General features: G+C 38.1%; 54 protein-coding genes and 2 pseudogenes (2 of these 56 cut by a window edge). 17 read left to right on the top strand and 39 right to left on the bottom strand.

Annotated features, from left to right (window positions below; translation table 11 throughout):
* The 3 genes from J2S08_RS13265 to J2S08_RS13255 form a co-directional block, all read right to left on the bottom strand.
* On the bottom strand, window positions 1–77 hold the 5' portion of the coding sequence (locus J2S08_RS13265) for a sensor histidine kinase (protein ID WP_307230258.1). It extends 865 nt beyond the left edge of the window; the window shows 77 of its 942 coding nt (coding positions 1–77); it begins with the start codon at window positions 75–77; its stop codon lies beyond the left edge, outside the window.
* Window positions 74–781 carry a response regulator transcription factor gene (locus J2S08_RS13260; RefSeq protein ID WP_307230256.1) on the bottom strand — a complete coding sequence of 236 codons (708 nt, stop codon included), beginning with the start codon at window positions 779–781 and terminating at the stop codon, window positions 74–76. Before J2S08_RS13260 ends, J2S08_RS13265 begins: the two co-directional genes overlap by 4 nt.
* Before the next feature lie 164 nt (window positions 782–945).
* Window positions 946–1128, bottom strand: a complete 183-nt coding sequence (locus J2S08_RS13255) for an SE1832 family protein (protein WP_307230255.1) — start codon at window positions 1126–1128, stop codon at window positions 946–948.
* A 259-nt stretch (window positions 1129–1387) separates the two neighbouring features.
* Here J2S08_RS13255 and J2S08_RS13250 point away from each other — a divergent pair, with 259 nt between their 5' ends.
* Window positions 1388–2038, top strand: coding sequence for a LytTR family DNA-binding domain-containing protein (locus tag J2S08_RS13250; RefSeq protein WP_307230252.1), 651 nt, complete (start codon window positions 1388–1390; stop codon window positions 2036–2038).
* Window positions 2039–2285: 247 nt separating this feature from the next.
* Entirely contained in the window at window positions 2286–3809 is a 1524-nt protein-coding gene (locus J2S08_RS13245; protein WP_307230250.1) for an acetyl-CoA hydrolase/transferase family protein, read from the top strand.
* Between the two features lie 156 nt (window positions 3810–3965).
* Here the strand turns inward: J2S08_RS13245 and J2S08_RS13240 are convergent, their stop codons facing one another.
* The 9 genes from J2S08_RS13240 to J2S08_RS13200 all read right to left on the bottom strand — a co-directional run bounded on the left by J2S08_RS13240 (window position 3966) and on the right by J2S08_RS13200 (window position 13809).
* Window positions 3966–4916 carry an ABC transporter ATP-binding protein gene (locus J2S08_RS13240; protein WP_370875689.1) on the bottom strand — a complete coding sequence of 317 codons (951 nt, stop codon included), beginning with the start codon at window positions 4914–4916 and terminating at the stop codon, window positions 3966–3968.
* 32 nt (window positions 4917–4948) lie between these two features.
* Window positions 4949–5980 (bottom strand): ABC transporter ATP-binding protein, encoded by a 1032-nt coding sequence (locus J2S08_RS13235; protein ID WP_307230247.1) that lies wholly within the window; start codon window positions 5978–5980, stop codon window positions 4949–4951.
* Window positions 5981–6001: 21 nt separating this feature from the next.
* Entirely contained in the window at window positions 6002–6931 is a 930-nt protein-coding gene (locus J2S08_RS13230) for an ABC transporter permease (RefSeq protein WP_370875686.1), read from the bottom strand.
* Window positions 6931–7860 carry an ABC transporter permease gene (locus J2S08_RS13225; protein WP_307230243.1) on the bottom strand — a complete coding sequence of 310 codons (930 nt, stop codon included), beginning with the start codon at window positions 7858–7860 and terminating at the stop codon, window positions 6931–6933. The genes J2S08_RS13230 and J2S08_RS13225 overlap by 1 nt, the downstream gene beginning before the upstream one ends.
* 192 nt (window positions 7861–8052) lie before the next feature.
* Window positions 8053–9735 carry a peptide ABC transporter substrate-binding protein gene (locus J2S08_RS13220; RefSeq protein ID WP_307230241.1) on the bottom strand — a complete coding sequence of 561 codons (1683 nt, stop codon included), beginning with the start codon at window positions 9733–9735 and terminating at the stop codon, window positions 8053–8055.
* Window positions 9736–9950: 215 nt separating this feature from the next.
* Window positions 9951–10958 (bottom strand): ABC transporter ATP-binding protein, encoded by a 1008-nt coding sequence (locus tag J2S08_RS13215; RefSeq protein WP_307230239.1) that lies wholly within the window; start codon window positions 10956–10958, stop codon window positions 9951–9953.
* Window positions 10930–11961 carry an ABC transporter ATP-binding protein gene (locus J2S08_RS13210; protein ID WP_307230237.1) on the bottom strand — a complete coding sequence of 344 codons (1032 nt, stop codon included), beginning with the start codon at window positions 11959–11961 and terminating at the stop codon, window positions 10930–10932. The genes J2S08_RS13215 and J2S08_RS13210 overlap by 29 nt, the downstream gene beginning before the upstream one ends.
* 36 nt (window positions 11962–11997) lie before the next feature.
* Complete coding sequence (gene nikB / locus J2S08_RS13205; RefSeq protein ID WP_307230234.1) at window positions 11998–12921, bottom strand: nickel ABC transporter permease; 924 nt, start codon at window positions 12919–12921, stop codon at window positions 11998–12000.
* Between the two features lie 6 nt (window positions 12922–12927).
* The gene (locus tag J2S08_RS13200) at window positions 12928–13809 is read right to left on the bottom strand and encodes an ABC transporter permease (protein WP_307230284.1); all 882 of its coding nucleotides are present in this window, start codon (window positions 13807–13809) and stop codon (window positions 12928–12930) included.
* Between the two features lie 492 nt (window positions 13810–14301).
* Here J2S08_RS13200 and J2S08_RS13195 point away from each other — a divergent pair, with 492 nt between their 5' ends.
* Entirely contained in the window at window positions 14302–15921 is a 1620-nt protein-coding gene (locus tag J2S08_RS13195; RefSeq protein WP_307230233.1) for a glutathione ABC transporter substrate-binding protein, read from the top strand.
* A gap of 23 nt (window positions 15922–15944) precedes the next feature.
* On the opposite strand, the gene J2S08_RS13190 is transcribed toward J2S08_RS13195, so the two are convergent.
* Complete coding sequence (locus J2S08_RS13190) at window positions 15945–17333, bottom strand: L-cystine transporter (protein WP_307230231.1); 1389 nt, start codon at window positions 17331–17333, stop codon at window positions 15945–15947.
* 111 nt (window positions 17334–17444) lie between these two features.
* Here J2S08_RS13190 and J2S08_RS13185 point away from each other — a divergent pair, with 111 nt between their 5' ends.
* Window positions 17445–17735: a protein rep gene (locus J2S08_RS13185; RefSeq protein WP_307230229.1), complete on the top strand. Its 291-nt coding sequence runs from the start codon at window positions 17445–17447 to the stop codon at window positions 17733–17735.
* Window positions 17736–18054: 319 nt separating this feature from the next.
* Entirely contained in the window at window positions 18055–18186 is a 132-nt protein-coding gene (locus J2S08_RS13180; RefSeq protein WP_307230227.1) for a hypothetical protein, read from the top strand.
* A 591-nt stretch (window positions 18187–18777) separates the two neighbouring features.
* On the opposite strand, the gene J2S08_RS13175 is transcribed toward J2S08_RS13180, so the two are convergent.
* A complete protein-coding gene (locus tag J2S08_RS13175) occupies window positions 18778–18960 on the bottom strand; it encodes a PspC domain-containing protein (protein ID WP_307230225.1) in 183 nt (60 codons plus the stop codon).
* Between the two features lie 130 nt (window positions 18961–19090).
* Here J2S08_RS13175 and J2S08_RS13170 point away from each other — a divergent pair, with 130 nt between their 5' ends.
* The gene (locus J2S08_RS13170) at window positions 19091–19777 is read left to right on the top strand and encodes a hypothetical protein (RefSeq protein WP_307230223.1); all 687 of its coding nucleotides are present in this window, start codon (window positions 19091–19093) and stop codon (window positions 19775–19777) included.
* A 92-nt stretch (window positions 19778–19869) separates the two neighbouring features.
* Here the strand turns inward: J2S08_RS13170 and J2S08_RS13165 are convergent, their stop codons facing one another.
* Window positions 19870–20244, bottom strand: coding sequence for a hypothetical protein (locus tag J2S08_RS13165; protein WP_307230221.1), 375 nt, complete (start codon window positions 20242–20244; stop codon window positions 19870–19872).
* 634 nt (window positions 20245–20878) lie between these two features.
* Between J2S08_RS13165 and J2S08_RS13160 the strand changes: the two are divergent.
* A pseudogene (locus tag J2S08_RS13160) lies at window positions 20879–21451 on the top strand (IS4 family transposase); the annotation flags it as partial.
* A 355-nt stretch (window positions 21452–21806) separates the two neighbouring features.
* On the opposite strand, the gene aspA reads toward J2S08_RS13160, so the two are convergent.
* The 7 genes and pseudogenes from aspA to J2S08_RS13125 all read right to left on the bottom strand — a co-directional run.
* Complete coding sequence (gene aspA, locus J2S08_RS13155; RefSeq protein ID WP_307230219.1) at window positions 21807–23255, bottom strand: aspartate ammonia-lyase; 1449 nt, start codon at window positions 23253–23255, stop codon at window positions 21807–21809.
* A 198-nt stretch (window positions 23256–23453) separates the two neighbouring features.
* Window positions 23454–23930, bottom strand: a complete 477-nt coding sequence (gene ybaK, locus J2S08_RS13150; protein WP_307230217.1) for a Cys-tRNA(Pro) deacylase — start codon at window positions 23928–23930, stop codon at window positions 23454–23456.
* Window positions 23931–24115: 185 nt separating this feature from the next.
* A complete protein-coding gene (locus tag J2S08_RS13145) occupies window positions 24116–24745 on the bottom strand; it encodes a GGDEF domain-containing protein (protein WP_307230215.1) in 630 nt (209 codons plus the stop codon).
* A gap of 160 nt (window positions 24746–24905) precedes the next feature.
* On the bottom strand, window positions 24906–26618 hold the full coding sequence (locus tag J2S08_RS13140; protein WP_307230213.1) for a histidine kinase: 1713 nt from the start codon (window positions 26616–26618) through the stop codon (window positions 24906–24908).
* A 341-nt stretch (window positions 26619–26959) separates the two neighbouring features.
* A complete protein-coding gene (locus J2S08_RS13135; protein WP_307230211.1) occupies window positions 26960–28084 on the bottom strand; it encodes a response regulator in 1125 nt (374 codons plus the stop codon).
* A 778-nt stretch (window positions 28085–28862) separates the two neighbouring features.
* Window positions 28863–30443 carry a bifunctional metallophosphatase/5'-nucleotidase gene (locus J2S08_RS13130; RefSeq protein ID WP_307230209.1) on the bottom strand — a complete coding sequence of 527 codons (1581 nt, stop codon included), beginning with the start codon at window positions 30441–30443 and terminating at the stop codon, window positions 28863–28865.
* Between the two features lie 341 nt (window positions 30444–30784).
* Window positions 30785–30963 (bottom strand): annotated as a pseudogene (locus tag J2S08_RS13125) (IS200/IS605 family element RNA-guided endonuclease TnpB); the annotation flags it as partial.
* Between the two features lie 277 nt (window positions 30964–31240).
* Here J2S08_RS13125 and J2S08_RS13120 point away from each other — a divergent pair.
* Window positions 31241–31651 carry a hypothetical protein gene (locus tag J2S08_RS13120; RefSeq protein ID WP_307230207.1) on the top strand — a complete coding sequence of 137 codons (411 nt, stop codon included), beginning with the start codon at window positions 31241–31243 and terminating at the stop codon, window positions 31649–31651.
* A gap of 178 nt (window positions 31652–31829) precedes the next feature.
* Here the strand turns inward: J2S08_RS13120 and J2S08_RS13115 are convergent, their stop codons facing one another.
* The gene (locus J2S08_RS13115) at window positions 31830–32003 is read right to left on the bottom strand and encodes a LapA family protein (protein ID WP_307230205.1); all 174 of its coding nucleotides are present in this window, start codon (window positions 32001–32003) and stop codon (window positions 31830–31832) included.
* A 314-nt stretch (window positions 32004–32317) separates the two neighbouring features.
* Between J2S08_RS13115 and J2S08_RS13110 the strand changes: the two genes are divergently transcribed.
* The gene (locus J2S08_RS13110; RefSeq protein ID WP_307230202.1) at window positions 32318–34465 is read left to right on the top strand and encodes a YhgE/Pip domain-containing protein; all 2148 of its coding nucleotides are present in this window, start codon (window positions 32318–32320) and stop codon (window positions 34463–34465) included.
* Between the two features lie 44 nt (window positions 34466–34509).
* Here J2S08_RS13110 and J2S08_RS13105 read toward each other — a convergent pair whose 3' ends face one another.
* Window positions 34510–35082 carry an NADPH-dependent FMN reductase gene (locus tag J2S08_RS13105; RefSeq protein ID WP_307230200.1) on the bottom strand — a complete coding sequence of 191 codons (573 nt, stop codon included), beginning with the start codon at window positions 35080–35082 and terminating at the stop codon, window positions 34510–34512.
* Between the two features lie 702 nt (window positions 35083–35784).
* On the opposite strand from J2S08_RS13105, the gene J2S08_RS13100 reads away from it, so the two are divergent.
* Entirely contained in the window at window positions 35785–36654 is an 870-nt protein-coding gene (locus tag J2S08_RS13100) for a hypothetical protein (protein WP_307230198.1), read from the top strand.
* Window positions 36655–36869: 215 nt separating this feature from the next.
* Here the strand turns inward: J2S08_RS13100 and J2S08_RS13095 are convergent, their stop codons facing one another.
* From J2S08_RS13095 to J2S08_RS13080, 4 genes are all read right to left on the bottom strand, one after another.
* On the bottom strand, window positions 36870–37475 hold the full coding sequence (locus J2S08_RS13095) for a nitroreductase family protein (protein WP_307230196.1): 606 nt from the start codon (window positions 37473–37475) through the stop codon (window positions 36870–36872).
* A gap of 305 nt (window positions 37476–37780) precedes the next feature.
* Complete coding sequence (locus J2S08_RS13090; RefSeq protein WP_307230282.1) at window positions 37781–37990, bottom strand: YwbE family protein; 210 nt, start codon at window positions 37988–37990, stop codon at window positions 37781–37783.
* Window positions 37991–38101: 111 nt separating this feature from the next.
* A complete protein-coding gene (locus tag J2S08_RS13085) occupies window positions 38102–38824 on the bottom strand; it encodes a sigma-70 family RNA polymerase sigma factor (RefSeq protein WP_307230194.1) in 723 nt (240 codons plus the stop codon).
* Window positions 38825–39052: 228 nt separating this feature from the next.
* Complete coding sequence (locus tag J2S08_RS13080; RefSeq protein WP_307230192.1) at window positions 39053–39850, bottom strand: HAD-IIA family hydrolase; 798 nt, start codon at window positions 39848–39850, stop codon at window positions 39053–39055.
* Between the two features lie 1161 nt (window positions 39851–41011).
* Here J2S08_RS13080 and J2S08_RS13075 point away from each other — a divergent pair.
* A complete protein-coding gene (locus J2S08_RS13075; RefSeq protein WP_307230190.1) occupies window positions 41012–41710 on the top strand; it encodes a response regulator transcription factor in 699 nt (232 codons plus the stop codon).
* A gap of 211 nt (window positions 41711–41921) precedes the next feature.
* Here the strand turns inward: J2S08_RS13075 and J2S08_RS13070 are convergent, their stop codons facing one another.
* The gene (locus J2S08_RS13070; RefSeq protein ID WP_370875688.1) at window positions 41922–42848 is read right to left on the bottom strand and encodes a DUF1002 domain-containing protein; all 927 of its coding nucleotides are present in this window, start codon (window positions 42846–42848) and stop codon (window positions 41922–41924) included.
* Window positions 42849–43591: 743 nt separating this feature from the next.
* On the opposite strand from J2S08_RS13070, the gene J2S08_RS13065 reads away from it, so the two are divergent.
* The 4 genes from J2S08_RS13065 (at window position 43592) to J2S08_RS13050 (ending at window position 47579) form a co-directional block, all read left to right on the top strand.
* Window positions 43592–44617: an ABC transporter substrate-binding protein gene (locus J2S08_RS13065; protein ID WP_307230186.1), complete on the top strand. Its 1026-nt coding sequence runs from the start codon at window positions 43592–43594 to the stop codon at window positions 44615–44617.
* Between the two features lie 330 nt (window positions 44618–44947).
* The gene (locus J2S08_RS13060; RefSeq protein WP_307230184.1) at window positions 44948–45841 is read left to right on the top strand and encodes an ABC transporter permease; all 894 of its coding nucleotides are present in this window, start codon (window positions 44948–44950) and stop codon (window positions 45839–45841) included.
* A gap of 452 nt (window positions 45842–46293) precedes the next feature.
* A complete protein-coding gene (locus J2S08_RS13055; protein WP_307230182.1) occupies window positions 46294–47397 on the top strand; it encodes a Rap family tetratricopeptide repeat protein in 1104 nt (367 codons plus the stop codon).
* Window positions 47394–47579 (top strand): hypothetical protein, encoded by a 186-nt coding sequence (locus tag J2S08_RS13050; RefSeq protein WP_307230180.1) that lies wholly within the window; start codon window positions 47394–47396, stop codon window positions 47577–47579. The genes J2S08_RS13055 and J2S08_RS13050 overlap by 4 nt, the downstream gene beginning before the upstream one ends.
* A 299-nt stretch (window positions 47580–47878) precedes the next feature.
* Here the strand turns inward: J2S08_RS13050 and J2S08_RS13045 are convergent, their stop codons facing one another.
* The 8 genes from J2S08_RS13045 to J2S08_RS13010 form a co-directional block, all read right to left on the bottom strand.
* A complete protein-coding gene (locus J2S08_RS13045) occupies window positions 47879–49267 on the bottom strand; it encodes a leucyl aminopeptidase family protein (RefSeq protein ID WP_307230178.1) in 1389 nt (462 codons plus the stop codon).
* Window positions 49268–49539: 272 nt separating this feature from the next.
* Window positions 49540–50202 carry a methionine ABC transporter permease gene (locus tag J2S08_RS13040; protein WP_307230177.1) on the bottom strand — a complete coding sequence of 221 codons (663 nt, stop codon included), beginning with the start codon at window positions 50200–50202 and terminating at the stop codon, window positions 49540–49542.
* Entirely contained in the window at window positions 50195–50962 is a 768-nt protein-coding gene (locus J2S08_RS13035) for a methionine ABC transporter ATP-binding protein (protein ID WP_307230175.1), read from the bottom strand. Before J2S08_RS13035 ends, J2S08_RS13040 begins: the two co-directional genes overlap by 8 nt.
* Entirely contained in the window at window positions 50959–52125 is a 1167-nt protein-coding gene (locus J2S08_RS13030; protein WP_370875685.1) for an acyl-CoA dehydrogenase family protein, read from the bottom strand. Before J2S08_RS13030 ends, J2S08_RS13035 begins: the two co-directional genes overlap by 4 nt.
* A 10-nt stretch (window positions 52126–52135) precedes the next feature.
* The gene (locus J2S08_RS13025; RefSeq protein WP_307230173.1) at window positions 52136–52972 is read right to left on the bottom strand and encodes a MetQ/NlpA family ABC transporter substrate-binding protein; all 837 of its coding nucleotides are present in this window, start codon (window positions 52970–52972) and stop codon (window positions 52136–52138) included.
* Window positions 52973–53241: 269 nt separating this feature from the next.
* Window positions 53242–53877: a sterol desaturase family protein gene (locus J2S08_RS13020; protein WP_307230172.1), complete on the bottom strand. Its 636-nt coding sequence runs from the start codon at window positions 53875–53877 to the stop codon at window positions 53242–53244.
* On the bottom strand, window positions 53874–54587 hold the full coding sequence (locus tag J2S08_RS13015; protein ID WP_307230169.1) for a GntR family transcriptional regulator: 714 nt from the start codon (window positions 54585–54587) through the stop codon (window positions 53874–53876). Before J2S08_RS13015 ends, J2S08_RS13020 begins: the two co-directional genes overlap by 4 nt.
* Window positions 54588–54835: 248 nt before the next feature.
* Entirely contained in the window at window positions 54836–55021 is a 186-nt protein-coding gene (locus J2S08_RS13010) for a hypothetical protein (RefSeq protein WP_307230167.1), read from the bottom strand.
* Window positions 55022–55260: 239 nt separating this feature from the next.
* Here J2S08_RS13010 and J2S08_RS13005 point away from each other — a divergent pair, with 239 nt between their 5' ends.
* On the top strand, window positions 55261–55674 hold the full coding sequence (locus J2S08_RS13005; protein ID WP_307230165.1) for a hypothetical protein: 414 nt from the start codon (window positions 55261–55263) through the stop codon (window positions 55672–55674).
* A 221-nt stretch (window positions 55675–55895) separates the two neighbouring features.
* Here J2S08_RS13005 and J2S08_RS13000 read toward each other — a convergent pair whose 3' ends face one another.
* Entirely contained in the window at window positions 55896–56084 is a 189-nt protein-coding gene (locus tag J2S08_RS13000) for a hypothetical protein (RefSeq protein WP_307230163.1), read from the bottom strand.
* Between the two features lie 412 nt (window positions 56085–56496).
* Between J2S08_RS13000 and J2S08_RS12995 the strand changes: the two genes are divergently transcribed.
* Complete coding sequence (locus J2S08_RS12995; protein WP_307230161.1) at window positions 56497–57105, top strand: DedA family protein; 609 nt, start codon at window positions 56497–56499, stop codon at window positions 57103–57105.
* Between the two features lie 69 nt (window positions 57106–57174).
* Here J2S08_RS12995 and J2S08_RS12990 read toward each other — a convergent pair whose 3' ends face one another.
* Window positions 57175–57671, bottom strand: the 3' portion of a protein-coding gene (locus J2S08_RS12990; RefSeq protein ID WP_307230159.1) for a FixH family protein. It continues 247 nt past the right edge of the window; the window shows 497 of its 744 coding nt (coding positions 248–744); its start codon lies off the right edge, out of view — the gene reads right to left on this strand; its stop codon occupies window positions 57175–57177.

Below are 57671 nucleotides of genomic sequence, written 5' to 3'. Positions count from 1 at the left end.
CTAGCTTTATACTTTTGAAATTGGAAACATAGTGCGCAGATCAATACAAGAATAATCGCGAGTAAAAAAATTGTCATTTGTTATGACCTTCCCATTTATAGCCGATTCCCCATAGCGTTTTAATATACTTAGGGGCAGAAGGCTGATCTTCGATTTTTTCTCTTAGTCTTCTTATATGTACATTAATAACGTTCTCATCGCCAAAGTAATCGTCTTTCCATATAAGGCTGTAGATTTGTTCCTTGGTAAACACACGATTTGGATGGGAAGCAAACAATTTTAATAATGCGAATTCTTTCGATGTCAGTTTTATCTCTTCGTTATTTTTCATTACTGAAAAGTTATCTATATCAATTTTTAATAGACCGCAAGTAATCACATTTGATTTTGCTGCTTTTTCATCTTGAATGGAATATGTTGTCGAGCGTCTAATAGCAGCTTTGATTCTTGCTAATAACTCGATCATTGAAAACGGCTTTGCAATATAATCATCCGCTCCAAAACCTAACCCTAATGCTTTATCGACATCACTATCCTTTGCGGACATAATTAAAATGGGAACGGCGCTTTGCTCTCGTATGCGCTTTATTGTCTCAATGCCATCTAGTTTCGGCATCATGATATCAATTAAAATTAAATGAAAAGACGTATTCAAGAAGCGTGCAAGCCCCTCTTCGCCATTAACAGCTGTAGATACATGAAAGCCTTCCTTCTCAAGGAAATGTTGTACCATCTCACTGATGGCAGGATCATCGTCCACGAGTAAAATGCGATGCTGCAATTTATTCACCTCTTTATCTATAAAATTGATTCTTTTTCTTCATGACTCATATTTCTGAATGCTTTCATTATGTGTGAAATTCCTTTCCACGTCTATCCTTTTTTAGAAAATGCATAAAAAAACACCAGGAATGTACGCCTGATGTTTCGTATGGTAACTTCTCTTCATTTTTCCAGTGCTTCTAATTGTTGATAGAGCGAACGCAATTCCTGCTCCATCTCTTCCAGTATTTTTTCGCCTTGATGAGGATTTGCTCCAACATTCACAACCTTCTCAAGATCAGCTTGAATACGAACGTAGTCTATTTTTAATTCTCTAATTTTTAATTCAATCTCCCGTTTATCCATCTCCGGCACCCCTGTTTGACAAGATACTTTTACCGTACCACACTTGAATATGATTCTCAATTGAAACTTCGACTGCTATTCTCTTATTCTATTTGTACCTAATCATCTTAATAACTGTTCTATATCGGATGAAAAAGAGGTCATTTTCCCATTTTTCATAAAATACATGCTATAATTTTTATAGTGTATTTAGTATTAAAGAGAGGCTGCCTGCCTCTTTACAACATCATCAACAAGCATATATTTTGAGGTGATATCATTGGATCAATCAACTGTTTCTTCCATTATGAATGTCGTTAGTGAACTTTTTCCCCAAGAAACATCCATTGCGATCGCTGATGAAAAGAACTGGATTTATTATCAGCCAAGCAAGCAAGTAGACTTGAAAATCCAGCCCGGCAAAAAAGTAGATGAAGATACAGTAACGTTTAAAGCCTTAGCAGAACAACAACGCATTTCAGAATATAAGGATAGTCATGTATTTGGAACTCCTTACTATGGAATGTCGATCCCGATCTTAGAAGACAATGAACCAAGAGGAGCTGTCACTGCTATTTTACCTAGAGAGCCGCTGACATTTCCGACGCCGTTTTTAACGGTCAAAACGACAGATCGCTGGCTGCCAATTCCCTATGATAAAATCACGTTTTTAGAAGCGCAAAATCGGAAAACTCATGTCCAATCAAAGCTTGGGAATGGTACCCATAAATTTAATTTAAGTGAGATCGAATATTTTCTTCCTAACGATATTTTCGTTCGCTGTCATCGATCTTACATTGTGAACATTCATCATATCGCAGAAATTCACCCAGATTCTCACTCTACCTTTCTATTAATCATGAATGACAAATCAAAAGTGCCAGTCAGCCAAAGCTATGCAAGTTATTTTCGCAAACTATTATGTTTTTAATTAAAAGCGCAGTAAGCGCTTTTTTTTCGTGTGTTTCGTCTCTTAGCTGCAGTATTCTTTAAAGGAATTCATTCTAACAATGCTACATTATTTGTTTGCATTTTTTCGTAATCATCTAACGAGTTGCATTATTTTTCACTCAATTTAATGCTGCCTAATTCCAAATTAAAGCCTTTTCATTCCAATATACATGCATGAGAAGTAAGACACTGATAGAATATTTGAAAAAATGGGATAGGTGGTTAAAATGAAACTGAAAAAGGATTGGGATACACTTATTCGAAATGTACAGTTGCAAGATAAAATTGTTTCGGCTGAAGAAGCAGCTTCTTGGATTCAAGATGGTATGACTTTAGGTTTAAGTGGTTTTACACGTGCTGGCGATGCGAAAGCGGTTCCTATTGCCCTTGCTGAACGGGCAAAAACGGAGACGCTCAAGGTGAATGTTTATACAGGAGCTTCTTTAGGGTCTGACGTGGATAAAAAATTGGCGGAGGCAGGCATCATTGAAACGCGAATGCCATTTCAAGTTGATGCGGTTATGCGAGGAAAAATTAATGAAGGTGACATTCATTTTGTCGATCAGCATTTATCGCATTGTGCGGAGTGGGTCCGCTCGAAAGTATGGAAGCCGATTGACTATGCGATTATAGAAGCAACTGCTATTACAGAAGACGGCATGATCATTCCAACAGCTTCCGTTGGCAATTCACCTGTCTTCGTTGAACATGCAAAGCATGTCATTATTGAATTAAATGTTGCTGCTCCATCAGGATTTGAAGGTCTTCATGATATTTATTTCATGGAACAGCAAGGGATGAGAGCCCCGCTGTCTCTTCAAACCGTTGATGAACGAATTGGGAAAATTGGCATCCCTGTTCATCCTGACAAAGTAAAAGGAATCGTTATTACTGATCAGCTCGATTCACCATCGACTATCGTTCAACCTGATGAAGAAACACAAATAATTGCCAACCATCTGCTTGATTTCTTTCGCAAAGAAATCAAATTAGGCCGCTTAACGGAAAAACTGGCACCAATCCAATCTGGCATCGGCTCTGTTGCAAATGCAGTATTGAATGGTATGCTGCATTCAGAATTTACTGATCTTGAAGTATACTCAGAAGTTTTACAGGACGCTATCTTTGAATTAATTGATGCTGGAAAGGTAACTTTTGCTTCAGGATGTTCTATTACCCTATCTGAAGAGAAAATGAAACATGTCTATGCGAATTTCGATCAATACCGAGACTATTTAGTTTTCCGGCCTCAAGAGATTTCCAATCATCCTGAAATTATTCGCAGACTTGGCCTTATTTCTATTAATACGGCATTAGAACTTGATATTTACGGGAATGTGAACTCTACCCATGTGCTTGGGACAAAAATGATGAATGGGATCGGAGGATCTGGCGATTTTGCCCGCAATGCTCGAATTGGCATTTTCGTGACGAAATCAATTGCAAAGGGCGGTGATATTTCTAGTATCGTTCCTTTCGTTTCTCACGTTGATCATACTGAACATGATGTCGATGTTGTTGTTACTGAACAAGGGTATGCGGACCTTCGTGGCTTATCCCCTCGCCAACGGGCAGCAGTCATCATTGAAAATTGTGCCCACCCAATGTATCGCGAACAGTTGCGCGCTTATTTTGAAGAGGCGAGATTGAGAGGCGGACATACGCCGCATGTGCTAGAAAAAGCATTGTCTTGGCATACAAACTTCGTAGAGAAAGGAACGATGAAAGAAAAGTCGCTCATTCATGCTTAATCGCATGCAATGACAATCTAGCAGAAAAGCGGGAAGAACGGTTCCCTAAAAGGAAACGGCTTAATATGGCAATTTATTACGTTTGCCATCGTGTATTTATTAAAAATAAAAAAGTCTAAGGGGCGGCGAAAAGAAAGTTTTCTGCCGCCCCTATTTTTAATATAAATGACAGGCCGTATAGTGCCCTTTTTCTACTTCTATCCATTCTGGCTTCAGCTTTGCACATATATCCATTGCATGCGTACATCGTGTTCGAAACACACATCCACTCGGTGGATTGATCGGGCTTGGCACATCTCCCTGCAGCACAATTCGTTCCCGCTGTAAATTTGGATCAGGTATTGGAACTGCGGACAACAGTGCTTTCGTATATGGATGAAGCGGATTGTCATATAACTGGCCGCTCTCAGAAAGCTCCATCATATTGCCTAGATACATAACTAAAATGCGATCAGAAATATATTTTACCATGGATAGATCATGGGCAATAAATAAATAGGTGAGCCCCATTTCTTGCTGTAGCTCTTTTAACAGATTAACGACTTGGGCTTGTATGGAAACATCGAGTGCGGAAATTGGTTCATCACAGACAATAAATTTCGGATTCAATGCCAAGGCGCGGGCAATGCCAATCCGCTGGCGTTGGCCGCCGCTAAATTCATGCGGAAAACGGCTAATATGCTCTGGATTTAATCCAACAAGCTTTAGTAACTCTTCTATACGTTCCCGTCTTTTTTTTCCTCTTGCGATTTGATGAATGGCGAGAGGCTCTCCAATCAGTTCCTGTACTGTCATGCGCGGATTTAAAGATGCATATGGATCTTGAAAAATCATTTGAATATCACGGCGCATCCTTGTCATTTCTTTGTCGTTATAGGAAAAAATATTTTTTCCATTATAAAACACTTCTCCATCTGTGGGTTCATATAATCGAATAATCGTTCTTCCCGCTGTTGATTTTCCACAGCCGCTTTCACCAACAAGACCGACTGTTTCACCTGGATAAATGTCAAGGTTTAATGTATCGACAGCTTTTAAATCATGTCCCCCTACTGAAAAGTACTTTTTTAAATTTTTCACCTGAATAAGGGGAGTTGAGGAGGTCATTGTTTTATTTTTCGTTTCTAGGTTATCGATTTTCATTTACTCTCCCCCATTCCTTGACTGATTACTGCTGGTTTCTGATTGTTTGTTTTAGCCATCGGATGATGAAGCCAGCATGCTGCGATTTGGCCGTCTTCAACCTTTTCTAGCTCTGGACTATGTTCTCTGCATATTCTCATCGCATCTTCACACCTTGGAAAAAAGGAACATCCTATCGGGGGATCTAACAAGTCAGGAGGGGTTCCAATAATAGGCGAAAGTGGTTTATTCTTTTCCATATCTAACCTTGGAACCGATTTAAGTAATCCTCTCGTGTAAGGATGCTGTGGCTTTTCAAAAATTTCCCTTGTTGTACCTGTCTCCACGACCTTTCCTGCATACATGACGATAACTCTATCACACATTTCCGCGACAACACCAAGATCATGGGTAATTAATATAATAGAAGTTTCTGTTTTCTGCTGAAGTTCCTTCATTAGCTCTAATATTTGTGCCTGTATCGTTACATCTAATGCTGTTGTCGGCTCATCTGCAATTAAGAGCCTTGGCTGACAAGCCAGTGCCATTGCAATCATTGCCCGCTGCCGCATCCCACCTGAAAACTCATGTGGATATTGATTGGCTCTTTTTGACGGCTGAGGAATGCCAACTAATTCAAGCATTTCTACCGCTCTTTTATTCGCTTCTTTTTTTGAGATCCGATTATGCTTCATCACCGCTTCAACAATTTGATAACCGATTTTACTAGTAGGATTTAATGATGTCATTGGATCTTGAAAGATCATGCTGATTTCATTCCCACGGATTTTTTGCATTTCTTTCTCTTTCATTTTAATTAGCTCTTTGCCATTAAAAATAATGGAGCCTTTTTTGTACGATGCAGGAGGCGTTGACAGGAGCTTCATAATTGCTTTTGCTGTCACACTTTTCCCACAACCAGATTCTCCTACAATCGCAACTGCTTCACCTTGCTCTACCTCAAAATTTACTCCTCGAACAGCTTGCACTTCTCCAGCGTATGTGTGGAATGAAATGTTTAAGTCTTTTACTTTCAATAAACTTGCCATGCTGATCCTACTCCTTCTCTATTATTTTCGCAATCTAGGATCAAGCGCATCTCGTAAGCCATCTCCAAGAACGTTAAATCCAAACATTGCTAACGAAATAAGAATTGCAGGCACAAATAATTGATAGAAATTACCGATCAAAATACTGCCAAGCGCATCACTAGCCATCGTTCCCCAGCTCGCCTCTGGAGCAGGAATGCCCAAGCCTAAAAAACCGAGCGTTGCTTCTGCAAAAATCGCACTTGGAACAGTGAGGGTTACATTCACAAGAATTGGTCCTAATGAATTAGGTATTAAATGCTTTCTTAATGTCCATGTCGTATTAGCTCCCATCACTTTAGCAGCTTGGACAAATTCGTATTCCTTCAGCTGCAATACTTGCCCACGCACGAGCCGCGCCATCGGTATCCATCCTGTAATCGTCATTGCAATAATAATGGTCCATAAACCTCTGCCTAATACGACCATCATTAAAATAACCATTAACAAATACGGAATAGCATAAATAATCTCTGCAATTCTCATCATCGCATTATCAACCTTGCCGCCTTTCATTCCCGAAATTCCTCCGTATAAAACCCCGATTGCAAAGTCAATCAATGCTGCTGCCAATCCGATAAACAAAGAGATTCTTGCTCCGTACCAAGCGCGGGTAAATAAATCTCTGCCAGCTGAATCCGTGCCAAACCAATGCTCTGCATTCGGTCGCAGATTTTTCTTCGTATAATCTTGCTCATAATATGTAAAGTCATTTAAATACGGCCCGATAATCGCCATCATGACTAATAGAATAATAATAGCGAGACCAACCATTGCAAGCTTATTCATTTTCAAGCGCCGCCAAGCGTCTGACCAATAGGAAACAGTTGGCCGCGTAATTTTTTCTGCTTCTTTAAAATTCTCCTCTGCTGGCAAAAACATAGTTTCTGTAAACTTTATTTCCTTTTTCATCATTTACTCTCCCCCGCCACCTTAATTCTCGGATCAATCCATGTATAGGCAACATCTACGATAAAAACCAATAAGATGAGAATAGCACTATAAAAAACCGTAGAACCAAGTATGACTGGATAATCGCGATTGAAAATCCCTTTAACAAACATTTCTCCCATACCAGGAATCCCAAAAATGCTCTCAATAATAAAACTTCCAGTTACAATGTTCACGGTCAATATTCCGAGCATTGTCACAACTGGGAGAATGGCATTTCGGATTGCATGCTTCACAATCACTGTACCCCTGCCTAGCCCTTTCGCTTTTGCGGTTAAAATATAATCGTTGCTAATGACTTCAAGCATACTGGAACGTATTAAGCGAGCAATATGCGCCATTGGCATCATGGCAAGCGCAATAGTCGGCAATATCGTATGCGACCAAGACTTCCACGTTGCGACTGGCAGCAGTTTCCACTCAACAGCAACATAGTTAATTAAAAAGGTGGCAAGAATAAAGCTAGGTACAGATATCCCGATAATCGCCATTATTGTAGCAGTATAATCGGGCCAGCGATTTCGATTTAAGGATGCAATCACGCCAAAAATAAGTCCGAATACGACAGCCACCACCATTGCCTGCAAACCTAGGTGCAATGAAACAGGGAAGCCTTTTTTAATATAGTCATTGACTGTAAGTGTTTTAGATTTTAACGATGGGCCAAAATCTAACTGTACAAGCTGTTTTAAATATAGGCCATATTGAACGACAAGCGGCTTATCTAAATGGTAATAACGTTGCAGGTTTTTATATACTGCCTCTGGCATCGTCCCTTCTTTCGCAAACGGATCACCTGGTATGCTGTGCATGAGAATGAATGTAATCGTAATGACAGCCCATATCGACACTATCGCCCATAAACAGCGCTTGAATGTATATTTCAGCATAAACATCCCTCCCATATTAAGATGAAACTTTCCTCACTGGATGAAAAGCAGCTTCGAGAACGTTCATTCACTTGCTTATCCAGTTGTTCCGAACACTCTGACATTTTGTTTTAAGAGGCAATAGATCATACTTTACCCTTTCATGAAAAATCAGGGTATGCTCAATTGAGCATACCTCGATTTCATCTTCTCCTATTCAATGTCAGCGTATTTAAATTGAGGGTAAGAATTAATTGGCGTGTATACACCTGTTACATTCGATTTCAGGGCATACGGCGTCGTATAGAAATAAATTGGGATAATCGGCATTTCATCCATTAAGATTTTCTCCGCATCATGCATCTTTTGCATACGTTCTTCTTGATCGAGCGATGTTCTTGCAAATTTCACGAACTCATCGTAATCTGGGTTGCTCCAATTCGCATCGTTGAATGGACCATCTGTTAACCACAGGTCGACAAATGTCATTGGATCTACATAATCGCCAACCCAGCCGCCACGAGAAATTTCAAAGTCTCCAGCTTTTTCACGATCAAGCTTCACTTGGAATTCAACGTTTTGAAGCGTTACTTCAACACCTAAATTTTTACGCCACATTTCTTGAACTGCCTCAGCAACTCTTTTGTGTCCTTCGTTCGTATTATATAGGATATCTATTGGCGGGATTTCCTCCAGGCCTTCCTCTTTTAGTCCTTCAGCAAGCAGCTTCTTCGCCTCTTCAAAATCTTCTTTAAATAATGCTCCGGTATTTTCTTGGAAATCACCTTGTGCATCATCTATTCCTGGAGGAACGACGGAATAAGCTGGTTTTTGACCGCCTTGCGCGACGTTTTCAACAATGACTTTCCGATCGATCGCCATTGAAAATGCTTTTCTGATCTTTGCATTATTGAATGGCTTCTTCTTCGTATTAATATTGTAATAGTAAACTGCTAGATCTTTATCCTTATGAAACTCAGGATCATTCTGCTCGCCTAATTGACCTTGTACATCTTGCGGCAATGGGTAAGCCAAGTCTAATTGTCCGGACTGATACATTTGCCATGCTGTATTTTCATCATCGATGATGACAAAATCAACTTCGTCCAAATGAATTTTATCTTGATCATAGTAATGTTCGTTTTTCGCAAGCTTCATGCCTTCTTTATGTTCCCACTCAACTAATTTAAAAGGGCCGTTGGACACATACGTTTTTGCTTCCTCTGCCCATTCTGGATTTTCTTCCTGTACTTTCTTATTAACAGGATAGTACGTATAGAAAGATGTTAAATCCAAAAAGTATGGTGTCGGCTGCTCAAGCGTTACGACTAGTGTCTTTTCATCTTCCACTTTAATGCCAACAGCATCCGCTAATGTTTGTACATCAGCGCCTTCCTCTGCATTATTATATTTTTCTCCGCCTTTTATATAGTAAAGCTGATAAGCATAGTCAGCAGCAGCCTCAGGACTTAGCGCATATTTCCATGCAAATTCAAAATCTTCAGCTGTTACAGGGTCTCCATTAGACCATTTGATGTCATCTTTTAAGTGGAACGTCCATGTCACACCATCATCAGCTAATTCCCATTTTTCTGCCATCCCATCCACAATTTCACCTTCAGGCGTTTTCTTTGTTAAACCTTCAAAAGCATGTTCCAAAATCCATGAATCATGTGTACCTTGTGCTAATCCTGGATGCAAAGAACCAGGCTCTTCATTATTATTAAGTCGCAGAACTTTTTTTGAACCGCTGCTCCCCTTCGTTTCTTCTCCTTTTTTACTGCCGCCAGCCTTCTCTGTAGTACCAGATGAAGAGTCATCTCCACCAAAACACCCCGTAAGCGCCAACAGTAAAACAATGAATAAAGCTGCTAAAGAAAACGTAGATTTTCTCAAGCATATCCCCCCTTTTTTAAATTCAAAAAAGCATTTTGGATGGTCTTCTTTGTAAATCCATCCAATACTTGCATGATGACATCTTTAATATATCAAAATGGGCATGAAACATTCAACTAAATATATAAAATTTTTAGATGTATGACACAATTTGTTGATTTCTGATAATTTTCTGCGTTATAGGTGCAAAAGCTATCTATCTATGTCCTTTCTCGTTAATGCAATGATATGCTTTTATAAATATCCTCCAAATAATGACATGCTGCTGTATGATTCTCCTTCATCATTGTAGCTGTTCTTAATATTGGCGCTTCGTGACGGCAGCGTTCAGTCGCATATAAGCAGCGCGTATGAAAACGACAGCCAGATGGCGGGTTGATTGGCGATGGCACATCTCCTTTTAGGACAATGCGTTCTTTCTTTTTATCTGGGTCTGGAATAGGAATGGCAGAAAGTAATGCTTGTGTGTAAGGATGTCTTGGGTTTTCAAACAATGATGTTTTATCTGCTACCTCGACAATTTTCCCAAGATACATGACAATGATGCGGTCAGAAATATGCCGAACAACGCCTAAATCATGAGATATAAATAAGTAAGTAAGCTGGAATTCTTTCTGAAGCTGTTTTAATAGGTTAAGTACTTGTGCTTGTATAGAGACATCAAGCGCCGATACGGCTTCATCACATATTACGAGCTTTGGCTGAACGGAAAGTGCTCTCGCGATGCCAATTCTCTGACGCTGTCCCCCGCTGAATTCATGGGGATAACGGTCGGCATGAGAAGGAGAAAGCCCAACCTTTTCCATTAATTCAATTGCTCTTACCCGTCTTTCCCGCTTTGGAGCCACCTGCTGGATTGCCATCGCTTCCTCTAAAATCTGGCTGACAGTTTGGCGAGGATTAAGAGAAGCATACGGATCTTGGAAAATCATTTGAATCTCTTTTCGCTTTTTTCTCATCGCCTTTCGACTTAAAGAAACTAAATCAATTCCGTTAAAAATCATTTCACCGGCAGTTGGCTCATCCAATCGCAAAATTGCTCGGCCTGTAGTCGATTTCCCACAGCCGGATTCACCAACGACACTTACCGTCTCCCCTTCATGAATAGCAAATGAAATATCATCAACTGCTTTCACATGATCAACAGTTCTCCCTAAAAAGCCGCCTTTAATCGGAAAATATTGCTTCAAATGATTAACTTCCAACAGGACGCTGCTCGTCATTTCTATCCACCTCCTGAACTCCATCCCACACTTCTGAATACATCCAGCAGCGCACTTGATTTTTTTTATCTTGGCAAATGAATGCTGGATGTCTTTCATAACAAATAGTTCGTGCATGTGAACAACGCGGCGCAAATCGGCAGCCCGTCGGCATTTCCGCTGCGTTAGGTACTGTACCATGAATCGCCTGCAGCTCTTCTTGCTCAACATCATGCCGTGGCAATGACTGTAGCAGCCCCACTGTATACGGATGTTTTGGGGTCCGAAAAAGGGTTCTAACATCTGCATACTCAACAATTTCGCCGCAATACATGACAGCAACATCATCACATGTTTCTGCTACAACACCTAAATCATGCGTTATCATCAGAACAGACATCTGCAATCGCTGCTGGAGATCATTGATCAAATCTAAAATTTGTGCCTGAATGGTGACATCCAAGGCGGTCGTTGGTTCGTCGGCAATTAAGAGCGCTGGGGTGCATGCTAAGGCAATTGCAACCATCACACGCTGTCTCATACCGCCAGAAAGCTCAAATGGATATTGATTCAACCGTTTCTCTGGAGAAGGTATGCCGACCATCCTTAACATTTCTACTGCTTTTTGTCTCGCTTGTTTCTTTCGCAGGCCTTGATGAACTTGAAAGACTTCAGCAATCTGCATGCCCACTGTATAGACGGGGTTCAAAGAGGTCATCGGTTCTTGAAAAATAATCGACAATTGATTCCCTCTTAGTTCTCGCATTTGTGCTTCTGATTTTTCCAGCAGATTTTTTCCATTAAATAAGATTTCGCCGCCGACAATCTTTCCAGGCTGCTGTATCAATCTCATAATCGATAAGGAAGTAATGCTTTTTCCCGAACCTGATTCACCAACAATACCGAGTGTTTTGCCTTTTTGCAATTGAAAACTAATGCCATCGACCGCCTTTATTTCTCCTTCATCAGTAAAAAAGGAAGTGCGTAATTGCTGCACTTCAAGAATAGGTTTGACCCCTTCCATAGATTACACCTCTTTTTCCCTATAATCTGACCTCATTTAACCATTTAGTTCTATCCGCTTATTCAAAGCACGATAGGAAATATCGACAAATAAATTGACAATGACAAATATTAATGCAATAACAAGGACAGCACCTTGAACGACTGGAAAATCGCGCATTCTAATCGCATCAATAATCAACCTTCCCATCCCATTAATCGCAAAGACTGTTTCCGTTAAAACTGTTCCCCCGAGCAAAGCGCCAAATTCAAGACCAACAATAGTTACGATAGGAATGAGGGCATTTTTGAGTGCATGCCTGTAAATAACGACTCGTTCTTTGACACCTTTCGCCCTTGCTGTACGAATATAATCTTGACTAATGACCTCCAGCATGCTCGACCTTGTCATTCTCGCAATAATTGCCGCTCCCGCTGTTCCAAGCGTAATGACAGGCAAAATCGCTTGCTCCCAGCTCCCCCAGCCTGATGGTGGAACAAATCCTTGTTTTATTGAAAAAAACTGGATCAGCATTAATCCAAGCCAGAAATTAGGCATCGATAAGCCAAAAAGAGCAGCAATCATGATGCCAATATCTGATAGCGTATACGTTCTAACCGCTGATACAATGCCAGCTATCAACCCTAGAAAAACACTTAGAATCGTACTATAAATTGCTAATTCAAGCGTCACCCAAAATCTTAAACTAATTTCCTCTGCCACTGGCCGGCTGCTCTTTATCGAGTTCCCTAAGTCGCCTTGAACTATTTTTGCAAGAAATTTCCCGTATTGCATTGGGATTGGCTCATTTAAGCCTAATTGTTCACGCATCTGTTCCACTTGTGCTGGGGAAGCACTTTCCCCAGCAATAATTTGCGCAGGGTCTCCGGGAATTAAATGCATCAATAAAAATACTAAAATCGTCACTCCCAACATAACCGGAATCGTCTGAAGCATCCGTCTGACAATATATTTAAACAATAGGGTTCACCTGCTTTCGCCTTTTTTCATTTTAGGATCAAGGGCATCTCTAAGTCCATCTCCGAATATATTAAAAGCTAAGACGACAATCACAATCGCGATTCCTGGAAAAAATGCAGCGTGTGGATGATCAAACATATAACTTCGCCCTGCACTTAGCATTGCCCCCCATTCAGGAGTAGGCGGCTGTGCACCTAGTCCAAGAAAAGAAAGGCCAGATGCTGTTAAAATCGCTGTTGCAATTCGCAGCGTTGCTTGTACAATGATTGGTGATAAAATATTTGGCAAGATATGTTGAAAAATAATTTTCATATCTGTCGCCCCTAATGCTTTTACAGCGTCAATATATTCTAGCTTTCTGACAGCAAGGGTTGAACCCCGGACGATGCGGGCAAAAGTTGGAATGGAAAAAATTCCAACAGCAATAATGACATTTGTTAAGCTTCCACCTAATACACTGACAATAGCAAGCGCAAGCAAAATCCCTGGAAAAGCTAGCAGTACATCCATCACACGCATCAGAACAGCATCCATCATTCCGCCATAATACCCAGAAATAAGGCCAATTCCGATCCCAAAAAATGATCCGATCAACACAGAAACGAAACCAACATAAAATGTAATCGGCATCCCATGAATAATTCTTGTAAAAATATCCCGTCCGTGATGATCAGTTCCAAACCAATGTACTTTTGATGGACTTTCTAGTTTCGCAGTGTAATCAGGTATGGTAGGGTCATACTGGGTAAAATAGGGTCCCAAGAGGGCAGTTAAAAAAAGGAATAGTATCAAATACCCTCCAGCCATTGCAGCTTTATTTCGTTTCAATCTTTTGTAAAACGAAGACAAATTAGCAAGTTTTGTATTTCCTGATTGAACCTTTACCATTGATGTTTCTGCCATATTACCTTTCATCGGACACACCCTTTCCTTCATTAAAATGACACTTCCAGGCAAATATTCTTTAGACATTGGAATAAATGCCAGTTTTATCCCACATCTAACTGGCAGTAAGACCCCCACCTCGGGGAGTAAGAGGAATCAGAAGCGCTAGGTGGGGATAACTGAAAGTCAAATGTCCGATTGGTTCGGGCCTACAGGATAAGGAAAGCTTCTTGAATCAACATCGCACGAAGAAAAAGCGGTTTCCTTTTTCGAGGACGTCGCGTTTTTAGCTTGAGATCCTTTTTTTATGGGGGATGAGAGAAAACCCCCACTGATGGAAGTTTCACTTTATCAAAGTCTATTTTAGCTTAAAAATATGGTGAATGGTGATATATTTTTCTAATTTTTAAAAAAGTTTTACTTGTTAAATTTCTTTCCATACGTTAACATATAGTTATTATTTTTTCTAAATATTCCAAAAGGGGGAATTATAAGTTGAAAAAGGAGAACAAAACCATTCTGTTTGTTTTCTTGCTGGCTTTCTCACTCCTCTTGACAGCCTGTGCCCAAGAAAAAGTCGATTCAACTGGGAATATAAAAGATCAGGAAGGGAAAAAAGAAAATGGCACACAAAAGGATGCTAGTAATGAATTAATCTTTGCGCTTTTATCTGACGCAGTATCTCTAGATCCGCATAAAGCAAACGATGTTCCATCTGCTAACATCACATTTAATATTTATGAACCGCTCGTTTCCCAAGATGAGAAAATGACCATTCAACCTAGACTAGCTGAAAGCTGGCAGCAAATAGATGAGCTGACTTGGGAATTTAAGCTAAAAGAAGGCGTCGTCTTTCATGATGGCTCTGATTTTAATGCGGAAGTTGTAAAAGCAAACCTTGAGAGGATTACAGACCCAAACATTGCTTCACCACGTTCATTTTTGTTTACAATGGTTTCCGAAGTCAAAGTTATCGATCCCCATACTGTACAAATTATGACGTCATATCCATTCGCTCCATTGCTTACACACCTTTCACACAGCGGCGGCCAAATGATCAGCTTAGAAGCGATAAAAAAAGATTATGAAGGCATGAAAAACGGAGACGATCCAGGTGCTTATGTGACATCAAATCCTACAGGAACGGGTTTTTTTAAATTTGATCAGTGGAAATCCAATGAATTTATTAGACTTGTAAAAAATGATGACTATTGGGGAGATAAAGTAAAAGTAGATTCTGTATTATTTAAAGTCGTACCAGAAGGGTTGACTCGAGTAGCTGAACTCGAAACGGGCGTTTCCCACATTGCAGATGTGATTGCGCCTAGCGATATGGCGCGCATCGATAATCTTGACAAAGCCCATTTAAACCGCCAGCTTAGCATCAGCCTCGCCTATATTGGCTTTAACGTACAAAAGGAACCTTTTGACAACGTTAAAGTACGGCAGGCCATTTCAATGGCAATTGATAAAGAAGGCATTCTTCAAGGAATATATGAAGGAACTGGGGTTCCTGCAAAAAGTCCAATTGCACCAGACGTTTGGGGTTATGACGATTCAGTCGAAGCACTTCCATACGATATTGAAAAAGCAAAAGCGTTGCTGGCAGAAGCAGGTTATGAAAATGGCTTCTCTACAACAATTTGGACAAATGACAACCCTCAGCGCATTGATATTGCCGAATTTGTCCAAGCAAATCTAAAAGAGTTAGGCATTGATGTGAAGATTGAAGTAATGGAATGGGGAGCATATCTTGATCAAACATCTGCCGGAAAACACGATATGTTTATTCTCGGTTGGTCTGCGTCTACCGGTGATGCCGATTATGCCATGTCACCGCTTTTCCATTCTGAAAATGCTGGAGAGCCTGGAAACAGGACATTCCTTGCTGATCCAACATTAGATGAGCTATTAGAAGCAGGGAGAGAAGAGTCAGATGAGGATAAACGCCGGACTATTTACAGAGATGCACAGGAGAGATTAGTAGAGTTGGCGCCGATGCTCTATATCCACCATCAGGAATATTTAACAGGTGTCAGCGACAAAGTCAAAGGCTTCAGCATGCATCCAACAGGCATTTATCAAATTCAACATGCATCTATTGAAAATGAATAGCAGGGCTGACTGCCCTGCTTCATCTACGCCTGATCGACACGAGCTGTGAGTTGATCATATACTTCTTTATCCAGCTCGCCTGTTGCTTTTCCAGTTAAAAGACCAGCTGTCATGCTGCCGCTCACATTTAACGCTGTACGTCCCATATCGATTAAAGGCTCAACTGAAATCAGGAGCCCAACAATCGCAATCGGCAAATTTAAAGCAGATAAAACAAGAAGCGCTGCAAAGGTTGCCCCTCCTCCAACACCAGCCACTCCAAATGAGCTAATAGCAACGACAGCAATTAGGCTGACGATAAACGATGGGTCTAAAGGATTGATGCCAACTGTTGGTGCGACCATTACCGCCAACATCGCTGGATAGATGCCGGCACAGCCATTCTGGCCAATTGTTAAACCAAAGGAACCAGCAAAATTGGCCACCCCTTCCGAAACGCCGAATGCTTTCGTCTGTGTTTTTATATTTATCGGTAATGTACCCGCACTTGAACGAGAAGTAAAGGCAAATGTTAAAGCTGGCATCGCTTTTTTCAAATAAGTGATTGGATTTATTTTCGCAATCGCCAACAATACTAAATGAATCAAAAACATAATAATTAATGCTAAATAAGAAGCGATCACAAATTTACCTAGCTTGGCAATAGCACTATAATCACTTGAAGCCGTCACTTTCGTCATCAATGCCAACACGCCATATGGTGTCAGGCGAAGAATCAGTGTCACAACGCGCATAACAATCGTATGAATACTAGAAATGATTTTTGCAAAAAATGCAGCTTGCTCGGGTTCTTTTCGTTTTATCCCTAGATAAGCTAGCCCAATGATACTAGCAAAAATAACAATCGCAATTGTTGAAGTCGGTCTTGCTCCCGTAAAATCAAGAAATGGGTTCCCAGGAAGCAGCTCAATGATTTGCTGAGGAACGGTCATATTCTCTACCGTATCGACTCTTTCTACTAAAGCCGCATTGCGGGCAGCCTCAGCCTCCCCTTCTTGAAGTTCAATTGCTTCTAAATTCAAACCGAGAGCGGTCACGATCCCAATGAAAGCAGCAATTGCTGTTGTACCAATCAAAATCCCAATGATCAACGCACTTATTTTTCCAAGATTATTCGTTAATTTCAGCTTTGTAAAAGCCATGACGATCGAAATAAATACAAGCGGCATCACGATCATTTGCAACAGCTTAATATAGCCAGTGCCAACGATATTAAACCACTCAAGCGATCCATTTGTAATGTCAGAAGTTGTTCCATATATAAGATGAATGACAAGGCCAAAAACAATTCCGATCCCTAGTGCTGTAAAAACACGGACGGAAAATGAAACATGCTTCTTTTGCATCACAAATAGTCCGAACACCAGTAATAAAAAAACGATGATGTTCCCTATGATTAACAGCGTATTCACCTTCGTTCTCCTCCTCTTTTTAATGTAAGCATCACTATACCTCAATAATACCTATTGGTCAAGTAGGAATTAGATGTCTAATAGTTTAATACGATATGTGCAGAGAATCAAATGCCAATGAAGGATACAGATGTCATTCGTGGTAATAAAGTGACGCCAGAAAATGTTCAAACAGTGAAAGATTTAGATACAGCATTAGCTTACAAACGCTTAATTTCCTACGGTGGTTTGTTGAAGAAAATTCATAAAGAATTGAATCTTGATGATGTGAAGGATGGTGACTTAATTCTTCTTGATGATGATAATAACGAAGTGGCAAATGGTGCTGTTGATGTGATGGCATATTGGCATGTTGGATTAAATAATTATGTGCATAAAAGTGAGGGTTGGGTGTATGTGTGAAGAACGTGGTCGGTATGTGGAAAAAGAACGGAAATCTCCAAGTGAAATGGTTAATAAAGAATTGTTAGAAGCGTATAGTCTATAATCGTATCTATTTGCGTTCACCAGAAGAACAAGATTATTGTGCTTTGTTGCGAAGTGAAATTTTAAAACGAATGAAGAAGAGAGCAAAGGAATAGCGAAAGCTACTCTTTACAAGCTTTCGCTAAGCGATATAAAGTAACTGGCCCCTTACTCGTAATATCGCAGGTTAACTTGGTTAGACTTGTTACTAAATAGAAAACCAAATCAGAGCTGCATTACGAAAGAAGCCATTAATATGAAGGATACCACAAAATACGTAGGTTTAGACGTGTCAAAGGAAAAAATTGCTGTTGCTATCGCAGATGAAGGAAGAAATGAACCAAGGTATCTTGGGATGATTTCTAATACACCAAATTCTATCAGATAGTTAGTTAAAAAACTGGGTAATCCAGATCAATTAAAATTTTGTTATGAAGCAGGTCCAACGGGATATGGTATACATCGTCGTAGAGTATTTTTACCTTCGTGCCGTGTGCTTAACCAATGAAGGTCCGTGAATAAGGTGCTTCGTCGAAGTATAAAAACTTGACACGGAGTCCTCTGCGGGCATGAGTCTTACGCCAAGACGCCAATTAATAAGATAAATTGGCTACACCCAAGAGGTTATCATGCCCGCCACTCCCTATAAAGTTTTTTGTGAGAACACTAAAATAGTGGTTTTTTCTTAAGGTTGCCCTAAAACAGCACATTTTTAAAAAATTAGGGTAGGGCCTTGAAAGTTACGTTCATATCCTTCCATAGTGGGGTTCTCTCCCCTACTCAAAAAAATAGAACAAAGGCTGAGCTGTTGCAACGCCGTTGTGACCGACATCCTGTCGGCCTGAACCAATCGGACATTTGACTTTCAGTTATCTCCAACCTAGACTTCTCGATTACTCTAACCCTTGAGGTGGGAGTCTTGACTCGCAGTTAGATGTGGGATAAAAGACTAACATTAAGTTGTTCTTTTTTGATTTTATCAGTACAAGTTATTATCTTCATGTAAAAAATAACCTAAAAGTAAGTAAAATAAAATGGAAGCAGGGGTAAAGACGAAAATTATTCTAATTAATCTTGAATCTACTCCGAAATAGTTAGCAATGCCTCCACATACACCAAGTAAATATCTATCTTTTTTTGATTTTGTTAATTTCTTTTCCATAAGTATCTCCTTTCTTTTGATATTTTTATTTCACATAAAAATAACATAATATTTTTAATTATTTACTTTTTCTATATTTTTGGTATAATTGGAATTGAAGTGCAAATAAAATATTAGGGAGGCTGTCAAAATGAAGAAAAAAATTGGGTCGTTTATTTTGAGTATTGCGATGTTCGTGTTGGTTGTCCCTCAAGCTTTTGCATTCGGTGATTCCAATAGTGATATGGAAAATTGGGTAAATGAAAATGAAAATGAAATCAGAGAAAATTTTTCAGCACTTGGTATTGATGAAAATGTACAAAATAATTTAATAAAAAAATTACAAGACGGTAAACAGATTGATTCTATGAAACAAGCGAATTTAGATAAAGCATTACAACAACTAGATACTATTTCTGTAGGTGAATCTAAAACTCTTACATTTGATGATGGTTCAAAGATATTATTTGGATCTGAAAAAGTTGAAGATAAAGAGAGTGCTATTGTTCCTTTTATCTCAGCAGGTAGTTACCAAGTTAAGTCTTACTGGTATATGGGGTTATTAAATGCATCATATCTTACAGATTTTGTGATTGTAAGTGGTGCTAATAATGATTATATTGTTAGTTCGCATTCGGAATCGGTTTCTATTATTGGTGGAAGTTACAGTAATGTCAATTTAAGTACACCGAGAAAGTATGAAACAAGCTCAAGATTAGCTTACTCTCGTTTGTATTTCGATTATTCTGTACCTACAGGAAGTGCTAGATTTAATTTATATTTCCATGTAGGTGACAACGATTATAACACTGCATTAAGTTTGAATGATATTAAGTAAAATAATTAAAAGAGTAGCAAATGCTGCTCTTTTTTCTTTTTGGTTCGGCGTTCGGCGGGCACTAGAGGGAGATGGGCAATACGCGACGGTTGTCAATCCAAATTTGCGGTACCGGAGCGAAGGAAAGGCGCCCACCAACTAATAACGTCAGAATCATTATAATATGTTGTAAGTATATCAAAATCTGTAGGAGAAGCCTGAGGAGATACTTTAATAGATTGAGTAAATTCACGAGGTTGTTGAAGGGCTTTGATAAATTGTTCAAATTCTTCACCTGAATCAAATTTAAAAATTTGATCTTCTGGAATCGTACTTAAATCCACTTCTTCAAAACCATACTTTTTCTCTAATTCATTAACTTGTTTTTCAACTTCTAATAAATCCACTTTGTCTGCAGCATTAGTTGTCAAAGGTGAAAAACCAAACAACAGCATTAATGACATTACAAGGAAAGATATTCTTTTCATTTCCACTTCCCCCCTCGTTTGTAAATTTATACTCTAATAAAGAGTACAATATATAACCCATATAAGTCAAGTTATTCTTTTTTTGATTAAAAAAGGATAAAATTAATCATGGATTAAATTTTCTCGAAAAGTGAGATATTATGTTAAAACTTAAACTTGCTTTAGGAAGTATCATTTTATCTTTCATTTCCATATTTATTTTTCCAGTAAGTCAAATTAACAACCATACTTATGCTATAGGTTTTCCTTTAAGATTATTTGGTATAGAAATTATGAAGGTATGTTAGAAACTCGATTTCACCTTTTCAGTCCAGATAACTTTATAAAGTTATCATGAACGAAACTGGCCCCTTACTCGTAATATCGCAGGTTAACTTGGTTAGACTTGTTACTAAATAAAAAACCAAATCAGAGCTGCATTACGAAAGGAGCCATTAATATGAAGGATACCACAAAATACGTAGGTTTAGACGTGTCAAAGGAAAAAATTGCTGTTGCTATCGCAGATGAAGGAAGAAATGAACCAAGGAATCTTGGAATGATTTCTAATACACCAAATTCTATCAGACAGTTAGTTAAAAAACTGGGTAATCCAGATCAATTAAAATTTTGTTATGAAGCAGGTCCAACGGGAGTACTTGTGGATGATAAGGAAGCGATGTATGTGTTTGACCGTGGATATGTAGACTATGAGCGTTTCGACAGAATGACAGAAGATGGATTTTTTTCGTTTCAAGACTAAAGAAAAACGCAGTCTTTCGTGAAATAGAATCCTTTACTCTTCCTAAAGAAAGTCCTGCCTTATCAGATAAGATGGTTTTTCTAGGTACTTCACAAAATCGTGCTGAAAATGTGTTTCGTATTCTTGAAGTGGTAGACACAAAAGGAACGATTCTATTTTTAATCACGAATAAATTCGATCTTCCCGCCGAAAAGATAGTGAAATTTATCGTTCACGCTGGGCCATAGAGTTATTTTTCAAATGGTTAAAGCAGCATGTTAGGATCAAAAAATTTTATGGTATGAGTGAAACGGCTATTCAAAATCAAATCTTCTTGGCTCTGATGTATATTGTTTACACGTGCTTATCCGTTTAGAAATGAAAAGCAATAAATCCATTCTGCAAATTAGTCGTTGGCTGAAAGCATCAATATGGAAGCCAGATTACATTTGGCTGCGTCAAGTCTCGGCAAGAGCAGCCCCTTAATAATGCAAATGTCGTAGTTGCTCAGTATTTAAATGTATATATTTACCAAATGTACGGTGTCACCTTTTCTTTAGGTTTTGTCTTTTTGGCAAAAAATGAAGAAAAGATATTGAGGAATATTATAACAATATTTATGCAACGCTACTGAAAAATTATGAATAGGATAAAAGGGTTCACTAGCTAGTAGTTACTCCAATAATGTAGAAGACAGACTATAATCCACCAAAAATGAGTTCGCTAAGGGGATAATAGTCTGTATTCTATAATTACTTACTAGAACTCCTCTCTTCTCAGCAAGCAGGCTAACGCCATATAATACAATTTCTTAAAAGCACGAGTGTCCTTCGTTAAATGATCAAACTGTCGGCAACGGATCTTTTTTCTTATCTAATAGCTTTTTGCCCGCGATTCCTGGATCTGTCATCTCCAACGGGTGTAAAATCGCTTCCAATTCTTCGGTAGTGAGGATGCCATGCTGTAGGCACAGCTCTCGAACTGAAGTGCCTGTTATTTCAGCTTCACGGGCAATTGCTGTGGCTGCTTCATAGCCAACGTGTGGATTAATAGCAGTTATGATTCCGATGCTATTCTCGACATAGCTTTCTAATGTTTCTTTATTTGCTTTAATGCCAGAGATGCAATGCTTTTGGAAAACTGTAAATACATTTGTCATGATATGAATGGATTGCAGCAAATTAAAAATAAGAACAGGCTCCATCACATTCAATTCAAACTGGCCTGCCTCGGAAGCAAGACTAATCGTATGATCATTCCCAATCACTTGAAAAGCTACTTGGTTTAACACTTCCGCCATGACGGGATTAACTTTCCCAGGCATAATAGAAGAACCCGGCTGACGAGCAGGCAATGTGATCTCCCCCAGCCCTGCTCTTGGCCCTGAGGACATCAATCGTAAATCATTTGCAATTTTGGACATATTGATCATACAAACTTTTAAAGCAGCCGATACTTCTACATAGCTATCTGTATTTTGAGTTGCGTCTACGAGGTGTTCTGCCCCTCTTAACGGCAAACCACTTATTTCACTTAAATGCACCACTACTTTTTCAATATACTTCGGGTCAGCATTCAAACCAGTTCCAACAGCAGTTGCACCTATATTTACTTCATATAAATGTTTACGGGTTGCTTTTACTCTCTCAATATCTCTTTTTAACACACGTGCATAGGCTGCAAATTCTTGTCCAAGTCTAATCGGTACGGCATCTTGTAGGTGTGTCCGTCCCATCTTAATCACTTGATCAAATTCTTTTGATTTCCCCATAAATTCAGAATAAAGGTCCTTCATCGAAGCTAAAAGCTTTTCTAATGTTTGAAGAACAGCGATATGTATTGCTGTTGGAAAAGCATCATTTGTCGATTGCGCCATATTTACATGGGTATTAGGACTAATTTTTTCATAGTTTCCTTTTTGTTCACCGATTAATTCCAATGCTCGGTTGGCAATCACTTCATTCGCATTCATGTTAATAGAAGTGCCTGCTCCCCCTTGGATCGGATCAACGATAAATTGATCATGCCATTTTCCTGCAATTACTTCATCTGCCGCTGAAGCAATGGCGTGTCCAATTTTTCCATTCATCTGCTCTGTCTCCATATTTGCTAGCGCAGCTGCTTTTTTAACAATTGCAATGGCTTTAATTAAATGAGGGTCCATTTGATAGCCTGTTATCGGAAAATTTTCCACAGCTCGCAATGTTTGGATTCCATAATAAGCAGAAGCTGGTACACTTTTACTGCCAAGAAAATCTTTCTCGATGCGTTCCTCTAAGCTAGCACTCATTATTAACAACTCCTATGTAAATAGTCCGGTTATTCGTTTAAGATGCGCTTAAACGAGATAAATCAGCTGGAGACTTCGCCACCTGATCTTTCAAAAGCATATCCTCGCTATCGTACCATGATTTCACGATAGAATCCATACCTTTTCCCGTTAACTGGCAATTATTTCTCATACTAATGATTGATCAATCAGTGCGGTTTATTTTGTCAAATCAGCGAGAACAGCGCTGGCAGCTGTTATTAAATCCGCAGGTGCTAAAGCAACTTGAACGCCTATTTTACCTGCACTAACATATATGGTTTCCAAATCATTTACATGATGATCAATAAATGTTGGATAATGTTTTTTCATCCCAATTGGCGAGCAGCCTCCGCGAACATAGCCAGTATATTTCGTCATATCCTTTACAGGAAGCATTTCTATTTTTTTCTCTTTAGCCGCTGATGCCGCTTTTTTTAAGTCTAGCTCCGCTGCTACCGGAATGACAAAAACATAAAGTTGGTGATTAGCTCCTTGAGCAATGAGTGTTTTATACACGGATTTTGGGGATTGTCCAATTTTTTCGGCAACGGATACTCCATCTATTTTTCCATCAGTTGCTTCGTAGCTGCTCACCTGGTAGGCAATTTTTGCACGATCCAGTATGCGCATCGCATTCGTTTTGATTTTCGCCATTTTCATCATCTTTCTTTTGTTGGTATGTGTCAAAAATACTAGACAAACGGATTTCATGTCAAATAATTTGTAAGAAGATGAAAACGTCATGTTTTTGACTGTTTTTCACAAATAATTGCTTTTCATTTCTTTTATTCCGTTTTCTCGTTTCCTCAACTTCTTAACCTTTTATCATACAAATTATCCTATCCTTTTTGATCATACATTTTTTTATCAGCAGCACTGATGATTTCTAATAAGTTCATTTCATCATTTGGATAGGTCATCATGCCAATGGCTGCATCAACATCTATTTTCAACTCTTGGCTTAGTGCTTCCAACTTGCTAAAAATACTTCTTTGCAGCTGCACCATTTCAACTTCCGCCATATAGAGCAATACAATAAATTCATCTCCACCCCATCGGACAACATAGCCAATTTCTTCAAAAAGTTCATTTAAAATCCGCCCTACTCCTTGCAATACTCGATCTCCAGCATCATGGCCAAAGGAATCATTGATATGTTTAAAATTATTAATATCGATAAAAAATACGCCTATTTGCAATGATTGTTTTCGTGCTTTCTTTTGCATTTTAGGAAATGCACTTAATATAAACCTGCGATTATAATTTTTCGTTAGCATATCAATCTCAGATGCATACTTCACCCGATCATATTGATAACCAAACCACCATGCTCCAGCAAGTATAAAAACCGAACTGATGAGCAGCACTATCCGGATAGAACCTACAATCATCATAAAATAGAGATTTAAAAGAAACAACGTTATGAGAGTAAAAAGAAATAGAATAACCCGGCCTGTATATTTCATCATTCTCGCTCACCTCATTGTTGTGATTATTCCACAAATCGCTTTAATCTATTTATAAAACACAACATGACTGAACAAATGCTGAACTTGAATGGATATAGGGAGATATTGCATCTGATGTAAAAATCGTAAGTAGGAACGTTGATATATTTCAGGATTACTGTCAATCTATGTTATCCTTGGGGATCTTGAATGTGATTTCTGTACCGATGTTTTTCGTCGTTTTAATAGATAAACCTGTACCATAAAACAGTCTTAAACGCTGATCCGTCGTATGTAAACCAATACCACTGCCCATTTGATGCTTTAAAATCGCTTCAACACTTTCATTTGTAAAGCCGACACCATTATCTGCTATAGTAATATGAATGAATTCTTTTTCTTCCTTGACACTGATCCATATATCTCCACCTTCTATTCGTTTCATAATACCGTGATGAACTGCATTTTCTACAAGTGGCTGCAGCGTTAATGGCGGAAGCATGAAGTTCAGATTCGAAGGTATATTCATGTGCACTCGAAGTCGATCAGCAAACCGGGCTTTTTCAATATATAAATAAGACTTGACTAAGGCTAATTCTTGTTCAAAAGGAACTACCTGCTTTTGGTTTTTTTTATCGAAGCTTGTTCGTAAATAATTGCCAAATTCCATTAACAAATCATGTGTTTTATCAGAGTCAACTTCACCAAGTGCGGCAATTGTATTTAATGTATTATATAAAAAGTGCGGTTTAATTTGAGCATGCATCACACTTGATTGTAATCGAATTCTTTCCAGCTCAGCAGCTTTCATTCGCAAAAGTGTTTGCATTCTAGCTGTTAATTCGACTTCTTTGATTGGTTTAGAGATATAGTCATTCATTCCCGCTTCATAGCCTGCCTGTATGTCAGTTGCTTGTACTTGAGCAGTCGTCATTAGAATTGGCAGTTCAATCATTGAAAATTGTTCCCGAAGCCGGCAGCACAATTCATATCCTGACATGGTTGGAAGCATTACATCAATAATCGCTAAATCCCATGGCGACTTCTTTTTTAATGCTCTTAATACTTCTTCTCCCTCTGACATAATTGTCAGCTGATATTCTGGCTGTAGCGATGAAAGAATAGCATCCTTGCTAATTGGATCATCCATTACAACCAATATGCTTTTTGCCGTCGGTAAAACGAGATGATTGCTTAAAATCTTTGGATGAGCTATACTTTCGCTTTTTGGTAAAGTCTTCTTCTTAATTGGAATCGTAAAATAAACACTCCAGTTTCTATTGCCTGGTGATTGTATTGCTATTTCCCCACCAAGCGTCTCTACTAGTTTTTTACATATATACATTGATTCTTCTACTTCAATTAGATTCCCTGCAAGGGAACTGTGGAAAGCTTCCGAGGCTAAAGATGTCTTGGCATCACATATTCGGACAAGCATCATCTCTTCTTCCACACTTGCACCAACAACAAGCTGATTTGTTGTTGATAATTTAACTGCAATAAAGAATATTTCAGAAAGCAATTGCGTGAGTTGCTGTTCATCTGCATATACCTTGGGCAAATGAGATGGTACATGATTGATAAATTTGCATGAACGAACATCTTCTTGATACTTCATTGTCTCTAACAAAACGGATACGATCGTTTGCAAATTAAGATAACGATAATGAAAAAAAGCGGTGTCCTTAGTCTTTCTTACTTCTTCTATTTCATGTAACATCTGCATGAAACGCAACCCAACATATATCATCAGTTCATCATTTTCCAATTGTTTGCCATTGCATTTTCTATTTTGCTCGTTCATCGTTGATTGTGTTCTATTCATGATGTCTTGGATCGATGAGAAAAGCTCACGAAATAAGCTAGACAGCATTTCATCTTTTATTTTCTCCATTTTTATCAATCCTTCACAAATGCTCTCACATCTATCATTGTTATCGTAATGGAGTTATGGCATTATTTCTTCAATTCCTCCATTTTCTATTAAAAGTTGATCTATTCATTAAACTAAAATAGTCTGAACATTTTCTGAACATAAAAAACAAAGATATGGTATTTAAAAGCAATTATTCAAATTTATAAAAGTTATGCAAAAAATCCAAAAATATGCGATTTATCTAGACTTCCAGTTAGATACAACGAATATTCTCTTTCTCTTCTCGTTTTTCTCTTTTCTTTACAATAACTAAAATGCAATTTAAAAAAACGGTCAAAGACCGTTATTGACTTTGTCTATCAGATTGATTTCAACCAGTTGCGATACCAAATAATAACCTCTTTCCTCGGATCAATTCCTAAATCAAAGTGAAAACGTTCCATTAAAGCTTGATACTCTTTTATAACTTTACTCTGATATCCAAGGATTGCATTCACCTTCATTAAACCAAGGTAGCCATCCTCTAAATATGGATTTTTCGCTTGAATTTGTTTATAAATGAGGATCGCTTCCGTATATTGTTCATTCTGTACAAAAAAGCTGGCCACTTGTTTTGCATGTTCAAGCCAAATAAACAATAATCTTTCCCGTTCACCTTCCGCCCATATATAAAGATGCTCAGCTAAATAATCGCCGCGATATAACTTCATCAATGCTTGATGTTGTTCAATTGTTTCTAAAGATACTCGGGGCAGCGTTCTTACTCCTGCTTCCCACTCCTCTATATCCAACTTCATTCCTTCCATTTCAATACGATATCCTTCATCCATATAGGAAATACGTATCGCTAAACCGTGTTTTTTAATTGTACTTCTAATTTGATAAATAGTTGTATGAAGATGTGGAATCGCCTTCTCCAAATCACTATTCGGCCATAATAAATCAATCAGTGCCTCTCGATGAATGGTTCGTCCTCGATTCTGAACGAGATATGCGAATAACTCCTGTGCTTTCATCGTTCTCCAGCTAATTTTTTTCGTTCCAATCGAAGGATTTGTATAAGAAATATGTTGAAACAGGCAGAGCATTTTTGTTTCAATAACCTCCTGCTTAATTTTTGGTTTCTGTTCACCTTTAAGTATACGTGATAAAGTCTTTGCCAATCGTTCTTTTTGCACAGGTTTTAACACGTAATCTAATGCATTCAGCTCAAAAGCTTCAACCGCGTATTCATTGTAAGCAGTGACAAAAACCAAAGAAATATCAGGTTTTTTCTGCATCAATTTATCTGCCAGCATCATCCCATTTACTTCTGGCATATCAATATCTAAAAAAACAATGTCTATTTCTTGATTGGATACATATTGCAACGCTTTACGAGGATCTTGAAAGGTCTTAACGATTTTTATTCCGTTAAATTCCTTCAATAGCCTTTCTAGCCTTTGCAAAGCAAGAGGCTCATCATCTACAATAATTGCTTGCATGTTTCTATACCTCCTTTGGAGCAAAATCCTAATCATCCTCAATGAGAAGTGCTCTATATTGCTCATCCAGAACAATCAACAACGTCATCCGTTTTTATGTGATAGGCACCTCATCCTATGTTAGGATGCATACAATTTTTTCACATAATGGAGAGAGAGGGAATTTCCTTTTACTTGAAGTAAACCGTTTTCAATTCAATAAAAACTATTTTATGTAAAATTGTTAAGACCTACTTCATGCACACTTCCTTTCCTCTCACTCTCATTCTATCATAATTCTTTTGTATTATATTATTAGTATTAATCTTATTTTATAGGTATAAAGTTATTTAAATCTTTTCCTTTCGTTAAAAGAAAGTAATATTTTTTCATAAAGATGTCATTGTAACACTTGCTATTTTGCTATTTTGTTTCCCTGCTGGTTTTTATGGTATTTTTTCAGTTTACTGCATTCGCTTGATGTATTTTCCATCGCTGGACATTGCTGCTGTCAAGGCAGAATTTCATCAAATTTTGTTGCTAAAAACTCAAACCTAGCAACAAAGAATCATCCTTCATATTCAGTCATATAGGACATTTTTATCATGAACAATTCTGGCATTATTACATTTCTTATGAACACCGTATTATGAAACGCTCAAAAAGAAGGGTGTATGAGTGTTTAAAAAAGGCGATAACGAATGGAGCAAACGATCACATACAAAAAAAGAGATGGCCAGAAAAGAACACTTGACACTCGTTTCTGTCATCCCTCATCAATCCACTCATTTATAGAAACTTAATCATATATTACTTTCCAATTATGGTTTACTGTTGCTTTCACTACTTTTTTCTCTAAAAAGTAATTAGCAATAAGCTCGGAAACATCAATTGGAATTTCTTTTATAACAGGTTTATTCTGGTACATGAAGTAGTCGCCGCCGCCCCCAGCCCGATAGTTGTTCATGACAACATCAAATTGTTGATCCATCGCAACTGGTTTTCCCTGATATTCCAGTTTCACAATTCGCTCGCCAATTGGTTTCGATATATGAATAAGGTAATCTATCCCTTCCCACATATCGTAGTTGTAGTGCTGCGGCTTAGGAGTTGTGAAAGACGGATGTACTTCAATAGTACCATTGCCATCATATTGTTTAAAATAGGATGCCGAGCGCTCTAATGCATCTTTCATATCTTGTCCAGTAATCCGAATTACTTTTAACGTATTCGGATAAATATAATTGGATACGACATCTCGCATTGTTACATTTTGTGGAAACCCCGGTGATTTGTTATCAAAAAGAGCGGTCGTAGATATATCGACTTCTGCAGCAAGCATTTGTACATAGTTAATAAACTCGATAAATGGGTTATCCTTCATGCGGATTTCCATTGGATCTTTTACCGTCATATCGCCTTCAATTTTCCCAATTGGTTGGTCTAGCCATTTTTGTGTTGCTCGTTCATAGGATTCCGTTAAAGACAATATATGAGGGTCAGCTTCAACTGTTTCCGTACTTAAAAGCATAGAACAAGCATCAACACATTTCCAGCCAGTATTCTCTTTTTGTAGCTTAAGCGTTGCTTTTCCTAGTGCAATACCATTGCAGCCTGGTTGGAGAACAGCTACCCCGTTGATTTTTTTTCCTGCAATTGGACGATGTTGATGTCCTGTTAATAATAGATCAATTCCCTCTACTTCTTCACAAAGCTGGTAGCCTTGATTCTCTCCGGTAAGCCTTTCAGTCGGCTCTCCAGTATCAAGATCGCGTTCAAAACCGCCATGATAAGAAATGATTACAACATCCGCTTTTTCTTGTTCTCGTAAAAAACGCACCCATTTTTTAGCTGATGAAACAGGATCCTCAAACTTCAGCCCTACAATATGCTCCGGCTTCTCCCAGTTTGGAATGTAAGGAGTTATCAAGCCAAGAATACCGATGCGAACACCTTCTGGAAATTCTTTTATGAGATAAGGCTGCCCATAAAAAGGTATTTGCGTTTTTTCATCTAAAATATTGGCAGATAGCCATGGAAAATGAGAATCGCTTATTGCTCTTTTTAAGAGCTCCTGCCCGTAGTTGAATTCATGATTGCCAAAAACTGCGGCATCATACTGGAGCTCATTTAGTAGTTTTACCATTGGGTTTGGCTGGTCTGATTGATATTTAGCGTAATGATATGCAAGCGGCGTTCCTTGAATCAAATCACCATTATCAATAACGAGAACATGTTTGTTTTGTTCTCTTTCTTTTTTTATTAATGAAGCTATTTTCCCCAGCCCAACATTTGCATGCTCATTCGCTGCATAATGAAGCGGGTATATATTACCGTGAATATCACTCGTCTCTAGTACTGTGATTGATAATGATTCCATCTTTTTTTCTCCTTCATTTTTTTCCTACAAGTCAAGATCCCTCAAAATTTTAAGGTAGCGAAGAAATCTTAACTGAAAGTCAAAAGTCCGATTCGTCCAAGGAAAGCTTCTTGAATCAGCAGCGAACGAAAAAAAGTGGCTTCCTTTTTCGAAGATTGTCTCGATCTTACTTAGCCTTTAGTCTTATCACTATCATAGCTGACCGATTCCATTCATACGAGGTGAAATCTACATTTATTTTCCTCTTTTTTAGAATATTATTACTCAGGCATTTTAGTACTGAAAGACTCTGATTTGAACTACTCACCACTTAACACCCTTATGGGTTGTTTGAAGTGGGAGATTCCTAAGTAGTATTTTCCACTTGGATTCCGTCTAATAGTCGCATTAAGAATACGACCTTCAACTTCACGACTTTTAGCAAAACGAACAAGACCAAGTTTAGGCAACTTCATTCTATTACCTACAATGGCAATTTTCCGTTTGTATACTTGGTTGTGTAAGATTGAACCTTGTTCTTTATTAGTGTTCGTCCGAAAATAGGTACAAACAGCGCTGCCAATAATAGCCCTGGAATCGTTCGAATGAGATTCATTAAAATCTGGAAAGCTTCAGCATCAATACATCACCTTTTCTTTTTGAAAACAATGCTTTTTTAGCTCAGGGAGCCTTTATATTGAGAAGGTGCGCCTCTATATAAAAGTTTCATTTTCACTCTCTTTAAATATGCTATAATAGGGAAAAGTTTTATAGCAATCATCATCTTACTCTTGCCTATGGCCTAAGGAGGTTTTCTATTGTCATCTGAATATATATTTATTATTGCTTCGATCGTTGCAATATTCTCGATCTTGACTATTTTTAAAATTCAATTAGAGAAATTAAAAGCGAATCCTGAAAATATGCAAAAAATTCAACTTACATTTTTTATTGGCATTGCTATCGCGGAACTAATTCCAGTCATCCTCCTCTTTTACGGAATAATGAATATTACACCAGTTGCTGCGCTTAGCGAGCTGTATGTACCGGCTTTTGTCATTTTAGCTGTTATGGCATTTGGTTCTTTTTTTGTTTATCTCCAAACAAAAGCGGATGTGTCGGAAGATGCAAAAAATCTAGTAACTAGCTTTGCTTTTGTAGCAAATGCCGTCGCAATGTCAATTCCGATTATCTCCCTCGTTGGATTATTTATGATGTTGCCGAAATAAAGCCTTGTTTTAAAATAGCTTGATCCTCGATGCGGTTTTTGATCATGCCAATAAGGAGGATCTCAAGCTTATTACTAACTTGCAAGACCCGTCCGATCCCTTATGCGACCACTTCAAGGCGTCCATTTCAACCGCTTTACACCTTGCACTAGAAGCAGGTTCAAGCGGTTTTTTATCACTACTTTTTTCCTCCCTTCTTTTTTCTATCTGTTAACTGCTCAAGCTCATTTTTTAATTTCTTGTTTTCATCCTCCAGCCTCGCAATTCTGCGATTTATTCGGTAAAAAACTGGTGTATAAATGATCACGATAATGACAAGCGTCAGTAAAAAAGAAACAGTCGAATCCTGCACTTTGCACATCTCTCCAATCTATTATTTCTTTTATCTTAACAAGGATAAGGATGAATTGAAATAATCTTTTTTCCATTGGATTTTTTTCTAAAAAAATAGCATTGGATTCTTCATAAATATAAGGCGTTTCTGGAACTGAGCGCCAATTATTCCTCCCTTTCTCAAAAATATATGCGACTCCATTACTTTCATTTGACTAAAATTCGAATGTAATACATAAAACTAAACGGATAAATGAAAGCAAAAATATTTTGATAAAATAGCGTACTTAATCCTCTACCATTAATGGAAGTAGGAAAGAAAGGGAGTAAAGCGTGAAAAATATTTTTTATATTTATAAAAATGACTTGAAAAGCATCATCACCAACTGGGTGACAGCGGTGATCATTGGCGGACTGATTGTCTTGCCCTCTCTCTATGCTTGGTTCAACATAAAGGCATCATGGGACCCTTACAGCAATACACAAGGGATTCTCATTGCTGTCAGCAATCAAGATGAAGGAACGAATATTCGTGGACAGGTAGTAAACATTGGCAATGAAATTGTCTCCTCGTTAAAAAAGAATAAAAATTTAGGCTGGACTTTTGTTAATGAGGAGGAAGCATTGAAAGGTGTAAAGGAAGGCGATTATTACGCTAGTTTAACAATTCCAGCTGATTTTAGTAAAAAAATCGGAACTGTGTTAACGGATGAATTATCTAAACCGACCATTCATTACTATGTAAACGAAAAAACAAACGCAATTGCGCCTAAAATTACGACTAAAGGTGCAACTGGGGTCGTTGAAGAAGTAAGTGCTAATTTTGTTAAAACTGCCAATGAAATGATTTTTAAAATTTTTAATGAGCTTGGCATTGAATTAGAAAGAGAATTGCCATCAATCCGTGCGATAGAAGAATGGATATTTAAAGTGGAAGAGCATTTTCCTGGCTTTGCAACAGCAGTAAATAGCGCATTGGAAGATGCACAAAAAGCAGAGGAAATCGTCGGCATTGCTCAAAAGAACCTTCCAATCGTAGCAGAAATAGCCCAAACTGGACAGCAGCTGACCGAGAGAATCAATCAGTTTTTAGATAAAAGTGAGGCCCATGCAAAAACAATCGGACCTAATATCAAACAGGAATTATCATTAATAGAGGAAATGGCTGCATCTAGTACGCAAGTAATTGATCTATTAGAACAATCAGACTTAGAACCAAACGTAACAGTGAAAAGCATCGATCAAACAATTGCAAAACTAGAAACATCCATTAGTATCATAGATGCACTTCTACAGTTGTTCAATAAAATAAATGAACTTGCTGGCAGTACAGTGCTGGAACCAGAAATGAATAAGCTTTCACAAGCAAAAACAAACACTTCAGCTCAAATTCAATTATTAGCGACCATCAAAACAGCTATTCAAAATGGAGAAAAACCCGCATCCGATCTTATTCATACAGTAAAAACACGGATGGATGAGACAACGGGCATTATCAAAGACATTCGCAATTTGTATGAGGCAGAAGGCCAAAGTATACTTGAGAACTCTTTTGGGCATGCACAGAAAACATCTGCTGAAGTCCAACAACTACTAAATGAAGCAACGAGTACGATACCAACAATTGAAAAAATGTTAGATGATGCTGTTAAAGGACTTGCTATTGGAAAAACAGAAATTGCTGAAATTCAAAAAAGGCTCCCCGAATTGCAAGCAAAGGTAGTCGAGTTTGCTAATAAAATACGTGACTTTAAAGCACGGGAAGATATTGATGAAATTATAAATATTTTAAAAAATGATTACGAAAAGGAAAGTGACTTTTTCGCTAATCCTGTCCTTCTAAAGGAAAACAAATTATATCCGATCCCAAATTATGGTTCTGCGATGTCGCCATTTTTCACCACTTTATCTTTATGGGTTGGCGCCCTATTGTTAATCTCTCTTATCCATGTAAATATTGCAAAGGGAGAAAGATACAAAAGCTATGAAATATATGTGGGAAGGTTCTTCACATTTTTAACGATTGCTTTACTACAATCATTCATCGTGACGATGGGGGACATCTTTCTTTTGAAGGCATATGTTGTAAATAAGGGATTCTTTGTTCTATTTGGTTTGTTGATTAGTACAGTCTTTATGTTAATCGTCTATACTTTTGTATCTGTATTTGGAAATGTAGGGAAAGCACTGGCAATTATATTGCTCGTCCTGCAATTGGCAGGCTCGGGAGGCACCTTTCCAATTCAAGTGACTCCACCATTTTTCCAAGCAATTAACCCCTTTCTTCCATTTACCTACGCGATTAGCCTCTTGCGGGAAACAGTAGGTGGAATGCTGCCAAATGTTGTAATAAAAGATTTATTCATGCTTGGCATCTATGCTATATGTACGTTACTTTTTGGACTCGGCCTAAAAAAGCCAGTCAACCGCTTAACTGCTAATATCGCGAAAAAAGCAAAGGAAGGCGACTTGATTCACTAGACTAAAAAACATCTGGTGGAAATCCTGCTCCACCAGATTACAACTTATTTCATTAATTTCCTGTTTTTAGACATCATTAAATAATCGCGAAATACTTCGATCATTTCGTTAAAGCGATCTTGAATGTCTTCATCTATAATCTCTCCTTGATCAGAAAGATGTTCTGGATTTACATATATATAATTTGGTGTGACATAAGACCGAAAATAATCGAGAATCGGCTTCAATTGGTTCTCAACCACAAGATAATGCTGGTATGTTCCGCCGTTTGCTAAAATCGATACTGGCTTATATTTCATTGCGGTCGGCGGAATCAAATCAAACACATTTTTTAAGACGCCTGGTATCGAGTTTTGAAAGATCGGTGTTGCAATAATATAGGCGTCATATGCAATAAAATCCTCAATCAATTGCCTCGTATCCTTATTATAATCTGCAATAGCCCTGCCATCACAAAATTCTAATGAGAGTTCCTTTAAATCAATTATTTTGATGTCATCAACCTCTTGTAATACTTCTAGCTTTTTCTTCGCTATTTGCAACAATGCAGAAGCGGTATTACCGATGATCGTTCCACTTACTAAGAGAACCTTCATGAACAACAGCGGTACTTTCACAAGAGAAACCGCCCTTCACTTCCTTTCTAAATTGATTTCCCATGCATATTGTTTCAAACATCTTTGTCTATGTAAATGCTCTATCAGGCTGAAATCAACTCCTACTTTCGGATGAGGTAAGCTTCAATGATGTATTTCCCTTCATCATACCCTAAAAAATGAACACGACAAAAAACTTGTTTTATCCATCTAATTTTCCTTCCATCTTCACATATTTTATTTTGCATCTGACAAAATCACTAAAATTGGAACCTTTTTCGATTTCAATCGTCTATATATATATGGGATTAATACATGTAAATGATTAACGATAGGAAAACGATCAATTTTTTAGCTGATCACTTACACATACATATTGGAAGTTGGATGAGATACTGCCCTATTTGATTTGAACAAGCCCCTAGATAGAAGCGAGTCTGACCCATTAAGATTACGAATTGCAATCCAAAAACATAAAGTGAAACTTCCATCAGTGGGGGTTTTCTCTCATCCCCCATACAAAGGATCTCAAGCTAAAAGCGCGGTCGCAACGCTTGAGTGACCTACGTTCTGTAGGCCCGAACCAATCGGACATTTGACTTTCAGTTATCCCCCACCTAGACTTCTTTGATTCCTCTTACTCTTGAGGTGGGTGTCTTACTGCCAGTTAGATGTGGGATAAAGAAAAATTTCTTCAAGTATTGGATGAAAGAGGGAAAATAAATGACTGCTAGCAAAGAATTTATTCATATTTGCAACCAATATAAACATCCTTCTTTTTATGTTGCAAAATTCCCCGAAAAAATAAATAAAAATGTACGAAAAGCATTTCGTCTCCCAAAAGATGAACAACTTATTGCATTCTTAGACTCTTCTATTCTAAGTAATGGCAAAAGTGGTGTTGCCTTCTGTACATCAGGAATTTTTTATAAATGGATTAATGAGAAATACGTCATGTCCTGGGAGCAATTTGATCAATTAGATTTCACACTAAAAGGAAATGCTTCTAGTATTATGTTTGAAAATGGCTTCGAAATGAAGTTATCTGGCAGTAATTTTGAAGCGGAGACGTTTTCAGCCCTTCTAGAAGATATAAAAGGCTGGTTAAATGAGGAGACTAAAAAAAAAATGCTCCCTCTCGACAGATTTACTGAAACCTATCCGAAAATAAATATCAGTGAACATACTTTGCTTGCCATCTGTTCGAACTATCAAAACGAAAAGAAAAAGTGTTTTGCCCATCCGAATATTCCTATAAAAATGGTCAAAACCTTAGTAAAAAAATATGCTGTTCCCGCTGAAGATAAGATCGTATTAGTGATTGATACGACTATTTTTGGTTCTAGCAAACAAGGTATCGCGATTTGTAAATCAGGTATATATTGGAAAAATGATTTTACAGTTGCTTCTTGGGAAACCTACTTATCATGGGAAGCATTTCTGCAAACAGACATTCAACTAAATGGTAAATATTATATCGAGATAGGCGAAGGGAATCTGATCTCTCTTGCAGGTGCACGTATGGAGAGATATGACGTATGGAGACTGCTAACCTCTCTACAGTATGAATTAAATGAATTTAACGAGGCATAGCTACACAACCTATCAGTCTCTTATGTATTTTTACTTTTCATTCTCTCATCTAAAACTTCCATCATTATTTGTGACGATATCCTATAGTTTCTAAGAATGTTGAAGAAACTTGCAAAAAAATCAGGTGGGGAATTTCCCCCATCTGATCGGAAGTTTAAGCTTAATAGTGTCTAAAAAATTTTCGAGACAGCCCCCAAATTTGACCTTTTTAATATTTATACCCAGCGTACGACTTCTTCAATAGGCAAGAAAGCACGGTCATCAACTTCTTCAGCTGGCCAGCCAAACGGCATTTGTGCAATCATTTCCCATTCACTTGGAAACGCCCATTTTGCTTTCACCTGTTCGTCTATCAAGAGATTATAATGGTGCAAAGAAGCGCCAAAACCATTAGCTGTTAGTCCCAGCCATGCAGCATATTGCAGCATCCCACTGCCTTCATGGGACCATACTGTAAATTGATCTTTGTATGTAATATATTTTTCACGCAATTGTTGTATTGTTTTTTCATCTTCAAAAAAAAGAAGCGTACCGATTCCACTTTGAAACCCTCTTATTTTTGATTGTGCAGCCTCAAAACGATCTGGAGCCGCTTTCTCTTTTAATGCTTGTACGACCATTTCCCAGAAATCCACATGTTCTTTTTCTAACAGAACAGCTATTCTCCCGCTCTGCATATTAAATGCAGATGGAACATGAAGTGCCATTTTGACCACATCTTCAATCTTCTTCCTATCTACTGCTGGTTCATTCCCTACCTTGCGAATAGAGCGCCGTTCGCATACTGTTTTGTACAAGCTTGCTGTTTTCAAAGCATCCATTCATATACACTCCTTCTTTTCATAAAGTGAAAATTTCTCTTCTCCAATATAATTTTAAGCCTGTTCACCCTACGATTTCAAGCAACATAACATGATATATCGTGATTCTGCTTAAGTAGGAAAAACGATAAATCTCAGTGATAAGTGAACCTTCCATCAGTAGGATTTTCTTTGAAAACAAACATTGGTTCATCTTCGTCTCGATCGATCTTTTGCTAGAATAGAGGGACGCTCACTTCCCATTTATAAGAGGGATAATTACTACAAGGCACAGCCCTTTAGTGGACTGTGCCTTTTAAATATTGCTATTCCTCTCGACCTGTACTAACAATCCGTTTTACTCTCCCAATTCGCCCGTCTTCCAAGCGCACTTTTACGCCATGGGGATGAAATGAAGTATTTGTTAGAATGTCTTTTACATGGCCACGAACAGTTTTACCTGTCCTCTGATCTTTTTTTAAGACTATCTCAACTTCGGTTCCTGTTTGTATGTCTTTTCGGTATTGTCCTTTCATTATGCTCATGTATTGCTCCTTTGAGGGGTAATTGACTCTCGCGGATGAAACAATGTATTAAGTTTTTTGGCAGGATACTGCGTCTGTACTAGCTTCAATGAAACAATAGGTTTATCCAGCGCAAACGAATATATCTTTGCTTTGCCAACGATCCACCTTTGGTATGTATAGCATATTGATTGTATTTTTTTCGATAGCGCGTTTAAACGTGCAATTGTTTGTACTTGAAAGCATAAAGATGGAATCGTTCGATTGTTGCATATGAACTGGCAATTGAATAACCAATGTAGGATCATTTGTCCAAAGTGCATAAGCAACAATTTGTGCTACTGTCTCTACATCATGATCTGCAGCATCTGCTGTTTCCAAATGTTCTTTTTTCTTTAATCTTTTTCTTGCTCGATGCAGCATTGATTTCACAGCAACTTCGCTCATCTTCATTAACTCGCCAATTTCTTTTATTTGAAAACGAAACACGTCTTTTAAAAGAAAAGCTTTCGTTTGCTGCAATGTAAGTGTTGCTGCTAATACTTCGGATATTGCCCATAGCTGTTCAAAGCTGCTTTCCTCACTGCATTTTTCTTTCAAGTTTTCCGTCATTATCTCAGTGTTTTTCCTCAAACGATCAATCCATAAATGTTTTGCTGTTTTTTTAACATAGGAGGATGAGAGAGATTGTTTCATCAAGTTCTTTTTAAAAAGAAGCTTTAACATTGTCTCCTGTGCTAAATCTTCCCCATCCCATCTCGAACCAGTTAAAGCGATGCAGTACATTTTCAAGGAACGATAATGAAGATCATAAAAATCTTGAGCTTGATGCTGAACGTGTTCCATTCCTTTCCTCCTCGTCTATGTATCATAGCGATACTTATTCTCTATAATAACGAGTTAAACACAAGAAAAAGATACGGGTGCCATAAAAAAAAGATGGTGTTGATAAGTTTGAACTTCGATTTATCATGTTTCTTCATTAATAATATATCCATCCACGGCGAAATTAATTTTTGGCTCTATATGCTCTATATCTTATCACAACAACCTATGGTTTTCATTTTTCACTCCTCAATTAAGATGAGAATGAGTGTTTCCTCTCTTCAGCATACTGAGCAAATGATCATAAGTATACGTTGGTTTACTATGATTCGTATGATAAGCAGTCACGCCGCTCTTTACTAAAAAGGTGTCCATACCTAGTGCCTGACCAGTCGCTATGTCAGTAAATGGCGAGTCCCCAATAAACAAACAATGTGCGGGGAGACTTGTGAGCTTTCTGCGTACAACTTCCTGCATCCACAACGATGGCTTCCCTACATGAATCGGTTTTTTTTCTGTACATGCTTCAAAGATTTTACTGATTGCACCAGTGTCAGGGACTCTGCCAAAAGGTGTTGGGCAAGATAGATCAGCATTTAGTAATACAAGCTTCGCACCGCGATCAAGCATTTGTAAAGCAATAGCAAAATCATGATACTTCAGATCATTATTCATCCCTAATATGACGTGACTGCAAAAAGAATTGGCTTCATCAGGAGCTACAACGTCCCATCCTTTTTTTACAAAATGTCTTCGTATTCTCGAACCTACTAAACCAATCATTGTACCAATATAATGTTCTGCTTGCAGAAAAACTGCTAAACTGTCAATTGGTGTGATTACTTCTTCTTGATAAGCCCAGATGCCCGCTTGCTTCAACTTTTTTACAATTGATCTATGAGTAGCCAATGGAGTATTGGTAACAAAAAGAATCTTTTTTTTACGTTGTCTTAAATATTGCAACACCTCTATTGCCCCTGAAATGGGCGTCTTTTGAAGCAAAAGTGTCCCATCGATATCAAAAATGTACGTCTCATAATTCAGCATTGCTATCTCTCCTCCCAACTGAACCATTTTTAACGATAAAGGATTAGGGAAAAGTACTTTATCACACCTGATTCTATAAGATCTACAAAAGTGAACGCTATGAAACATAGCGACAGCACGTCTACATGGCAGATAAGAGAAAGTCTATACTGATGGAAGTTTCACTTATTTTTAAAATATGATTTTTGGATGCAAACAGTGCCTTAAATATTTCTTATGTGAAAAATTGAACTTTCATTAGGAACGTGAACAGGTAAAATACTCCTATTTTATTGATTTATTTGCGAAATATTCATAAAATAAAGACGAAAAGTCTTCATTTTGTAAATAATTTTCACGTTAACTCGCCATTGTGTCATCTTATATCGATTTCCCGACTTCTTTTTGTCCACTTTCCTATTTTTTGTTTAAGTCTTTAGACCCTAGTTCATTTAAGCTACTTTTTGAAGGCAAACAACGAGAAACCCCCATCGCAATAGTATGCGCTTTTAGTAATACTATCCTACAATAAATATCCTGTGTTGACAGTATAAAAGTCATTCCTCTCTTTTTTCAAACTATGTCTATCGGTTTGCTTTTTACGTTAATTTCCCTGAATTTACACTATATATAAAAATTTTTTTTTATAAAATGGCCCATTTTATCGATTGTGTTAATGCGTATTAATCGCTTTATTTGTATTGTGGAAGAAAGTATTTCCATGGAAAATTGCGGTTTTTCTTCCTTTGTACCCTGATCCTTGTTATCCATGCATCACTAAAAAAAGAATACTTGCATCAGTAGAGAGTTTCTCTCCTCTCCCTATGCAGAGGGCTCAAGGCTAAAAACGCGGCGTCCTCGAAAAAGAAGGACATTTTTTCTTGTTGAAAGCTTTCCTTCTCTTACTAGCACGAATCAATAGGGCATTACCGAATAGAGGTGAGAAAAATTTGCGGCTACTGTTATTACTCACTTCTACAAAGCTGGGATATGGAATAAACATTCGGGAAATTCATTTGACAAGAATCAATCTTTACAAACTGATTTTTTAAAACGGTTAGTTTCCTGAATATTTATTACGTTACAAAAGATATTTCTATGTAGAACCCCAAACATCGTTTTGTAATTCCCTATTCTTTATGATTGGGTTTTTATACTGTTATTCACTTAGGGAGGTTTGTTATGTTGTACAGCAAAAAAAAGAAAGAAATGAATATTGTTGAGTTTTCTAGTAACGAAGATTTGCGGGAAAGCATTTTAACTGCTTTAACAAAGGTTATGGGTGCAAGTAAGGAAAGCGAGGATGAGATTAAAATAATTTATAATCAGGAGGATTTCTTTGAGGCTGATATTGTCATCCTTGGACTTAATGCTTCACAAGAAGAGGATCATCGTCTTATCAAAGAGGCGAAATTATATATGCCCTCGGCAAAAATATTGGTTGTCTCGAGTGGCGGCCAATCGAAGGAATTAATTCATTTATTTCAATTAGGGGTCAACGGCTACATATATCAAGAGGATCTTCACGTACATTTATTTAAAGCAATCATGTCTATTGCAAAATACGACTATTTTCTATCGTCGAAAGATCATCATACCTTTGTCAAAGAAATTTTGCGATTAAAAGAAGAGTTAAGTGCTACATCTGAGTTTACTTTAAATAAGTATGTCGCGAGCAAGTATTTATCTAATCGGGAATGCGAAGTATTCGAACTCATACTGCAAGGGAAAACATCCGTTGAAATTAGCAAAAAGCTTTTTATTTCTTTATCTACTGTTGCTGATCATACGAACTCGATTTTTAAAACGTTTGAAGCTAATAATAAAATACAAGCGATTGTTGAAGCAATTAAAGCTGGGGTAGTCTCTAATATCAGATGAAATGGAAGCGATTCATACGGATATAAAGGATCATGGCAAGATATTTACGCCTTTTTTAGTCCAGAAAAGTAGGTGTTCATAATGCAAAAGATGAATATTCAAGAAATGTTAAGCTTCCCTTCATCTTTTAAAACTGGCAATCTAACATCACTCTCATGATTAGATTGTAGGATGAGGCGGGAGGCTTAACAAGCCCCCCCCTGTACTTCTCTTAGCCAAATAAACCTTTAAAGAAGCCTCCGATTGCTTCAAAAATGCCTTTAAAAAATTCGCTGACACGATTCCAAAAACCTTCATCCCCTACTACTTCTTTCATACGTTTTTGAATGTCCTTCGTTATATCATCTAATTGTTTTTTTACATGATCAAAATCAATATCGAGCGAGCGCATTTTCTCAAAAAGATTAATCAAAAGCTGGCGGTCTTCTTCGTTTAATTGAATCTTTGCTTTCTTTAATTGCTCTTCTACTATTTTTTCAATTTCCTCTTTCGTAGCTGGATTTTGTTCCGCAATTGCTTTTTTAATTTCCGTTAATAATTCACTAACTTTCTCTTGATCTAGACCCTCTTTTTCAGCTAAATTAGTAGCAATTCCCAGTTCCTCATTTGCTACTTCCATTCTGCCTTTATCCAGTGCTTCTCCACTTACTTCATATGCTTTATAAATGCCAGCCAATGCGGAATGTCCGCTCACTTTCACTGGCGATGCCACTTCTACATTTGCATCTTCTACCCCAGCTGTCAATAAAGCATTTGCATACATTTCATTGGTTACTTCAGTAATATTTTCAGGTGTAACCCTCGTAATGACGAGACCTTGCCCTTTTTCCTTGCGGGTTATTTTAGCAGAAGAAAACATGCGTGAGTTCCTGTCTTCACCATCGATATAAGTGACAAGGTCTTCTCCTGTAACAATCACTTCTTCTACTAAATTTTTATCCTTTACTTTTAATAGCTTCCGCACTTCTTCCTTTTGAGCATCGGTAAGCGTTCCTCCATATACCACAATCGGCAATCCAAATTTTTCATTAATGCTTTCATCATTATCTGCTTGGTCAGCAGCTGCTTTTCCAGTCATACCAACGCTAAGCATCACAAGGAAAAGACATGCTATTATATATTTTCCTAACCGTTGCATGATCATCTTATAGTCTCCCTTTTGGATAGAATGTTTTTTTACGATTGATGTAGAACATCAAAATATCAATATTGATTCTATCTTATCAAATGCCTTTATTTTTTCCACCTGTTTTTTTCGATCAATATAGAATTCCTTTCGAAAAGTTGACATAAATAAGCGTTAATCCTTCAAAAGGGATGAAAATACGTTTTAAAACACCGTGTACGGTTATCGATCACCAGAAACAACTTGAATATCTTTTCCGTTTATTTAACCCTATTTCCTTTTTATTTTGGTCCCCTATGATACATCCCTCTAAAAAGACCTCCATCTCAGGGAGTAAGAGGAATCATGAAAGTCAAATGTCGGATTGGTTCGGGCCGCCAGGATAAAGAAAGTTTCGAATCAACATCCCACGAAGAAAACGTTTCCTTTTTCGAACGCTTGTAACTTTTTTCTACTTCTTATCAGTAGGGGATGAGAGACCTCCCCCACTTATGGAAGTTTCACTTGATTTAATTGCCTTGTCAAATGAAGGATGAACGTGTTCTTTTGGAGCATCCTCTCGTTATCACTAGGATTTGGATGGGATAAGCTAGAAGACATGTGAAAAACTTATCATAAAAAGCATCTTCCCCAAATATGGCTAAATATGACTGTTAAACCATTTTGAAATTTTCACCCTATTAGTATAGCGTTAATAAAAAGCAGTTTCCTTTAACATTAAGCTGCTTTCAATTATTTAGGGGGTAGTTATTTCCGTGAATTATTTGAAAAAAAAATTGTTTAAAAGTATTTTCATTGTTTTTATTTTTACACTTGCTGCCTGTAGTGCTAATCAAGAAAGCAATTCTAATAAGGCGGCTGGAGAGAAGGACAATAAAACATTTATGTTTGCTGATGCAGGGTTTGATAGCCTCAGTTTTCATAATGAAGTAGCTGGATTTATTCTTGAAAATGGATTTGGCTACCAAACTGATAAGATGCCTGGCTCGACTCCTGCCACAATACAAGGCTTGGGGAATGGAGATATTGACATCTATATGGAAGTCTGGACAGACAATGTGATAGAACATTACCAAAAAGTGCTTGATAGCGGCGATGCGATCCAAGTTGGCATTAACTACGATGATAATGCTCAAGGAATCTATGTACCAACTTACGTCATAAAAGGTGACCCTGAACGTGGAATAGAACCGATGGCCCCTGATTTAAAGTCTGTCGAAGATTTAAATCAATATTGGGAACTCTTTGAAGATCCTGAGGATGCAAAAAAGGGGCGAATTGTCGGTGCTATTCCAGGTTGGGAAGTCGATCAGATCGTAGCCAATAAGGTCGAAGGCTATGACTTAGATAAAAATTACAATCTTTTCCGTCCAGGTTCTGAAGCAGCTTTAAGCACTTCAATTGTAACAGCATATGAAGATGGAAAACCGTGGGTTGGCTATTATTGGGAGCCTACATGGATTATGGGAAAATACGATTTAACATTACTAGAGGAAGATCCATACACTGAAGAAGGCTGGAAAGCGGGAACAGTTGCATTTCCTCCAATGGATCTTGCTATTGCTGTAAACAAAGAGACCTATGAAGCATATCCCGATGTTGTTCAATTTCTTGAAAAATATCAAACATCGAGCAAATTGGTCAATGAAGCTTTAGCTTATATGCAAGAAAACGACGCATCAACAAAAGAAGCTGCGGTCTTTTTCCTCCAAGAGCACGAAGACATTTGGACAGAATGGCTGCCGGAGGATATTGCATCCAAGGTACAGGCTGCGCTTTAATTTTCTTGCTGCAGTTTTATCCCACATCTAACTGGCAGTAAGACTCCCACCTCAAGAGTTAGAGTAATCGAGAAGTCTAGGTGGGAGATAACTGCCAGTAAATGTCCGATTGGTTCGGGCCTACAGGACGTAGGTCACTCAAGCGTTGCGACAGGACGTCGCGTTTTTAGCTTGAGATCCTTTTTTTATGGGGGATAAGAGAAAACCCCCACTGATGGAAGTTTCACTTTATCGCAATCATCAGAACCAAGCTTATATTCACAGATCAAATTTTTTATCGATAGTGAGATTTCTATTTTTAGAAATCTCACTAAAGAAGACGGGAGTGAGATGTCTGCATATTCATGCAGCTTTATAATGAGTAATTTTCCTGATATAAAATGGGAATTAGGAACCTATATCGAAACATTTTCCAACTGGGTTAAACATACATTCAGTTCGCAATTTCAGTCTATTTCTGATGCAATATTATGGTTTTTATTGAAAATCGAAAGCGGGCTTTTGTGGGTTCCATGGTGGAGTATCATTTTGCTCGTGATCATAGCGGGAGGTTATTATCGAAACATTTTCTCTGGCATCATTTATGGCTTTTTACTATTTTTAATCGGAACGTTTGGATACTGGGAATTGATGATGTATACACTAGCAATTGTACTAGCATCTGTGTTCATTTCTATTGTCCTTGGTGTCCCATTCGGCATCCTGCTCTCCTATAACAAAAGGCTAGAGACAGTCATGCGCCCAATTCTTGATGCGATGCAAACAATGCCTAGCTTTGTTTATTTGATTCCAGCAATGATGTTTTTTGGAATGGGCAAAGTCCCGGCAGTGTTCGCAACGATTATATATGCCCTGCCTCCTGTGATCCGTCTTACAACCCTTGCAATTCGTTCAGTATCAAAAGAAATGGTCGAAGCGGCTCAATCGTTCGGAGCAACGACTTGGCAAGTCTTGAGAAAAGTCCAATTGCCGCAAGCAGTCCCAACGATCATGACAGGCATTAGTCAAACGACGATGATGGCGCTCTCCATGGTTGTCATCGCCTCTATGGTCGGTGCCAAAGGCCTCGGCATGGAAGTATTAACATCTATTAACCGCATTGATATTGGGCAAGGCTTTGAATCAGGCATTGGCATTGTGTTTTTAGCAATTATTATTGACCGAATATCACAGGGCATTGTCAATAAGGCACAGCTAAAACGAAAAGCAGATCATCATGGTTAACATTATCGAACAGCTTTCATTAGCAGAGGGTTCTTAAGTTTAAAAAACGCGGCATAAGAAATGCGGCGCATCTCTTTAGTTTCTGAAGAGAAGTGTGATGCGAGAAGTGAAAGGTGAAATCCTACTTCCCACATCACACTTCCAAATTTTTTTAAATGTAAAAGTGAGCCTCTCGTTTATTGTGCAAATGTATGATCGATTTTCATACACAAAGAACCGGGTTGAAACAATCGGAATGATACAATCTAGCTTTTCCGATGAAAAAGTGTGCAGATCCTGATCTTGTTTCTTCCAACCATTCGTTACATCATATTAAACAAACCGCCCAACTTATTTCCAAACGCTTTTGCCTCAAATATCAAAAGATTATTTACTTAAACCCTATTTAAAAATTATCGCCACTATGTGATAATACAGATGATCGCATGAAAAAGAAAGGAGTAAAGTTGGAAATGGTTGTCAAAATTGATTACGAAAATGTCGTAAGTCGAATAAATGACTGGTACATTTTAATCAAACAACGAAATGTTAGAGAAGCGAAGACCTTGCGTACAGAAATCATGCAAGCATTTGAGCATATGACAGAAAATCAAGATGTTTTATTATATTTCAGCCTCATTGATTCCCGTTATAGAATGATGCTTGAACAATATAACGAGACAGGCGAACTACTAAACTCAATCAGGACAAGTGAGATAGAACAGCAGACAGACAACATGATTCAGTACTACTTTTATTTTTTCTCTGGAGTCCATGCTTTTTACAAGAAAAAATATGTACAAGCTATCCATTTTTATCGGATCGCTGAAAATAAGCTGCATAACATTCCAGATGAAAAAGAAATTGCAGAATTTCATCATCAGGTCGCCATTGCATACTATCGAATTGACCAACACTTATTTTCTTTAAATCATGCTATAAAGGCTTATGAAACTTTTAGAGCGGATCCCTCATATATAGAACGAACTATCACGAGCAAAATGGTGATCGCCGCAAACAAACTTGACCTGTTCCAGTACGAAGAGTCTGAAAGACATTATAAAGAAGCCCTCGAATTAGCTAAGCAATGCAATCGACCGTTTACTCTTGGACTCGTATACAGAAACCTCGCTCTTCATTACTCACGTAGAAATCTATTGTCAAAAGCCGAGGAAACATTGAAACAAGCTTTGTCTATTCCAGAACACTATGATTCAATTGTTGGTACAAAATCTATGTTTGATTTGTCTTATGTTTTGTATAGAAGCAATAGTCGATGTGAAGCACGACAATGGCATGAAACAGGGGTAAAAAAAGCGATCAAGGAAGACGAAAAGGAGCATATAGCAAAATTTAATCTCCTAGAAGGATTATACGAAAAGCAACAAATAGATAAAGTGGAAGAATCACTTAAATACCTTCGAAAATTAGGCTTATGGGCTGAAGTTGCAGAATTAACGCTGGACGTAGCTTTTCATTTCAAAAAGCTTCATGATATGCAAAGCGCAGCTCATTTTTTTGAAAAGGCACATGAGGCAAGAGATAATACTTTAAAGATGACGGAGGAGATACAATGAAAAAGTCTATTTTAAAAACTTTTATTATTACAAACTTACTAGCTATTAGTCTTGTTACTTCTGCAGGACTCCTTTCGAATGGAGTCGGACTTTTTAGCAAAGCTGATTTTGGGTTCATTATGGCAAAAAGCAAAGCTGATTTTGGATCTATTTCTACTAGCAGCAAAGCCGACTTCGGCTAATCTTTCTGCTCCTATACAAGCTGGTCATCTGAGCTGAAGCTGCAAGGCGAAATTGACGTTCAGAACTCTCTTTCAGCAAACAGATAAATATGAACCCATTGAACTATAAACCATTTCCAATTTTTCATTCCTCTGAATGCTTCGTCGGGCATCATTTATTTCAAAAGCCCCCTTTCTCAGGGGGTTTCATCCTCTAGTGTACTTCGAGTAAAGAAAAAGGAGTGAGGGCAAGTACTTTCCTCACGGCCACTTCAATCATTATGCCCAAATAGTTAGGCGAAAAGCATAAAGAAGTTATCTTATTTTGATACGTACACGGCATAATCAGCTAACAAGCGAGCGCCGTATCCTGTTGCAGACTTCGGATAATAGCCTTCCGCTTTCCCACTATCCGTCGTGCCTGCCATATCCACATGCAGCCATTTGCTGCCTTTCGGAACGAAGCGGCGCAAGAATAATCCCGCCGTAATAGAACCAGCTTCACTCTTTGAACTAATATTGCTCAAATCAGCATAATCACTCTCTAAGTAACAATCATATGCATCAACAAGCGGCATTGGCCAGACGTGGTCGCCATTCTTTGCACCAATTTCTTTTAATACTGAAGACAACGTTTCATCTCCAAAAACGCCAGCTATTTTAGAACCTAATGCATTTGCTATTGCTCCTGTTAGAGTCGCAATATCTACTATGTATGAAACATTCCATTCTCCTGCACGAATCAGTGCGTCTGCTAAAATCAAGCGCCCCTCAGCATCAGTATTGCCAACTTGGACAGTCAATCCATTTTTGTAGCGAATAATTTCCGATGGCAATACAGACGTTTGATCTGGCGTATTTTCAGCGATCGGAAGCAGTCCAACAACATTGACTTTTGCTTTCATTTTAGCCAATAGCATGAGCGCCCCTGAAACAGCAGCGGCACCTCCCATATCCATTCGCATATCGCTTAAATCTTTGCCGATTTTTAAGCTAATGCCGCCAGTATCAAATGTTACCCCCTTTCCAACTAATGCAACTAGCGGCTTTGATTCGTCTCCGCGGTACACGAGTTCCACAAAGGATGGCTCATATTTACTCCCTCTTCCGACTGTCAGCACACCGTTCATTTCTAATTCTTCAAGCTTTGCTTTGTTAAAAGCATTGACTTGAACTCCAGTCCCTTCAAAAGCTTTCTTTAATATTTCCGGAAATGTTTCTGGATTTAGTACATTTGGGATTTCATTCATTAAATCACGTGAAAACGCTGTTGCTTCCGCCCGCACTTTTCCATTATGGACAAAGGATTGAATATGTTCACTTCCAGATACTTCTAAAGCCGTACGAAATGCTGCAGCACTAGATTTATAATTTAAAAATTGATAAGCTCCTAAATCCCAGCCTTCGACAAATGCTTGGACTGCTTCACCAGGATCTAGATTTGGCAATCCGGCAGCCAGCACCTTTTCATCTACATACGCGGTTCCGATCTTCCGTGCACTTGCCTCCCTAGCAATTGATCCAGCTATCATCCGCACTTTTTCCAAAGTCGCATCTGTTTCATTGTACGTTTTTATTACTACGAAGTTTGTTTCATTAATTAAAGTAAAGCAATAGCGATGAGGACTCGCCTCGACAAATCGCTTTAATGCTTGATTTTCTGCAACCAAAGCATTACTTGCAAAAATAATTTTCACTTTATTTGACACAATGACATGCCTCCCATTTCTTGTTGATAAGTATGCTCAAAAAATTAGAAAAGCAACTGACAAATGCAAAAACACAAACAAATAGATGCCCACTTACTGAACATACATCTCTAAACTCTATGCCATTTGTCCGCCTTTTTTCCTTCTTTTTTAAACATCTATTAATCAATTTCGCTATAGTGGGAGTAAAATCCTGTTATTATTTCGGATTTCGAAGGAATTTATTGTTTCATAAAAATAAAAATATTCTGCACCACATTTTATGCTAGTTGTTAGCGTTTATCGAGGTATAACGCAATTTTGTTTCCAATGAACTGAACCAACTGGACAAGGACAATAAGGAGAATAATCATCGATACCATTACATCCGTCTGAAAGCGATAATACCCGAAGCGAATCGCCAAGTCCCCAATGCCACCGCCTCCTACAACACCAGCCATCGACGAATAGGAAATAAAGCTCACGGTTAAAACTGTGATATTCAACACTATTCCTGCTCGTGCTTCAACGAAAAGAACTTTCCATACGGTTTGAAAAGTAGATGCTCCCATTGCTTCAGCTGCCTCCATTACACCTTTCGGTACATCGCGAAGCGTCTGTTCAAGCAAACGTGCAAAATAAAAAATGGCAGCAATAGACATCGGAACCGCAGCTGCTATTGGCCCAATCGTTGTTCCTAACAATAACCTAGTAAATGGGATCAGCGCTACAAGTAAAATGATGAATGGAAACGATCGCACGATATTAACAATTCCGTTTGTCACACTTGAAAGGAGCGCTTGTTTGCGAGTTTGGCCATTATTCGTCATAAACAAAACAATCCCGAGCGGCGTCCCGCCTAAAACTCCAAAGCCTACTGCAATCGTAACCATTAACAATGTTTGCCATAAAGCAATGCCGATTTCTGGAAGCAGTGGAATAACATTTTCAAACATGAGATACCAGCCTCTCTTCTTCTAAATAAGGGGAAGCGAAGAGCATTTTTCCAATATCCGTTTTTGCTTGCTGACGCTTGTTTTCTAATGAAAAATGCTCTATTATCTTGCCTTCCTCCATCACTGCAGCTTTGTTGCAAATTTGTTGAACGACATGCATTTCATGGGTAACAATGACGATAGTAAGTCCAAGCTGCCGATGTAAATCACGCAAAAATTGCAAAAATTGCTTCGTCGTTTTGGGATCTAATGCAGAAGTAGGTTCATCACATAAGAGTACCTTTGGTTGATGTGCCAATGCCCGAGCAATCCCGACGCGCTGCTTTTGGCCGCCGCTCAGCTGAGCGGGATAATGTTGTCTTTTTTCCTCCAAGCCAACCATTTGCAAGCACTCTTCCACACGCCTTTCGATTTCTTTCCGTTCCACCCGAGCTAATTGCAGCGGCAGCGCAATATTATCAAACACCGTTTTATTATGCAGTAAATAGAATTGTTGAAAAACCATTCCAATCGATTGTCGCGCTTTTCTTAATTCTTTTTTCGCAAGCTTTGTTAAATCTTGGCCGGCTACTTCTACCGTCCCTGTAGTCGGCCGCTCTAACAAATTAATCAAACGCAGCAGCGTTGATTTTCCAGCCCCGCTAAAACCAACAATTCCATATATATCCCCTTCAGCAATATGTAAAGAAAGAGGGGCAACAGCTTGAAACGTCCCTTCCTTCGTTGTAAATTGTTTGCTGACCTGATTGAGCGAAATCATCCTTTCTCTCCTCCCTCTCTACCTTCTAAAGCCTTTTTTGCTAGCTTCATAAACACAAGATCCTCCATTGGCGGATTGCTGATTCCTGCTCGTACATTCAAATAGTAGCGGTGCATTTGATTGCTTTGTGATAGGGCACGGGCGCCGACAATGCGCATCGCCTTATCAACTACGTCTATTGCTGTATTTGTTATCATCACCTTTGCAACATCGAGCTGATCTTGAATAAATTCATCATCATTTCCTTCTTCATAAAGAGAGGCAGCCGAATATAAAACATGACGGGCACTCTGTAATTTCAGCTCAATTTCTCCAATGGCTTGACGAATATTAGGAAGCGTTGCAATTGGCTTTCCTAGCGAAGTAGGTTCAAACGAACCAGCAAACGAAATAGCATAATCACGAGCTGCACCAGCAATTCCTAAATAACATGCAGGAATGTGTAAAGACCAACCTTTCGCGAGTTGTTTTGTTTCCAAAGACAAGTTCTCTAATAAAAAATGCTTCGGAATCTTTACTTCGTTCATCACTAAATCATGGCTAGCCGTTCCTCTCATTGCAACACTGTCCCACGTTTCTCGAATTGAAACTCCTTCCGCTTTTTTCGGTACGATAAAACGAGCTATTTCTCCACTTGAAACAATCGTTGCCGACACGAAAAAGTAGTCAACTGCTGGTGCCATTGAAGTATAGGTCTTTTCCCCTGTGATGATCCATTGATCTCCCGATAAGGATGCTGTTGTTTGCGGCTTTGCGCCTCTTGTTGGACTGCCTGCATTGCGCTCCGTAATGGCGCTATTTACGAGCGCTCCTTGTTGAATTTCTTTACAAAGCCACGGAGCAGCTTTCGGATTCCAATGACGACGCTCGCGATATTCCAAAGTATTGCCAAGATGCCAGCCAATGGACAGTGCAGTAGACCCGCAGCCTTGGGCAATTTTTTCTTGCATTAGTACAAAACTATACAATCCCATTCCTTTGCCGCCATCTGCTTCAGGCAGTGTTAGCAAATGATAGCCAATCTTTTTTAGATCGTTTATATTTTCTTCAGGAAAGGAATTCAATTCGTCCAACAGTGCTTCACGTTCACGAAAAATGGGAATCAATAGATCAAGTTGTTCCATCATTTCTTGCTGTGCTTTTGTTTTCATAAAATGATGCATGATCATCCTCCTATTTCATATAATCTGGTAAAATAAAGCCTTCAAAATGCGGATCTGTCTTCACAAGCTCTTTGAATGACGCTGATCGGTAGGCTGCTTTTACTGTTTCCGCCCATTCTGCATCTTGGTCTTCACTGCGTATGACAGCGACAACCCGATGCTCCATTGGAGTTTCTTCTAACATAAACGCTTCTGACAGCTGATGTCCAGAAGAAATAACGAAGTTGCCATTTAATATTGCGTAATCTAAATCATCCATGGCTCTTGGAATTTGAGCAGCTTCTAGTGGAACAAACGTAAGCTGCTTTGATCCTTGTATGATATCTTTCTCGGAAATGGTTAATATATCAACATCTTCTTTCACTTTGATCCAGCCGAGTCTTTCTATCATCCTTAATGCCCTTTCCATATTAACAGGATCATTGGGGACGCCGATTTTCATATGATCTTGCACTGCTTCTAATGATGTATGCTTATATGAATAAAGACCTTGTGGTGCGGAAGGAACATGTGTAAGGACCGCAAGATCATAGTTATTTTCCTTCGAAATACTTTGCAAATAAGCAGTACTTTGATGCACATTAAGGTCAATCTCTCCCCTTGAAAGGGCCTCAGTTGACTCATTAGAAGAAGCAAATTCTATTCGTTTAACTTGATACCCCTCATCCTCTAATTGCGACTGAATTCCTTTTGAAACCTGATCGCTATACGGGCCTGGGGTAAACCCAAAAGTAATAGTCTTTTTTTCTTCATTGCTAGTTGTTTTTGTACAACCGGCTAAGAAGATTATTAAAACTAATAAAACAGATAAGATTACTTTGTTTTCACGATAAAAAAAAACACCCATCGTCAAATCCCTCTCTTTCCAATAAGATTGTTCATCATTCTATCACGATATCTATCTATATTCAATCCCCAAATGATGCGTGCTGAAAGGTATGATCATTGATATGCGACATGTAAAATAGTTATTATAGAAGAAGCGTTCAGCAATCATTGTATTTTCAAAGAAGAGATTGCAGCGCTACGAGTTGAAGCATCAAAATTGACCTGTTTTCACCTTTAAGAAAGCACTGCAATAGAAATAGTGGAGTGTCATTTCTTTTTTAAGTGCTATCACATCGTTTTGTCATGCTTTCTTCCTGTTTCCTTCTCATGCAGTCTTTTAACAGTGCTGCTTTTATCTACTTCCTTCTGATCTTTATACGTTCCTAAGAGGAAATCACCAACAGGGTTTGACACTCCATACCAATAGTTTTCATTTTTGAAATGATGCCATAAATGATATTTTTTCATCCATTTCCCCCACCTTGTCAGTGGAACGATTGGCCGATGGGCAGCATAATGCTTCCATTCATAGTAAAGCAAAGCAGCAGCAACTCCTGCCATCCAAGCAAATGTATACAATAGATGATTCGTAATCATGTAAACGATCATAAAAGCAGCTCCAAAAAGCGGAAGCGTATACCATAACGGCAAAAATAATAATTTTAAGTTATTGGGATTTATGTGATGATCATAATGCAGCCGCTTGATAAGACTGTAAAGCCATTTCTTGTTTGAAGGCTTCATATGGAACAAAAAACGATGAGTTAAATACTCATTTGCAGCAAAGGCAATCGCACCTCCTATAAATAGAAGAATCATCATCCATTTAAATGAGTAAATGATAGGAACAAGGAGGCAAAATAATAAGATGAACATAAAGGCAATATCAGGATAAGTGAAAAACTCTTTCAAATACTTTTTCATGTTATTCCCTCCTTGTCTTGGATTTTTTCGGCCCATAATTGAACCGTTTGTGCCATTGTTGACTGAACAAGTGTTTCAACTTCATGGAGATGATCATTTAGCAGCAATTGAAGCAGTTTCGTATAAAAAGAGTAAGAAAGTTTACGATGAGAAGGATAAGCAAAATACTGACAAGCGAAAGGAATATAAATCTGATCGAAACTATTTAAAATAAACAGATAAAGTGGATTGTCGATCAAGCCTGCAAGCTGCTTTTGCAAATGCCAGTCAAATGCTGCATAATCCTGCTCGCAATCTGCTATATTTCCTAATTGAGAGAATATAGCAATCCCCCGTTTCGGATTTTTTTTCAGCGCCTCGGAAAAATATTTTGGAGCAATTGCCGCACGCAGCTCTAATAAATAAGTGACAAAATCCTTTGAAAGGCCTCCGCTATTCAAAGCAATATTCGTTAACGTCATCAGATTGCCGGTTTCCCAATAATTATTTACCATTGCCGGACTATTTTTCCTCACAGTAATCCAACCGTCTCGTTCAAGCTTTCGCATCACCTCTCTAATCACTGGTCTGCTAGTTCCATAGTACATAGCCAATTCTCTCTCTGATGGCAGCATTTTATTCATTTGAAAATGCTTCGTCAAAATGTCTTGGATCATACGTTCTTCAACAATGTCAGAAATTTTCTTTTTCCTCCCTGAAGGGTTTTCCATTTCCGTTCCCCTTTCCTTGGTATGACCAAAATTGATACTGGTAATACCAATATACTCCATCAACAACAAAATATCCACTGAATATTTAGAAAATAAAAATTAGGTGCAAGAGAATCATTCCATAACGAATTATTTAGGTAGAAGCAAGATGTGAAAAATCAAATTCTATCAAATCTCTGATAATAAAGTGAAACTTCCATCAGTGGGGGTTTTCTCTCATCCCCCACTGGTGGTTAGTAGAACAAAGGCTAAGACCGCAACGTCCTCGAAAAGGAAACCGCTTTTCTTCGTGCGATGTATCGCTGCCGAAGCTTTCCTTGTCCTGTTGCAACGCCTTTGTGACCGACATCCTCGAAAAAGAAAAGCACTTTTTCTTCGTGCGATGTTGATTCAAGAAGCTTTCCTTGTCCTGTCGGCCTGAACCAATCGGACATTTGACTTTCAGTTATCCCCCACCTAGACTTCTTCGTTCCATCTTACCCTTGAGGTGGGGGGTCTTACTGCCAGTTAGATGTGGGATAAGTGGAAAAAAGCATATAAGAGTAAAAACGGTGTGATTTTACCATCTTTCATCCTTCTCAGTATCAGTTATTTAGTTTATAATGAAGAAGATCATGCAGCACACAATTGATGCATGATCAATATGAACCAAAATGAAAGGAGAAGAAACAACGTGAACAAATCAGGTGTTCAAGAAATTTTAAAAGCATTACAACTACACTCAAACCATGTCGAGAGCAAAATAAACGACATGAATGAGAAGTTTGAAAATCAAATGAATGTATTGAAAGAACATCTTGAAAACAAGATGGACAACATGAAAGAACATCTTGAAAACAGGATGGACGACATGAAAGAACATCTTGAAAGCAGGATGGACGACATGAAAGAACATCTTGAAACTAGGATGGATCAATTAGAAAACAGAGTGGACAAATTAGAGGGGACAATAAATAATCGCTTTGAACGATTGGAAAAGAAAATGGAAGGCCTTCGCATTGAATGGATAGAGACACAAGAAACCGTTGAATATTTAGCAAGTAAAAGTGTACAGCATGAAAGAAAACTGCGTCAGCTTTCATCATGATCACAAGAACCCCTAGAACTAATACCTCTTTCTTATGTGCAAACCTATAAGAGCAGCAATGCTTGTTGCCATTTTTTAAGAAGCAATTCATAGAAGCTGCTCTCACGTTCATTTATATGATAAACGCCTCTTTCTTCAGTGAACAATATAAGGCTTCCACTCCCATGTTTGAACAATCCTTTTCCTTAATTTGATAATGATACCACAATATATGCTACAATTTACGTAATGGTAGTCTTAACGACTATTACTAAGTGCCGCCGGCTATTCATCTCAAACACATACTTAATCGCATGTTTTAGGATATTTTGTGTTCCCTTTTTTTGACTAGATACGAATTGCAAATTTTGTCTATTCAGCAATGCACGTTGATCGAAGAAACGAAAGACAAGTACTATTGTTGAAAACAACATATCGCTCCTATTTTCAATATATTTCATAAAAGACAACCAATGAGAAGAAATCGTTTTTTTGTCAAGATTCCTCATAAAACAACGAATTGGGTTTTACAGCAAATCCATTAATGGAATAATGTTAAGTGTAAGATGATTTCAATCTTTTATTGTTGGCTGATTAAAATCAAGCGTTCAAAAAAGTGAAACCTTTTAGTCTAGATGAAAGTAAATGTAGTAAAGTTTACATGCATGCGGAATAAGAAGTGTAGTGTAGGGAGTAATAAACAAGCCATGTTTGCATACAAAAACCGACTTTTTATTCGAACGATATAAATTCAAAAAGGATGTCAGTAAGCTGACCTTCCTTAAAAAAATGCACAATCGGTCTTTTAGCATTAGCTTGTCATCGTAAAAAAGGAGAAACAGCATGGAATCAATGATCAACTATATAGAACATTATGGATACATCGTCCTATTTTTAGCACTGATGATTGAGTTAATTGCCTTGCCTATACCTGGTCAAACGCTGATGAGCTATGTAGGATATCTAGTATCACAAGGACAATTGCATTGGGGATTATCTATACTAATTGCTACAATTGGCAGTTCGACTGGTATGACCGTTTCTTATTGGATAGGATATAAATTAGGCACCCCGTTCTTTCAAAAATATGGACACCGATTTTACATGGGAGAAGAGAAGCTAGAGAAAGTATCACGATGGTTTCAAAAGTATGGGAATAATATGCTGATGATCGGCTACTTTATTCCGGGTGTCAGACATTTTACAGGATATTTTTCCGGCATTACACGCTTGCCTTTTCGTATATTTGCTATTTATACGTATGGAGGAGCGCTTATTTGGACAACCACCTTTATCACTATCGGCAAATTTTTAGGTGATCAATGGTCTGTTTTGTATATTTATTTGAAAAAATATTATGTCATTAGCAGCATTATCTTAGCTGTTGCATTGATCGGCTACTATCTGTATCGAAAAAAAGCAAAAAAATATAAAAGGATGAGAATGAAGTAAGTGCTGCTGTCAGCATAAATTGCTTCAAAAAAACGACTGCCTCAAATGGGCAGTCGTTTGTCCAATGAATTATTTCACTTCTATCTCGTGTGTTTCATGTTCATGCAGCCCATCATCATTCTCTACATGAATTTGCAGTTGATATGTCTCAGCTTCAGAGAATGGATGGTTTGCGATATATTCTCCTGGCTTTGATTCTGTAGCATTGACCCATTCACGTTTATCTTCTTGATTATTGCTCCAGATTTCAAATCTTACTTGCGCCTTTTCCAGTGGAGCATCACCGTTTTGAAGATGAACCATTAATTCTGTATCTTCTCCAGCCTTCGGATCTTTTGGCTCCATGAAGTGCATGCTGAATCCATCAGCCCCATGTTCATGGTCGCCATGATCATGCCCACCGTCATGAGAAGCCCCTTCGCCAATTGTTATCGCCGTCTTCGGCATGTTGTGCTGATCTCTTGCAGTTACATGCACTTGGACAACATAAACGCCATCATGCTCGAAAACTTTTTCTGCAGTATAGACGCCGTCGCCTTCATTCTTCGCTTCAATCATTTCGCTAT

It is taken from the genome of Bacillus chungangensis, assembly GCF_030812995.1.
In the GTDB taxonomy this organism is placed as follows: Bacteria; Bacillota; Bacilli; order Bacillales; family Bacillaceae_C; genus Bacillus_CF; species Bacillus_CF chungangensis.
Note: the sequence above shows the minus strand (reverse complement) of the source record. Positions and strands in the feature narration are given on the sequence as shown.

Bases quoted from the DNA above. Each gene is read 5' to 3' on its own strand.
- J2S08_RS13245 (WP_307230250.1), top strand. From the start codon at position 2,286: ATGAAACTGAAAAAGGATTGGGATACACTTATTCGAAATGTACAGTTG.
- J2S08_RS13075 (WP_307230190.1), top strand. From the start codon at position 41,012: ATGTTGTACAGCAAAAAAAAGAAAGAAATGAATATTGTTGAGTTTTCT.
- J2S08_RS13040 (WP_307230177.1), bottom strand. From the start codon at position 50,202: ATGTTTGAAAATGTTATTCCACTGCTTCCAGAAATCGGCATTGCTTTA.
- J2S08_RS13200 (WP_307230284.1), bottom strand. From the start codon at position 13,809: ATGGTAAAGGTTCAATCAGGAAATACAAAACTTGCTAATTTGTCTTCG.
- J2S08_RS13230 (WP_370875686.1), bottom strand. From the start codon at position 6,931: ATGAAAAAGGAAATAAAGTTTACAGAAACTATGTTTTTGCCAGCAGAG.
- J2S08_RS13180 (WP_307230227.1), top strand. From the start codon at position 18,055: ATGAAGGATACCACAAAATACGTAGGTTTAGACGTGTCAAAGGAAAAA.
- J2S08_RS13015 (WP_307230169.1), bottom strand. From the start codon at position 54,587: ATGGAAAACCCTTCAGGGAGGAAAAAGAAAATTTCTGACATTGTTGAA.
- J2S08_RS13095 (WP_307230196.1), bottom strand. From the start codon at position 37,475: ATGGATGCTTTGAAAACAGCAAGCTTGTACAAAACAGTATGCGAACGG.
- J2S08_RS12995 (WP_307230161.1), top strand. From the start codon at position 56,497: ATGGAATCAATGATCAACTATATAGAACATTATGGATACATCGTCCTA.
- J2S08_RS13080 (WP_307230192.1), bottom strand. From the start codon at position 39,850: ATGCTGAATTATGAGACGTACATTTTTGATATCGATGGGACACTTTTG.
- J2S08_RS13010 (WP_307230167.1), bottom strand. From the start codon at position 55,021: ATGTCCGATTGGTTCAGGCCGACAGGACAAGGAAAGCTTCTTGAATCA.
- J2S08_RS13055 (WP_307230182.1), top strand. From the start codon at position 46,294: ATGGTTGTCAAAATTGATTACGAAAATGTCGTAAGTCGAATAAATGAC.
- J2S08_RS13240 (WP_370875689.1), bottom strand. From the start codon at position 4,916: ATGACCTCCTCAACTCCCCTTATTCAGGTGAAAAATTTAAAAAAGTAC.
- J2S08_RS13050 (WP_307230180.1), top strand. From the start codon at position 47,394: ATGAAAAAGTCTATTTTAAAAACTTTTATTATTACAAACTTACTAGCT.
- J2S08_RS13235 (WP_307230247.1), bottom strand. From the start codon at position 5,980: ATGGCAAGTTTATTGAAAGTAAAAGACTTAAACATTTCATTCCACACA.
- J2S08_RS13225 (WP_307230243.1), bottom strand. From the start codon at position 7,860: ATGCTGAAATATACATTCAAGCGCTGTTTATGGGCGATAGTGTCGATA.
- J2S08_RS13060 (WP_307230184.1), top strand. From the start codon at position 44,948: ATGTCTGCATATTCATGCAGCTTTATAATGAGTAATTTTCCTGATATA.
- J2S08_RS13070 (WP_370875688.1), bottom strand. From the start codon at position 42,848: ATGCAACGGTTAGGAAAATATATAATAGCATGTCTTTTCCTTGTGATG.
- J2S08_RS13030 (WP_370875685.1), bottom strand. From the start codon at position 52,125: ATGCATCATTTTATGAAAACAAAAGCACAGCAAGAAATGATGGAACAA.
- J2S08_RS13020 (WP_307230172.1), bottom strand. From the start codon at position 53,877: ATGAAAAAGTATTTGAAAGAGTTTTTCACTTATCCTGATATTGCCTTT.
- J2S08_RS13085 (WP_307230194.1), bottom strand. From the start codon at position 38,824: ATGGAACACGTTCAGCATCAAGCTCAAGATTTTTATGATCTTCATTAT.
- J2S08_RS13140 (WP_307230213.1), bottom strand. From the start codon at position 26,618: ATGGAGAAAATAAAAGATGAAATGCTGTCTAGCTTATTTCGTGAGCTT.
- J2S08_RS13100 (WP_307230198.1), top strand. From the start codon at position 35,785: ATGACTGCTAGCAAAGAATTTATTCATATTTGCAACCAATATAAACAT.
- aspA (WP_307230219.1), bottom strand. From the start codon at position 23,255: ATGAGTGCTAGCTTAGAGGAACGCATCGAGAAAGATTTTCTTGGCAGT.
- J2S08_RS13035 (WP_307230175.1), bottom strand. From the start codon at position 50,962: ATGATTTCGCTCAATCAGGTCAGCAAACAATTTACAACGAAGGAAGGG.
- J2S08_RS13185 (WP_307230229.1), top strand. From the start codon at position 17,445: ATGCCAATGAAGGATACAGATGTCATTCGTGGTAATAAAGTGACGCCA.
- J2S08_RS13215 (WP_307230239.1), bottom strand. From the start codon at position 10,958: ATGACGAGCAGCGTCCTGTTGGAAGTTAATCATTTGAAGCAATATTTT.
- J2S08_RS13255 (WP_307230255.1), bottom strand. From the start codon at position 1,128: ATGGATAAACGGGAGATTGAATTAAAAATTAGAGAATTAAAAATAGAC.
- J2S08_RS13145 (WP_307230215.1), bottom strand. From the start codon at position 24,745: ATGATGAAATATACAGGCCGGGTTATTCTATTTCTTTTTACTCTCATA.
- J2S08_RS13090 (WP_307230282.1), bottom strand. From the start codon at position 37,990: ATGAAAGGACAATACCGAAAAGACATACAAACAGGAACCGAAGTTGAG.
- J2S08_RS13025 (WP_307230173.1), bottom strand. From the start codon at position 52,972: ATGGGTGTTTTTTTTTATCGTGAAAACAAAGTAATCTTATCTGTTTTA.
- J2S08_RS13175 (WP_307230225.1), bottom strand. From the start codon at position 18,960: ATGGAAAAGAAATTAACAAAATCAAAAAAAGATAGATATTTACTTGGT.
- ybaK (WP_307230217.1), bottom strand. From the start codon at position 23,930: ATGGCGAAAATCAAAACGAATGCGATGCGCATACTGGATCGTGCAAAA.
- J2S08_RS13135 (WP_307230211.1), bottom strand. From the start codon at position 28,084: ATGCAAGCAATTATTGTAGATGATGAGCCTCTTGCTTTGCAAAGGCTA.
- J2S08_RS13210 (WP_307230237.1), bottom strand. From the start codon at position 11,961: ATGGAAGGGGTCAAACCTATTCTTGAAGTGCAGCAATTACGCACTTCC.
- J2S08_RS13165 (WP_307230221.1), bottom strand. From the start codon at position 20,244: ATGAAAAGAATATCTTTCCTTGTAATGTCATTAATGCTGTTGTTTGGT.
- J2S08_RS13130 (WP_307230209.1), bottom strand. From the start codon at position 30,443: ATGGAATCATTATCAATCACAGTACTAGAGACGAGTGATATTCACGGT.
- J2S08_RS13170 (WP_307230223.1), top strand. From the start codon at position 19,091: ATGAAGAAAAAAATTGGGTCGTTTATTTTGAGTATTGCGATGTTCGTG.